Below are 47,204 nucleotides of genomic sequence, written 5' to 3'. Positions count from 1 at the left end.
CCGACGACGTCGATGACTCCGTGGACTCCGACGACGTCGATGACTCCGTGGACTCCGACGACGTCGATGACTCCGTGGACTCCGACGACGTCGATGACTCCGTGAAGTCCGACGATTCCGACGATTCCGATGACTCCGATGACTCCGGCAACTCGGATGACGTCGAGGACGACCTGCTCGACCCCGTGGACACCGAGCTCGCCGAGCAGGACGCGCCGGAAGCGGACGCGCTGGAGACGGACGCGCTGGAGACGGACGCGCTGGAGACGGACGCGCTGGCGACCGACGCGGTGGAGACGGCCGCGGAGACGACGGCCGCTGACGCCGTCGAGCACCAGGCCGCGCTCGGCGACGGCGACGCGTCCGACGCCGACTTCGAGGAGGCTCTCGCGGGCGCCACCCCCGAGGCGCTCCCGGTGGAGGCGGCCGGCGACGAGCCGACGTCCTCCGACTCCGACAGCAGCACCACCGACCCCGAGGAGGACGGCGCCGATGTTCCGAAGCCCGAAGCCTGAGCCCACCCCGCTCGACGGGCGCGACTGCGTCCTCGCCGATCTCGACGGCGTCGTCTACAAGGGCGCCGACGCGATCCCGTTCGCCGTCGACAGCCTCAACCGCGCCGGTGAGACGCTGCGCGTCGGCTACATCACCAACAACGCGTCGCGCACCGACGTTTCGGTAGCCGGCCACCTCTCCGACCTCGGCCTCGCCGTGCGCCCGGAGGACGTCGTCACCTCACCGCAGGCGGCCGTCGTGCTGCTCGCCGACCTGATCCCGGCCGCCTCGACGGTGCTCGTCGTCGGCGGGGAGGGCCTCACCACCGAGGTCGAGCGCGCCGGCTTCACCGTCACTCGCAGCGCCGACGACTCGCCGGCCGCCGTCATCCAGGGCTTCGCCCCGACGGTCGGCTGGGCCGAGCTGGCCGAGGCGTCGTTCGCGCTGCACACGGGGATCCCGTGGGTCGCGACGAACACCGACTGGACGATCCCGGTCGCCCGCGGCATCGCTCCGGGCAACGGCACGCTCGTCTCCGCCGTGCACACCGCGGTCGGCCGCCTGCCCGTCGTCGCCGGCAAGCCGGAGCGGGCGATCTTCGACGCGGCCACCGCGCGCTTCGGCTCGACGAATCCGCTGTTCATCGGCGACCGGCTCGACACCGACATCGCCGGCGCGAACACCGCCTCGATGGAGAGCGCGCTCGTGCTCACCGGCATCGACCGGGCGAAGCAGCTGCTGGCCGCGGATCCGAAGCTGCGTCCGACCTACATCCTCGGCGACCTGCGCGAGCTGCACCTGCCCTACCCCGCGACGGTCGTCGCGCGGAACGGCACGCACTCGGTGCGCTCGGCGAAGGTGCGGCTCGACGGCGACTCCGTCGTGATCGTCGACGCGGGCAGCGACGAGACCGATCTCCTGCGCGCCGCCTGCTCGGTGATCTGGAGCTCGGGCCGCGCGATCTACGGTCTCGACGTGCCGGAGTCGCTCTACAGCTGACCGGGACCCGCCGGAGACCGGCGTCGCCCGACCCGGCGCCGCGGTCTTCGCGCTACGGCCGATCGCGTGACGCGGGCTCCTCCACACCCTCGAGTCGGAGGAGTCCGCCGAGGCGGCCGGCCAGTGCCACCGCGGCGATCGCGATCAGCGCGCCGTAGGCGAAGGTGGCGCTGAAGACGGCGCCGCCGCTCCCGACCAGCCCGGTCACCGCCGCGGCCAGCAGGCCGGTCAGTGCGAGCGAGACCGAGCCGCCGGTCGAGTCGGCGATCTGCAGCGCCGAGCTGTTGAAGCCCTCGCGGCCCGGCGCCGACAGCGCCAGCGTCAGCGTGCCCATCCGCGGGAACATGACGCCCATGCCGCCGCCGGCGAGGAACCAGCCGACGCCCGCGACGATCGGCGACAGCAGGAGGACGGTGGTCAGCAGCACCACGGCGATGCCGGCGAGCAGCAGCCCCGTGCCGAGCCGCATGGCGCCGCCGTGCGAGAGCCGGGTGCCCGGGCGGCCCTGCAGCTGCGAGCCGAGCGCCCACGAGACCGCTCCAGCCGTGAGCGTGACCCCGGCCAGCCACGGCGGGAGTCCGTACTGCTCGCTGAGCAGCAGCGGCAGGTAGACCTCGGTGCCGAAGAAGGCCGCCGCGACCAGTGCCCGCAGCAGCATCGTCGACGGCAGGACGCCGCGCGCCCGCAGCGTGCCGACGGGCAGCAGCGCGCGGACCGCGAGGATCACCACGACGATCGCGACTGCGGCGACCACGCCCGCCGCGTTCGGTGCGACCTCGGCGCTCGTGCTCAGCAGGACCACGGCCGCCGCCACCACGACGGCGCGCAGCACGCGGCCGATCGCGCCGCGGTCGAAGGGCCGCAGCTCGTGCGGCTCGAGCGCGCGGAGGGTCGGCGCGATGGCCGCACTGGCGAGGGCGACCAGCGCGACGACGCCGAGGAAGACCCAGTGCCAGCTCGCCAGCTCGGCGACGATCCCGGCCGCCAGCGGGCCGACGAGGGAGGGCACCACCCAGGCGGCGGCGAAGGCCCCGAAGATCCGCGGATGCAGGGCGGAGGGGAAGACCCGCGCGACGAGCACGTAGAGCGTGACCGTGATCCCGCCGCTGCCCAGGCCCTGCAGCAGGCGCGCGGCCACGAAGACCTCCATCGAGTTCGCCGTTCCGGCCGCGATCAGGCCGAGCGTGAACAGCAGGATCGCCGTGATCAGCGCGGGCGTCGGCCCGCGGCGATCGGCCGAGGAGCCGGCCGCGACCATGCCGACGACCGCAGCCGCGAGGGTGGCGGCGAAGGCGAGCGGGTAGAGCGCACGGCCGTCGAGGTCGGCGCTGATGATCGGCATGATCGTCGTGACCGCGAGCGATTCGAACGCGCAGAGGAACACGAGCGCCGTCGTGCCGACGGTGGTGAGGAGGAAGGGAGCCGAGGTGATGCCGCGGCGATCGACGGAACGCACTCCCGCCACACTACGCGGCGGTCGGGCCGCTCAGGCGCCGGCCGCTCAGGCGCCGGTCGCCGAGGCGCCAGGAGGCGATCAGCGGTAGACGGCCCAGTCGTCCTTCGTCAGCAGGGTGGGCGTCCCGTCGATGTCGACGAGCCAGCCCGCGTCGTCGCGCTCGAGGTAGCGCCCCTGCACGATCTCGGGCGCCCAGCCGCCGTCGCGGGAGGACACCCAGCGGACGAAGCGGACGGTGCCGCCGCGCCGGAAGAGGGTGCCGTTGTGGTCGCTCATGCCGTGATCCTCTTCGCACGCGGATCGGGAGCGCTCTCAGGCTCAGGCAGGACGTGCAGTCCGAGCCGTCCGTGCGAGCCCGCGGACAGCGCGCGCAGCCAGTGCGGATTGATCTCGTGCTGACCGGGGGCGTCGTACTCGTAGCGCGTGGCGATGGTGGGGTGCAGCCACAGCTCGGAGGGTCGCCCCTCGTCGTCCTCGGTGGTGAGCAGGAAGCCCTCGCCGCGGCGGAACCGCGCCGTGATGACGTTCTGCAGGTGCGCGAGGGTCCGGTCCTCGAACCGGTGCGCGCTCGGAGGTGCCCCGTACAGCAGGCGTCCCATCGTCGAATCTCCTCGGCGTCTCAGTCGCGCCCCGGCGGGCGCAGCCTTCCGAGCCTACGGGATTGGCTAAGTCGTTTAGCTAACCATGACGGCCGCGGTGCGTTTACCGGACAGCAACCACGGTCGGTCGAGAAGTGGTTGCATGGTCGGAGCGAGTTCCCGGCCGGGGCGCCTGCCACTCAGGAAGGCGCGACCCATGGACGATCGACCGGATCTGTTCGCTCTGCTGGCGAGACTGCGGACCGAGGAGCGCGGCTACGACGCGCGCGTGGAGCGCCGGCTCGGCATCGGCGCCACCGACCTCGCCGCGCTCCGGCTGATCGGGATCGGGGCAGGCCTGGGCGAGACCGTCCGGGCCGTCGATCTGGCCGGCGCCATCGGATTGACGACGGCGGCCGTCTCGATCCTGGTCGACCGGCTCTCCCGCGCGGGCTACGTCGACCGGGTGCTCGACCCGTCCGACGGGCGCGGCCGGATCCTCTGCCTGACCGAGCGCGCCGAGACGGCCCTCCGGGAGACGGACGAGCGGGTCTACGGCGAGGTCCGCACGCTCACCGACGGCATTCCGGACCGGGAGTCCGCGCGGCTCGCCGAGGTGCTCGAGGGGCTTTCGCGCATCTTCGAGGAGGGACCGCAGGAGCGGGAGCGGACGGCCTGACGCGCTCGCCGGCTCAGCGGGTCAGGCGCTCGATCAACTCGCGGTAGCGACCCGCGGTGCGGACGACGATCTCGTGCGGGAGCCGGGGCGCCTCGCCCTGGCCGTCCCAGTTGTCCGCGAGCCAGTCCCGGACGATCTGCTTGTCGAAGGACTGCCCGCGCACGCCCGCGTCGTACTCCACCGCGTCCCAGTAGCGCGAGGAGTCGCTCGTGAGCACCTCGTCGCCGAGCGTCACGATGCCTGTCGAGCGGTCGACGCCGAACTCGAACTTGGTGTCGGCGAGGATGACGCCGCTGCGCAGCGCGATCGCGGCCGCCTCGCGGTAGACGTGCAGGGAGAGGGTGCGCAGCGCCTCCGCCGCCTCCTCGCCGACGAGCTCGACGGTGCGCTCGAAGGAGATGTTCTCGTCGTGCTCGCCCTGCGGAGCCTTCCAGGCGGGAGTGTAGATCGGCTCGGGGAGGACGTCGCCGTCGGCCAGGCCCTCGGGGAGGGGGATGCCGCAGACGGCGCCGGTCGAGAGGTACTCCTTGTACCCGCTGCCCGAGAGGTAGCCGCGGACGACGCACTCGATCGGGAACATGTCGAGCGTCCGCACGAGCATGGCGCGGCCCCGCACCGGCTCCGGGATCTCGCCCACGACCAGGTGGTTGGGCACGTCGGCCAGCTGGCCGAACCACCACAGCGACAGCTCCGTCAGCAGCTCGCCCTTGCCGGGGATGCCGGGCTCGAGGACGGTGTCGAAGGCGCTGACCCGGTCGCTCGCGACGACGAGCATGCGGTCGGCGCCGAGCACCGGGTCCGAGTCGTCGGGCGTGTAGAGATCGCGCACCTTGCCCGAGTAGGCGTGCTGCCAGCCGGGCAGGGGTGCGGTGGTGTCGAAGGCCGGGGAGTCGTCGCGGGTCACCCGGCCATTCTCCCGGACACGGGCGCGGCGGTAATCCCTCTCTCGGATGCTCCTGGTCAGAGGGTCCACGACCGGGAGCCCGGCGATCGAACCTGAATGCAGCCTGGGCATCCGCTCTGTCGCGCGCATCCGGCGCTGTCAAGCACGCGCGCGGGCGAGATGCACGCGCCTAGCGTCGAAGGCATGACTTCCGACACGACGAACGACCAGTACACGTTCCAGGACCCCACGACGATGTTCGCCGACATCGACACCGAGGAGCAGTACCAGGAGGGCTCCGGCCTGGACTCGAAGATGGACGACCTCGCCGACCGCGGCGAGTCGACCTACCGCGGCTCCGGTCGCCTCGAGGGCCGCAAGGCGCTCATCACCGGCGGCGACTCGGGCATCGGCGCGGCCGTCGCCATCGCCTACGCCCGCGAGGGCGCCGACGTCGCGATCGTCTACCTGCCCGAGGAGGAGTCCGACGCGAAGAAGGTCGTCGCCCTCATCGAGGAGGCGGGCCGCACCGCCGTCGCCATCCCCGGCGACATCACCGACCACGACTTCGCCGTCGGCGCCGTCGCGACGGCGGTCGAGGGCCTCGGCGGACTCGACATCCTCGTCAACAACGCGGGCAAGCAGCAGTCGGTCGAGGACTTCCTCGACATCTCCGACGAGCAGTTCGACGAGACCTTCAAGACCAACGTCTACGCGATGTTCTGGATGACGAAGGCGGCCGTGCCGCACCTCGCCCCCGGCTCCGCGATCATCAGCACCTCGTCGATCCAGGCCTACCAGCCGTCGCCGACGCTGGTCGACTACGCCTCCACCAAGGCCACGATCAACACGTTCTCGAAGGCGCTCTCGCAGCAGCTCGCGCCCAAGGGGATCCGCGTGAACGTCGTCGCGCCGGGTCCGATCTGGACCCCGCTGCAGACCGCCGGCGGACAGCCGCCGGAGAAGCTGCCCGAGGTCGGCTCGCAGACGCCGCTCGGCCGCTGGGGTCAGCCCGCGGAGCTCGCTCCGGCCTACGTGTTCCTCGCCTCGCCCGAGTCGAGCTACGTCGTCGGCGAGACCCTGCACGTGAACGGCGGCATGCCCACGCCGTAACACTCGGCGGCACGAACGGGCCCAGGCGGCGCTCGGAGACCTCGGTCCCGGGCGCCACCTGGGTCTTCGCATTTAGTTGTCGTAACAATGGGTCCGGAGAAGGCGAACTGCGCAAGGCTTTCTCCATGACCGATTCCCTGCCGATCCTCGACCTGTCCCGCCTCGACCAGGGGGAGGAGGAGGCCGCCGCGTTCCGCCGCGACCTCCGCGAGACCACGCACGACGTGGGCTTCTTCTACCTCGTCGGCCACGGCGTCCCGCAGGACCTCCTCGACGACGTCGTCGCCGTCTCCCGCCGCTTCTTCGACCTGTCCGAGGAGGAGAAGCTGGCGATCGAGAACACCGCCAGCCCGCAGTTCCGCGGCTACACCCGGTTCGGCGCCGAGCTGACCAACGGCGACGTCGACTACCGCGAGCAGGTCGACATCGGGATCGACCGCGACGTCGTCCCGGCCGGCCCCGACGTGCCCGACTACCAGCGCCTCGAAGGGCCGAACCTCTGGCCCGAGTCGCTGCCCGAGTTCCGCGCCGTCTTCGAGCGCTGGCACGAGGAGCTCGCCGCGGTGGCGATCCGCCTGCTGCGCACCTGGGCGGTCGCGCTCGACGCTCCCGCCGACGTGTTCGACGAGGCCTTCGCCGAGAAGCCGTTCTCGCTCGTCAAGGTCGTCCGCTACCCCGGCACCTCCGACCCCGAGCCCAAGCAGGGCGTCGGCGCGCACCGCGACGGCGGCGTGCTGACGCTGCTGCTGGTCGAGCCCGGCAAGGGCGGGCTTCAGGTCGAGCACGACGGCTCGTGGATCGAGGCGCCGGCGCTGCCCGGGGCGTTCGTCGTGAACATCGGCGAGATGCTGGAGCTGGCCACGGGCGGCTACCTCAAGGCGACGCTGCACCGCGTGATCTCGCCGCTGATCGGCACCGACCGGATCTCGATCCCGTTCTTCTTCAACCCCTCGCTCGACTCGACGATGCCCTCGCTGCCGCTGCCCGAGGAGCTCAAGTCCGGACTCTCGGTCGACCCGACCAACAGCCCGATCCTCGAGACCTACGGCGAGAACGCCCTGCGCTACCGCCTGCGCGCCCACCCCAACGTGGCGGCCGTGCACCACGCGGACCTGCTCGCCCCGACGAGCTGACGCGCGCGCCCGCCCCTCCATCCCCCGCCGCGAGATGCCACTTGTGCACGCGACACGCCGACAGAAGCGTGCACAAGTGGCATCTCGCGGTGAGGGGAGAGGGGCGGGCGTGGGGTTACTCGATGAGGTTGGCGGTGGGGAGGGAGTGCGTTCCCAGGTGGAGGGAGCGCGTCGCCAGGGTCCAGCTGATGCGGGGGCGGAAGACGGCGAGTCCGGTGAAGGACACGGACTTCATCTTCTTCAGCGCGGTGCTCGCTTTCGCCTTCAGGGCGGAGACCTGCTGGGCGGAGTGCGCGGAGGCCGCCGGCGGCGGACCGACCTCCCACATCTCGACGGCGCCGGGCTGCGGAGGGGGAGTGTCGGCCGGGAGCTCGGTGACACGTCCCGCCGGTCGGGTGGCCTTGTACTCCACGGAGAGGGGCACGGCGACGGAGGCGTTGGAGGTCAGGAAGCTGGTGAGCCGGCGGTCCTCCGCCTCGATCGCGCTCTCGACCCCCTCGATGAGATCGGACCCGACGTGGCAGCCCGTGATCGGGTCCTGCTCCGCGACGACCGCGAAGACGACGCCGCCGGCGCAGCCGAGCAGCGCGGACGAGACGTCGAGGGCGAGCCAGCGGTCCAGCGCCGACTTCTCGCGGGTGGCGATCTCGACGATGTAGCTGCCCTCGACGGTCGCCTTCCCGGCGACGTCGATCCGGTGCGGGGCCGGCATCCGCTTGCCGGCGAACGTGTCGAGCATCTTCGTGCCGTCGATCTTGCCGTCGGCGGCCAGTGAGAACTCCTTGAAGTAGATCGAGTGGCCGGGCAGGAAGCGCCACGCGTCGGGCTCTCCGGGCTTCGGCTGGAAGTAGAGCCGGACGCCGTGCTTGCGCACGATCGCCGGGGAGAGGTTGACCCCTGCGCTCGCGAGCCGGCTGTCCCGCACCCTCGGCGCCCCCAGGAGCGAGTAGTTGATCGAGTCGCGGAAGGAGAAGGCGATCGACATCGTGGGGACGTTGCAGTCCTCCTTGGCGGCGAGCTGCCGGACCTCGCACGTCCCGTTCGGCGAGGTGATCCACGGATTGCCGTTCCTGGTCATCGACGGAGCACCGACCGACATCTCCAGGTCGAACTCGTCGCTGACCCCCGGGTACTCGGAGGAGAGCTCGATCCCCGCTCGCAGGAGGAAGCTGAACCGGCCCTTCCCGGAGATGTGCGAGTTGAGGGAGCTGTAGGAGTTCCAGCCCTCCAGATGCGCCGTCGAGCCGCCGGAGAACCGGACCAGCGCCGTGCTCTCCTGGTCGTGAGCCGGAAGCTCCGCGACCGCGGCCCCGAAGCCGGGATCGGTCGCCGGAGTGCTCAGCATCACGGCGTCGCGGAAGCGCGCACCGGCGTCGCCCGGCACCTCGCAGTACTTCACCTCGACGTCGAAGATCTGGCAGCGCCACCAGTTCAGCGAGTGGCCGAGCTCCTCGAGGTAGTACTTGGCGAACTCCGGGTTCGCGGACCCGTCGGTGAGGCTGGTGCGATCCTTGTTCAGCAGGATCACGCTCTGATCGTCGTCGTAGACGAAGGCGGCGGGCCGATCGCCCAGGGTGTCGGAGGCGACCCACATCGGGCTGATCTGCTCGAGATAGGCGGAATCCGTCACGACCTTCAGCAGCTCCGCCGTGATGAGCCGCGCCTCCGCGCCCGTCCAGGCGGGGTTCTTCCGCGCGACCTGCTCGTAGTCCGTGCCGAACGCGTGCGTGAACACCGCCTCCACCCCGCGCTCGAAGGCGACCTGCCCTGCCGCGAGGCGCAGATCGGCGCTGGTGGCGCTGAGCACGGGCAACCGCTTCGTCCCGTCGATCCCGAGCTTGTCGTTGAGCGGCCCGCTCGCGAGGAGCCACTTCGACGTCGCGTCAGGAGTCATCCGGGGAGACCGAGCGAGGAGCTGCCCGAAGTCCTGGTACTGCGACTCCGGCGGCGCGTCGGACCCGGGTGCCTCACTCCAGAGGCCGCTCTCGCGGACGCCCTCCACCGCCTCGTCGCCGAGGTCCTTCGTGAAGTCGGCGGCGAGGTTCTCGAGCGTGGTGCCGAAGTCGTCCTGCCCGCCGATCTCGTGCAGCGCGTCCGAGAGGAATCTCAGCTCGCCGGACTTCAGCGCGGTCTCGGCGGAGAGCTCCAGCCCGCCCTCGATGGTCTCACCCACCGGGCCGAGCGCTCCGAGGAAGATGCGGCGGAGGTTGATGCCACTCGGGTTCTCCTCGTAGTCCTCGATGTGCCGGATCATCGGCCCGATCAGCGGGATCTTCTCCGCCTCCCCGACCACGCTGCGCTCGTGGAGCCACTGCCGCTGCAGCGCGAGGAACTCCTGCTCGTCGCTCTCGGCGGCGCGCCGGTACTCCTCCTCCGTCGCCTTCAACTCGGACAGCTCCTTGCTCTCGACCCGGAGCAGAGCCGCGAAGCCGGTGGGGTCCTCGCCCGCCCAGGTGCGGTGCAGCTCGTGCCAGTCCTCCGCCATCCGTGCCCGGAGTCCCGCCTGCGCCTCGCCGACCCGGGCGTCGCGCTCGTTCGTGACGGCGTCCCGCTCCGCCTCGAGCGTCTTCACGTCCTGTGCGGCGGCCGTGCAGAGACCGATGCTCACGAAGATGTTGAGGATCATCCACGCCGGATGGCACGCGGTCCTCCGCTCGGCGATCGCCCGATTCAGCCGCGGCGCGAACTCGGCGACCCGTGCGCTGAGCGCCGCCTCCGCTCCGACTCTCGCGTCGTTCGGCCCGAGGGAGAAGAGACGATCCATCCGCGCGTACTGGCGCTCGTGCGCTCGCTGCGCGATCCGGTGCCCGGAGTCGTTGAGAGCGGTGCGGAGCTGACCGCAGGCCAGCAGCAGGGGGGAGCCCGCCGGAGCGGAACTGCACCGGGCGGAGGACACGCGCCAGCGATCGGCGCCCGCCGCCGGATCGATGCCGGGCTCGCTCGTGAGGCATTCCGCTCCCGTCCCCGAGATGCAGACCAGCTCTCCGTCGAGGTCGCGGGCGTACCAGATCGGCACCCCGAGTGATCGGCCGTCCCTCCAGGTCATCTCGGCGGCGCCCGCCGCCCTGCACAGGGTCGCGAACACGGCCGGCACGGACGGCGGAGCGTCGTCCACCCGCGAGCAGGGGAGGAGAGCGGTCCGGCCCCTGGCGACGTCGGTGACGGCGGAGAGCGGCGCGGCCGTCAGCAGGTCGTACGCGGTCCCCGGCCCGCCCGGCTGCGTCGCCGACACCGGGAACGCGATGTACCGCTCGTCGACGATCGTGTAGACGGCGGCGGGGCGTCCGGCCTCCGGATCCGCGGGCAGGACTCGCAGCGCCTCCGTCGTGACGCCGGCGAGCGGATCGTCGAGCGGCGACGGGCCGGTCGTCGCGGCGTGCGCGGGCAGGGCGGTGCTGACGGCGAGAAGAGCCGCCAGGGCGATGGTCGGGAGGGTGCGGCGTCGAGGCATGCTGCTCCTGGGGGTGGGAGGTGCGGGATGCTCCGGGCGGCCGAGCCCGGTGCGGGCCGGCGGAGCGTCTCGCGCGGTCGAGTGCCACACCGTAGTGGGGGCGTGTTCCGCTCCTGTGTCCTTGCGCGTCATGCGGCACGGTGGCGCCGGATCGCTTATCGGCTGCCGGATCGACGCCCGCGAGCGAGGGATCGTGACGGTCGGCTGACGCGGGATGACCGGGCGCTGACCGGGCGCTGACGCGGCGCTGACGGGCGGGAGCGGAGGGTGGCGGGGCCGGCGACCGCCGCGCCGTCGCTCCTCTCCTCGTCAGGGATACCCATGTCGTCTCACCGCACCCGCTCGTTCCGCCGCCTCGGCGCCCTCCTCGCGCCGTCGGCCGCGCTGCTCCTGGCGCTCGCCGGATGCTCCGCCGCTGCCGCGCCGGTCGCGTCCCCGTCGGCCGGGTCCTCCACCGCCGCGGCCGGGGCTGCCTCGGAACAGGCTGCGGCGGACGGGCCGGGCGACGCCGAGATCCGGGCGCTGTTCGACCAGTGGAACGCGGCGCTCGCGACCGGGGACCCGGCGCAGGTGGACGCGCTCTACGCCGAGGACGCGGTGCTGCTGCCGACCGTGGCACCCGGGGTGCTCGACACGGCGGCCGAGCGGGTCGGCTACTTCGACGCGTTCTTGAAGAAGCGGCCCACGGGGAGGATCGACGAGGGCGTCGTTCGCGATCTCGGCGACGGCTACGCGTCGAGCACGGGCCTCTACACCTTCGATCTGGCGGCGACCGGGGAGGTCGTGCACGCCCGGTTCACCTTCGTCTACGAGGAGATCGACGGCGGGTGGCGGATCATCGAGCACCACTCGTCGAAGGAGCCCGTCGCGCCGTGACAGCCGAGCGCCCGGCCGCCGGACCGTGGCACAGTGAGTCGTGCTCATCTTGCTGGTGGAGGACGATCCCGCGATCGCCGACTGCGTGTCCGCGACGCTCGAGCGGTACGGCTACACCGTCGTCCGGGCGCGCAGCGGCAGGGAGGCTCTGGGCTCCGTCCGGGCGGACCTCGTCCTGCTCGATCTCGGGCTGCCCGACATGGACGGTCTCGACGTCTGCCGGACGCTCCGTCGCAGATCGGACGTGCCGATCATCGTCGTCACCGCGCGGAGCGACGAGGCCGACACCGTCGCCGCGCTGGAGGTGGGCGCCGACGACTGCGTGATCAAGCCGTTCGGCCTGCACGGCCTGATCGCGCGGATCCGCGCGGTGAGCAGGAGGACCGGTGCTGTCGCGGCGGAGTCGGCGACCGCCCTCCCTCCGCCGCCCCTGTCGCTCGGCCGGGTCGTCGTCGATCCCGCGTCGCATCGCGTGCATCTCGACGGCGCGGAGCTGCCTCTGACGCCGAAGGAGTTCGATCTGCTGGTCGCGCTGGCCCGGCGCCCGGGCACGGTCCTCACCCGCGAGGCCCTCATCGACGAGGTCTGGGACTGCAACTGGTTCGGCTCCACCCGCACCCTCGACGTGCACGTCTTCGCCCTCCGCCGCAAGCTCGGCGACGCGGCGACGATCACGACCCTCCGCGGCATCGGCTTCCGCCTGGAGCGCCCCTGACCACCCGCCCTGTCTCCCCCGACGCGAGATGCCACTTGTGCACGCCTTTCACGGCGTGTCGTGTGCACAAGTGGCATCTCGCGGAGGGGGAGCAGGGTCAGCAGGTGGCCGCCGGGTGGGGGAGGGTGGCGGAGAAGGCGGGCTGGCCCGGGGAGGTGCCGGTGACCGTGACGGTGCCGGCGGGGGTCGACTTCAGGCGCGTGGTGAACGCGGCCGAGGCCGAGGACCCGGGGGCGACCGCGGCGAACGACTTCGTGCCGTAGGCCGAGGCGACGGTGATGTCGGCGGCCGCGGTGTCGGTGTTCTTGACGGTCACCGTCAGCACGACCTTGCCGGCGATGCAGCGGGTCGAGACGGTGGGAGCGAGCTCGAGCGTGTCGAGCGGCAGCGCGGCCGAGGCCGAGGTGCGCACGAGCGCGTCGGCGTAGCCGTTGTAGGAGGCGGTGACGCCGCTCACTCCGGCCGGGACGACGGCGCTCGCCGAGCCGCCGGAGAGCGCGACGGTCGAGCTCCAGGTGCCGCCGGTGAAGGTGACGGTTCCGGCGACGTCGCCCTTGTCGGCCGCCGCGACCGTCGCCGTGACCGTGCGGCCGTCGGCGGTGAGGGTCGTGGTGGAGTCGACGGCGCTGATGCCGGTCCAGTTCTTCATCGCGGTGAGGACGGTCTGCGGGACGCTCACGAACGCGCCGTGCCGCGGGCTGGCCGGGAGGCCGCCCTTGGTCGAGACGTTCCAGTCGGCCGACTTCGAGAGGCGGGCGGACTGCGAGCTGCCGGCGATGGCGGCTCCCGAGGTCACGAAGGCCTTGTAGCCGCCCTGGCCGTAGTTGTCGACGAGGAAGGCGTAGCCGTCGCCGTTCGCGGTGGTGTCGTTGGGGTCGCCCGCGTTCAGCTTGATGATCTCGGGACCCTCGCCGTCCTGGCCGGTCTCGAGCTTCGTCATGTTCGTGTCGGTCAGCTGCCAGGTCTTCGTCGGGTCGGCGTTCCAGTTCGAGGAGGTCGTCGGCGCGGTCAGCACCGTCGACTTCTCCAGGAAGATGTCCTTGCCGGCCTCGAGGACGCCGGCGGCGCCGCCCTCCTCGTTCTTGGTGAAGCGGTAGTAGGAGTCGCCGATCTTGGTGATCGTCGAGTCGATCCGCGCGTAGCCGGTGTCCTGCCAGGTGGCGGGCGGCTGGGTGAAGGTGCGGAAGTCGCGGGTGATCACCGAGAAGACCCGGGAGTAGAGCTTGTCGGTGTTGGTCTTCGTCGCGTCGGAGTAGAGGCGCGAGGAGAAGAACACGACGTAGGACTGCAGCGCGTCGTCCCAGTACGCCTCCGGCGCCCAGGTCATGCCCGCGGCCGGCTGGTTGACGGTGATGCCGGTGTCGGCGCCGTTGGTGCGGGTCCACTTCACCAGGTCGGTCGACTCCCAGACCTCGATCTTCAGGCTGCCCTTGGACTGGGCGTCGCCCCATCCGGTGCCGCAGGAGATGCAGAGGTCGGTGGCGACCATGTAGTACTTGTCGCCGTTGTGCGAGCGCAGGATGAACGGGTCGCGCAGACCCTTGGTGTCGGTCGTCGAGGTGATGACGGCCTGGCCGCCGTTGACCGGCGAGAAGGTGAAGAAGTCGTTGCCGGACGTCGCCGCCTGGTAGATCTTCTCGTCGCCGTCGGACTTGAAGTACGCCGAGGCGTAGCCGGCGTCGGGCGCGGTGCGGCCGAGCTCGGCGACCGTCAGGGTGAAGGAGCGCGTCTCGGTGACGCCGTTGAGCGTCGCCGTCGCGGTCAGGGTGACGGGCTTGTCGCCCGAGCCGTAGGCCGGCCGGGTGACGACGCCGCCGCCGCGGTAGGGGTCCGCAGCGCCGACCGCGGGGGCCGTGTAGGAGCCGCTGGTGGGCGTGACGAGCGCGGGGTCGGACGACGTCCAGGTGATGGCGCTGCCGTTCTTCGCGCCCGAGACCGCGAGCGGCAGGTTCTCGGTGGTGCGGGTCGCCAGCGTCAGCGCGTCGAGGTCGTCGTTGATGCTCGGGGCGAGCACGACGACGTCGAAGACGAGCACGGCGCCCTGGCTGGTCGTGGCGGTGAGGGTGACCGGGGTGTCCTGCGCGATCGCGCGGGAGACGACGCCGGTCGTGGAGACGACCGCGGTGTTCGAGGACGTCCAGGTGAGCGGGACGCCGCTGCTGGTGGCGGGGAGGGTGAGGTTCGACGAGACGGCGCTCAGCGAGGGGTTGCCGGCCAGGAGCACGGCCTGGACGTCGGGGCGCAGCAGGGCTGAGGTCGCGGAGGACTTCGCCGCGGCGGTGGGCATGCTGGCCGCGACCTGGTCCGCGGTGAGCGCGGTGTCCCAGAACTTGACGTCGGTGACGTCGGCGGTGAGCAGCGGGTCGCCGGTGTAGAGCGAGCGGCCGAGGTAGCCGAGCGTCCCGGTCGAGGGGACGATGCTCGCCATCGACTTGGCCGTGGTGACCGTCGAGATCTGCGCGCCGTCGCGGTAGAGGGTGAGCGTGGTGCTCGAGCCGGTGCCGGTGCCGACGAGGGTGAGCGTCGTGAATCCCGGGTTCAGTGTGCCGCCGAAGGGCATCCGGGTCTCGCCGTTGCCGCTGTCCTTCACGCGGATGCCGGCGAGGACCTGGCCGCTGGGGGCGCCGTCGGGGTTCCGCGGGTTGACGAAGACGTGGTTGCCGAGCTGGGTCGTGTTCCACGGGCCGATGCCGTTGCCGACGACCCAGCCGAACTGGTTCGCCGTGGTCTGCGTCTTCACCGTGTACTCGACGGCGAACGCGTTGTCGGCGCCGGAGACGAGGCCCTGGGGGAGGCTCGCGTAGCCGTCGGCCTTGAAGCGGGCCACCTGGTCGCCGCCGGCGTCCACGAAGGAGGCGTCGGTGAGGCCGGTCAGCGCAGCGTTGCGGCCGTTGCCGGAGATGTCGAGCAGGGCGGAGCCGGCGTGCGACATGTCGTAGTGCGCGGTGGGCGCGGGGACGTCGGCGGCCTGGGCCGTGACGGGGACGAGGGCGCCTCCGAGGGCGACGCTCGTGCACGCGAGTGCGGAGAGGAAGAAGGACCGGGCACGGCGCCGGGGCGCGGTGGCAGGGGGCTCCGGGGAGCGTCGTCTCATCGTCGAGACCTTTCCGAGTAGGGGAGGATCGGACGGCCGAAGGGCGGCCGCCGGGGTGGTGTTCACGCTAACATGCGCGCACTGCCGCGGCTAGGGCCGGACGGTGCGGACTCCGCGGCGCGGGCGGGCCGGCGCGCAACCCCCCCTGTGCGGCGGCGGCGGTGGGGCGTACCGTGAGCGGACCGCATCCTGGTCCCCGGTGTCGGAACCTCGCCCATCCGTCGAGATCACCTGGGGACCCTGCGATGAAGACTCTGACCTATGCCGGCGGCGCGCTCGTCCTCGAGGACGAGGCCGCCGACGCCGTCGTCCGCTACTCGCTCGCGCTGGCCGACCGCGGCCGCATGGCCACGGTGACCCTCACGGACGAGGCGTCGGCGGAGGTGCCCGCGGAGGTGGTGCTGACGGTCGGCCTCGGCGTCGCGCTGATGGTCCGCGGTGCTCGCTCCGCCGCCGGTGCCGACTCGGCGCCCGCTCTGCTGGAGAGGCTCGACGCGCTCGAGCGGCCCCTCGCGGTCGGCGCCACGGACGTCGACCCCCGGCCGCTGTGGGACGACCTCGGCGACTACGGCCTCTGAGCCGACGCCGCGTCAGCCCTGGTAGCCGGCGATGATCTGGCGGGCGAGGGTCGTGATCGGCGTGGAGGTCGAGCGCGAGCGGGCGCGCAGGATCTCGAAGGCGCGGTCGACGGTGGTGCGCTGCGAGTAGGCGATGATGCCCTTCGCCTGCTCGATCAGGACGCGGCTGTCGAGGGCGCGCTGCAGCTGCTCCTGCGTGATCGTGCTCTCGCGGAGCGCCCGCTGGTGCAGGATGCCGATCGTCGCGACGTCGGCGAAGGCCTGCACGACGGCGACGTCGTCGGGGTCGAGGGTCCCGGCCGCCGCCTGGAACAGGTTGAGCGAGCCGATCGTGGTGCCGCGCGAGCGCATCGGCACGCAGTGCGCGGCCCGGACGCCGAGATCGCTCGAGCGGGTCCGGAAATCGGCCCAGCGGTCGGCGACGGCGAGGGCGTCGGGGACGATGACGGAGCGACCCGTCTCGTAGCACTCGACGCACGGGCCGTCGGTCTCGAGCTGCAGCAGCTCGATCAGGCGGGTGTCCTCGTCGGTGGAGGCGAGCACCTCGAGGGTCCCCTCGGGGCTGGCGAGGACGAGCCCGGCGGAGACCGAGTCGAAGAGGGTCGCGCTGCTGTCCACGAGCGTCTGGGCGAAGTCGACGATGTCGTAGTCGTCGACCAGGGAGTCGGAGAGGGCCACGAACGTCGAGATGACGCTGCGCTCCCGGGAGTTGTTCACCATGAGCCGTCCTGAGCGGTGAGCGGTCGGTCGGGGAATCCGTCGCGGCGGGTGACGATGTCCCGCGCCACCTCGACGAGCGGGCGGTGCTGGGTGAAGGCGTGCGCGCGCAGGAGCACGAGCGCGTCGTCCGAGTCGAGGCCGTAGCGGGCGATGATCATGCCGGTCGCCTGGTGGACGACCCGCCGCGAGCCGGGGTTGCTGCTCTCGTCGTCCGCGTCGTCGTGCAGCACCGCGGCGAGCACCCGGAGCGAGGTGGCGGGCGACTGCGCGCTGATCTCGGAGAGGACGGCGTCGTCGAGGGTGACGGGCACGCGGGTGTAGAGGTCGACGGCGCCGATGGAGATTCCGGCGAAGGTGAGCGGGAACGCGAACACGGAGCGCACGTCGAGGGCGTCGACCGCCTCGGCGAAGAGCGGCCAGCGCGATTCGCTGTCGAGGTCGACCAGGGAGACCGGGACGCCCGCGGCGATCGCGTCCCAGCACGGGCCCTGCCCGAGGTCGAGCTGGATCTCGTCGAGGCGGGCGGCCGTCGGGTCGCTCGCGGCGATCGTCTCGCCGCCGAACGTGCGGCCGAGCGTGGAGATCGCGACGCCGTCGATCGGGTACCCGCGCAGATACGGGTCGCAGAGGACGGCGGAATCGGGCATCGATGTCACCCTAGCCGTCGGTGCGCCGGGACGCGCGGCTCCCGAGCGGCACGGCGGCGGGCGGGTCGGGTCGGTCGGGCGGTCCGGGCGCTCCGGGTGCGGGCAGGTCGGGCGCTCCGGGTGCGGGTGAGGCGGCGGACCGGGAACGGGCGGATCCGCCGGGTCGGGCGGGTGGGACGCGGGGCCGCGTCCAGGCTCGCCAGCTGGGCGATGACCCGGCGGGCGAGACCGGGGTGGATGCCGCCCGGCTGCTCGAGGGCGGTGATCAGGTCCGCGACGGCGGGGGAGGGGCTCATCCGGGGGGCCTTCGTCGGCGGGTCGGCGCGAGCGGGTCAGACGGCGGATGCGCCGACGACGTAGGCCCGGCGGACGTCGTCGAGCGTGGCGCGGCGGAGGTCCTCGCCGGGGTGGCCGATGCGGTGCACGTCGTAGCCGTCGCCGACCGGGGTCACGAAGCCGAGGAAGGCGAGCGGGTTGTCGGCGGGCTCGGCGCCGTTGCGGACGCGCCAGCCCTCCGCGCCGATCGGGTCGAGGACGACGTCCTCCGGGCGGGTCGGGGACAGGGTGCTCGGGCGGGACGGGGACAGGGTGTGCGACATGGCGGCTCCTCTCGTCGTGTCCCCCGAGTCAACGACGGGAGCAGGCGGGTGTCAGGAGCGTTGACACATCGCCGCCGGACCCGTAGGGCGCTCAGGCGGCGTCGGAGGCCGCGTCCTCCTCGGCGTCGTTGGTGAGGATGGTGAGCGAGCTGAACGGCGTGATCAGGATGAGCGCGGAGTTCGCGCGGCCCTCGCCGTGATTGACGGTGAGCCACTGCGGGGTGCTCGAGGTGAGGGCGGCCTCCACATCGGCCTGGAACTGCTCGGCCGTGCGGTTGCTGACGGTGTAGGGCGCTCCGTTGTAGAGGATGTCGAGCCTTCGCATCAGTGGTTCTCCCGGTCGATCGTGCGGACGTGCTCGGTGTCGGGCTCGGTGACGACGTAGAGGCCGCCGGCCGAGTTGGCGAGGTCGGTGAGCGCCGCGATCCAGGCCGGGTTGATGCGCGGCATCCGCCCGCCGAAGTACTTGTAGCGCAGGCCGACCGCCGGGTGCAGCCAGATCGCGCTGCGGCCGTCGCCCATGCTGTGGTCGTCGCGCCAGCTGAGCAGGAACGACTCGTTGCGGCGGAGCTTGGCGGTGACGACGATCTGCAGGTGCGCGAGCACTCGGTCCTCGAAGTCGATCTCGACGGATCCGTCGTAGAAGAGCTTTCCCATCGGCTTCTCCAGCCTTCATCACGGCCGGCACGCGCCCACCTGACTGACACCTTTCTCCACATCCGGGGCGGTGACAAGTGCGACGGATCCTCGGCTGCCGGGCAGGACGGCCCCGATCTGTCAACCTCCTCGCCAGTCGGGAGGAGCCCGATCGAGCATGAGGACATGAAGCACATCCTCTTCGCCGACAAGACGATCCTGCTCGGGGACGACGCCGCGGACGCCCTGGTCGCGTACGCGGTCGCGCTCGCCTCGAACAGCACCGCCGACCGCGTGGAGTACACGGGGATCGGCTCCGACGGCGCGACGATCCACGTGTCGTTCCTGCTCAACGCGGGGGCGTCGCTCGTCGCGGAGACCACGCCGTCCGAGCTCCCCGAGCCGGACAACCGCGAGGAGGTGGAGCGGATCCGCGCGCGCACCGAGGCGCTCGTGGGGTCGCATCCCGTGCAGCCCGGCGACGGGGATCTGACCTCGGACTTCGACGTCGAGAACCGCCTGGAGTACTGAGCGGTTCCGAGTACTGAGCAGTTCCTGTCGGCGTCCTGCGCCGTCGCCCGCGAGAAGGAAGGAAGCGAGATGGTCTGCGAGTTCCCCGTGTGGGTGCACATGGCCCGGAAGACCCCGGTGCGAGCGGCCGTGCGCGGGCGGGTCTACGAGATCGGCACTCCCGAGCACCCGGACGGCGAGGTGCTGCTGACGGTGTGGACCGGCGGGCAGCCGGTGGGGCACGTGCTGGCGACGCAGCCGCCGGTGTTCCGCCGGATCGGCCTGCGGGTGGAGCCGGAGCCGGAGCCCGTGAGCGGGATCCCGGAGCTGCTCGAGTGCGCGGCTCAGCTGCGCCGGGCGGCAGCGCCTGCTTCGGCGGCCGCGGCAGAGGCCCGGCGATGACGCAGCGGGAGCGGATCCGCGTCGGCGTGAGGTTCCGCGCCGCGGCGGGTCCGGATCAGGACGAGTGGACGGTCACCGCGGTGCGGGGCGAGCGGATCACGGCGCAGTCGGGCGACGGCCGCGAGCACGACGTCGCGCGCCGGTTCGCCGAGGAGCGCCTGGCCGAGACGGTCCGCGCATCGGGAGCCTTCGACAACGACCCCTGAGCCGCATCCCTGGTGGCCGCGCGCCGCGAGATGCCACTTGTGAGCGCGACACGCCGCTGAATGCGCGCACAAGTGGCATCTCGCGGGGTGTCAGGGGCGTGCGATTCAGCATGCAGTGGGCGACCCGGTCGGTCAGCTCTGCGAGATGCCACTTGTGCGCGCGACACGCCGGGGGATGCGTGCACAAGTGGCATCTCGCGGGGGAGAGCGGCGTCAGTGCCAGAGGACGACGCGGCGGCCGGCGATGTCGGCGACGACGGCCGGGGTGTCGTAGAGGGCCTCGAGGTGCTCGGCCGTGAGGACCTCGGCGGTCGGGCCGTGGTGGGCGATCCGCCCGTCGCGGACGGCGACGATCCGATCGGCGAACTGCGCGGCGACGTTGATGTCGTGCAGGACCACGACGATCGTCGTCCCGCGCTCGTCCGCGAGCCGGCGCAGCAGGCGCATCAGCACGACGCCGTGGCGCGGGTCGAGGTTGTTGAGCGGTTCGTCGAGGAGGAGGTGGTCGGTGTCCTGCGCGAGCGCCATCGCGACGAAGGCGCGCTGGCGCTGACCGCCGGACAGCTCGTCGAGGAACCGGCCGCGGACGGCCGACAGATCGAGGGCGGCGAGGGCGGCGTCGACGTGGGCACGGTCCTCGGGCGAGGTGCCCCGCCCGCCGTGCGGGAAGCGGCCGTAGGCGACGAGGTCCTCGACGCTCAGGCGGAGGGCGACGTGGTTGTCCTGGCGGAGGATCGCCAGGCGGCGGGCGATGTCGCGCGAGCGGGTGGTCGCGACGTCGAGTCCGTCGACGGTGACGCCGCCGGACGCCGGGGCGATCAGGCGGCCGATGGTCGCGAGGAGGGTCGACTTGCCCGAGCCGTTCGGGCCGATGATCGCGGTCAGGCCGGCGTCGAGGGCGAGCGTGACGTCGTCGACGGCCACGAGCCTCCCGTGCCGGGTGGTGACGGCGGTGGTGCGGATCATGTCAGCGAGCCCTTCCGGTGAGCACGAGGAGGAGGAAGAGGACGCCGCCGGCGAACTCGATGACGACCGGCAGCTCCGTGCCGAAGCCGAGCACGCGGTCCAGCACCAGCTGGCCGCCGACGAGGGCGACGACTCCGGCCGCCACCGCCGCGGGGATGCTGCGCAGGTGCCGGTGCCCGACCACGGTGTAGGCGACGTTGGCGACGATCAGGCCGAAGAAGGCGACCGGGCCGACGAGCGCGGTGGAGGCGGCGACCATCACCGCGACGGCGACGATCACGTGCATCACGGTGCGCCGGTGCTCGACGCCGAGCGAGACGGCGGTCGCCTCGCCGAGCGCGAGCACGTCGAGCGAGCGGCGGATCGGCCAGAGGGACGCGATCGCGGCGGCGACCAGCACCCCGGTCGGCAGGAGGAGCTCGCGGTCGACGGAGGTGAAGCTCGCGAAGGTCAGGTTCTGCACGACGGCGAAGGTGTCCGGGTCGAGCAGACGCTGCAGGAACCCGGTCACCGAGCGCAGCAGGACGCCCAGCACGAGCCCGGCGAGCACGATCACGTGCAGATCGAGCCGGCGGCGGACGAAGAGCCAGGAGTAGAGGGCGACGACGACCCCGACCATCAGCACCAGCTCGGCCAGCCAGGAGGCGAGCGGCGGCGCCGTCACCAGCAGCGTCGGCCCGATCGTGAACGCCGTCACCACCTGCATCAGCAGGAAGACCGCGTCGAAGCCCATGATGCCCGGGGTGAGGATGCGGTTCGCGGTGACGGTCTGGAAGAGGACGGTCGCGACTCCGATCGCCGCGGCCGCGATCACCATGCCGAGCACGGTGCGGGTGCGCAGGCCGAGCGCGTACTCCCAGCGGCCGGGCAGATCGGTGAGGAGGTAGAGGACGACGACCGCGAGCGCGGCGGCGGCCAGGAGCGCGAGGCGCGGGCCGGGGCGGCCGAGGGCCGAGCGCGCGCCGAGGGCGGAGCGGGGGCCGAGGGCGGAGCGGGGGCCGAGGGCGCGCCGGCGGGCGAGGACGCCCGCGCTCATGCTGCGGTCCTCCTGCGGGCGGGGCCGATCAGCAGCCGGAGGAAGACGAGGCCGCCGACGATCCCCATCACCAGCGAGATCGGCAGCTCGAACGGGAACCGGACCGTCCGGGCGAGGAGGTCGCAGAGCAGCACCAGCGCGGCTCCGAGCAGGGCGACGAGCGGCACCGAGCGCCGCATCGCGTCGCCGACGAGGCGGCTGACGAGGTTCGGCACGATCAGGCCGAGGAAGGGCAGCGCGCCGGTGACCACGGTCATGACCCCGGTGACCGCGGCGATGATGACGACTCCGGTGACGAGGACGGCGCGGGTGTCGAGGCCGAGGCCGCGGGCCGCGTCCTCGCCGAGCGCGGCGACGGTGAAGCGATCGGCCGCGATCCACGCGACGGCGGCGGCGGCCGCGGCGACGTAGAGCATCTCGTAGCGCCCGCGGAGGATGCCGGAGAAGTCGCCGATGCCCCAGTCGAGGAGCTCCTGCTGCGTGTCGGTGCGGTAGGCGAGGAACGTGGTGGCGGCTCCGATCACGCCGGAGTAGAGGAGGCCGACGACGGGCACGAGCACGCTGGAGCGCGACGGGATGCGGCGGGCGAGCGCCAGGAAGCCGAGCACGCCGACGAGGGCGCCGGCGGAGGCGAGCGCGGCCGTCGCGCCCAGCGGCAGCGCGGGGGCGAGCAGGAGCACCGCGAGCAGGGCGAGGGTGGCGGCGTCGGTCGCGCCGGTGGTGCCGGGCTCGACGAGGCGGTTGCGGGTGAGCAGCTGGAGGATCAGGCCGGTGACGGCGAACGCGGAGCCGGCCAGGATCAGGGCGAGGGTGCGGGGGAGGCGGCTCTCGACGAGGACGAACGCGTCGAGATCGGCGACCCCGAGGAGCAGCGAGAGCGCGGCGAGGACGGCGACGAGCGCCGTCCCCGCGACGATCAGCGCGCGGACGGGAGGGCGGACCACGCGGGGAGCACTCAGCTCTGCATCGCGTCGTGCACGCTCTCGAGCACGTTCTGCACGGCGGTGAGGCCGTTGATCACGATGTAGAGCTCGCTCGCGGGCAGCTGGACGATGCGGTCGTTCTGCGCGGCCGGGGTCTGCGCGACGAGCGCGTTGTCGAGCGTCGCCTCGGCGGTGCTGCCGGCGCCGGTGGCCGCGCCGCGGTCGAAGGCGAAGATCCACTCGGGGGCGGCGGTGAGCAGGAACTCGTTCGTGACGGTGTCGCCGTGCGGGGAGCCCTCGGCGCCGGGGAGCTCGGCGGCGGCGACCGCGGGGGTGAAGCCGAGGTCGTCGAAGAAGTAGCCGAAGCGGGAGCCCTCGCCGAAGGCGCCGTACTCGCCACCGGAGACGGAGAGGACGAGGGCGGTGCCGTCGGCCCGGTCCTGGATGGTCGCGGCGAGCTGCTCGGTCGCTGCGGCGGCCTCGGCGACCTCGTCCTCCCGGTCGAAGAGCTCGCCGAGCTGGGTCGCGCGCTCGAGGGCGGCGGCGGGGTCGAAGGTGCCGGCGTAGCTGCCGGTGAGGTCGATCGTGGTGGCGATCTCGGACAGCTCGTCGTACTGGCCGGTGCTGCGCGCGGCGGTGACGATGAGATCGGGGTCGAGCTCGGCGACGGCCTCGAAGTCGGGCTCGAAGAGGGTGCCGACCTTGGGCAGGTCGGCGTAGTCGGCGAGGTACTCGGGCAGGGCGACGTCGGGGATCGCGACGACCGCGTCGCCGGCGCCGATGGTGTGCAGGGTGTCGAGCGTGGCGATGTCGAAGGTGACGACGGCGGAGGGGGAGGCGGGCACCTCGACGGACGTGCGGGCGACGGCGGTGTCCTCCTGGTAGGACTGCTCGCCGTCCTCGTCGACCAGCGTCAGCGTGGGCTTCGCGTTCTCGACGACGATCGTGGCGGCGGCGACGTCGCTCGGGGCGGCTCCGGAGGCGCCGGCGGAGCAGCCGGCGAGGGCGAGGGAGGCGGTCGCGAGACCGGCGGCGAGCAGGGGCAGGCGAGGGCGTCGTGTGTGCTGCATGAGGGTAGGCTAGCCTAACTCTCAGTAAGGGTGGCCTCACTCAGTCCGGGTGGATCTCGATACGCCCTCTGCGAGGGCTACTCGATCAGCATGCACGGGGTGACCCGCCCGGTCGGCTCCGCGAGATGCCACTTGTGTACGCGACACGCCGGGAGATCAGTGCACAAGTGGCATCTCGCGGGGTGGCAAGGGGGATCTCGATACGCCCTCTGCGAGGGCTACTCGATCAGCATGCAGCGGGTGAGGGCCAGGTGGGCGAGGGTCTCGGCGTGGAGGCCGAGGAGGGCGTCGTCGAAGACGGCGGACTCGGAGTGCATCGAGGGGGCGCCCTCGGCCGGCGTGCCGGGCGGGCGGGTGCCGAGGAAGAGGAGGGTGCCGGGGATCTCGTCGAGGACGTAGGCGAAGTCCTCCGAGGCCATCGACGGTGCGGGGAGGCGGAGCACGCGGTCGGCGCCGTGCCGCTCGGTGAGCGCGGCGATGACGCGCTCCGTCTCGGCCGGGTCGTTGTGGGTGACCGGGTAGGAGTCGATGAACTCCGTCTCGACGCCGCAGCCGTGCGCGGCGGCGACGCCGGTCGCGAGCTCGCCGAGCGAGGAGCGGACGAGGGCGAAGGTCTCGCGCGAGAGCGTGCGGATGTTGAGCCTCAGGTCGACCCGCGCGGCCAGGACGTTGGGCGCGGTCGCGTCGCTGGAGATGCCGACCACCGAGACGACGGCCGGGTCGGTGGCGGGCACGCGGCGGGCGACGAAGGTCTGCAGGGCCTGCACCAGGGCAGCGGCCGCCGGGATCGGGTCGACGGCGAGGTGCGGGAACGCCGCGTGCCCGCCGGTGCCGGTCACGGTGATCCGCATGCCGCTGGCGCTCGCCATCATCGGGCCGGAGCGGGTGACGAAGAGGCCGGAGTCGGTCGAGCAGTCGACGTGCATCGCGTAGGCGGCGACGGGGCGCTCGCCCGCGGCGTCGAGCACGCCCTCCTCGATCATCAGGCGGCCGCCGGCGAAGCCCTCCTCGCCGGGCTGGAGCATCAGCACGACCGTGCCGGCCAGCTCGTCGCGCTGGGCGGCGAGCAGGCGGGCCGCGCCGACGAGCCCGGCCATGTGCAGGTCGTGGCCGCAGGCGTGCATGGCGCCGTTGGTCGCGGCGAAGGGCAGGCCGGTCGCCTCGACGACGGGCAGCGCGTCCATGTCGGCGCGCAGCAGCACGACCGGTCCGGGCCGTCCGCCGCGCAGGACCGCGGTGATCGAGCCGAGGCCGTCGCCGGTGCTGATCTCGAGGCCGAGCGGCGCCAGCTCCTCGAGCAGCAGCGCCTGGGTGCGCGGCAGCGCGAGCCCGATCTCGGGGTCGGCGTGCAGGCGGCGGCGCAGGCGGACCAGGTCGTCGTGCAGCCCGGGGATCACGGCGCCTCTCCGGCGTGGACGCGGCGCATCCGCTCGGCGAGGGCGGGGTTGCGGTACGGGCCGGGGGCGTCGAGGGCGGCGGTCACGCGGTCGACGACCTCGGCCGGCTTGTCCTGGCTCATCTTCTCCTTCGCCTCGAGGCGGGTCACCCGGAGCCGGAAGCCGACCGTGCCGTGCACGATCCGCTCGGCGTAGGCCGCGTTCTCGGCGCTGATCCGCAGCCGGAACGGCTCGGGCAGCTCGTCCTCGAAGTGGTCGACGAGCCGCTCGAGGACGGCGAGGTTCTCCTCGTCGCTGAGCAGCTCGGGCACGCCCCAGACGTGCACGGCCGCGAAGTTCCAGGTCGGCACCGCCCGCGCCACCCCGTACCAGCTGGGCGAGACGTAGCCGTGCGGGCCCTGGAAGACGACGGCCAGCTCGGACTCGCCGAGCCGGTGCGCGCGCTCGTCCGGCCGGCCGACGTGGCTGACCAGGACGATCCCGCCGTCGTCCGCGCCGGGCTGCGGCTCCTCGAGCAGGAAGGGGTAGTGCGAGACGACGACGCCGTCCGCGGTGGCGCTGACCATCGTCGCCCAGGGCGTCGCGCGGATCAGCGCGCGGATCTCGGCGGGGTCGGTCATCGCGTAGTCGGCGTTCTCACGCATGGACGGTCCTCTCGGCGCGGGCGGCGGTGCGTGCCAGTATCGCGGCGAACTCGGGCCAGAGCTCGACGGGGACGTCGTGGCCCATCTCCTCGTAGAGGTGCAGCTCGGCCTGGGGCAGGATCCGCGCGGTCTCGAGCGCGGCGCTCCAGTGCAGGCTCTGATCGCCGCGGCCGTGGATGATCGCGACGGGGACGGTGACCCGCGCCATCGCCTCGCGCCGCTCGAGCGGGCCGCGCAGCAGCGCGTTCCACTGCCGGACGAGCCCGGTGGGCGTGTAGGCGCGGTCGTAGTAGCGGGCGCCGAGGGCGGCGCTCGCCGTCTCGTCGAAGGGGAAGCCGGGCGACCGGTAGTGCCGCTGGCCGCCGACGAACATCGCGATGTAGGCGTCGCGGTCGAGCGCCTCGGGGACCTCGGTGATCGGCTCGCCGCTGTGCTCGCCGACCAGGAACTCGGGCGCCGAGCTGAGCGAGGTCGACATCAGGCCGAGCGAGGCGACCCTCTCGGGGTGCAGGATCGCGACGAGCTGGGCGAGGTAGCCGCCCATCGACATGCCGGTGAGGTGCGCGCGCTGGATGCCGAGGGCGTCGAGCACCGCGACGACGTCGAGCGCCATGTCGGCGAGGTCGTAGCCGGCCGCGGTGTCCTCCGGGCCGCCGGTCGCCTGGCTCAGGCCGACGTCGCGGTTGTCGGTGCGGACGACGAAGAAGCCGTGCTCGGCGAGCAGCTCGCAGAAGCGGTCGTCCCAGCCGATCAGCTGGGCGCCGCCGCCGTGCAGCAGGACGAGCGGGCGGCCGGCGGGGTCGCCCGTCGTCTCGTAGTGCACGGCGACGCCGGCCGGGGTGGTGATCAGGGGCATGGCGGGGTCCTGTCGGGGGAGGTGCGGGGGAGGGGCGGCGGAGGAGCGGGGTGGAGGGAGCCTGTGGAGGAGTGCGTCAGAGCGCGGACCAGGTCGGCCGGCCGCCGAGCAGGGTCGCCGCGACGGGCGTCGCGCGCAGCTCCTCGACGTCGGTGGTCGCCGGGTCGCGGTCGAGCAGCACCAGATCGGCCACGGCTCCGACCGCCACCGTCGCCCCGCGGGTGCTCGCGGCGAGGGCGACGTCGAACGGCAGCCGCTCGGCCGGGTGCCAGGCCTCGCGGCCGTCGCGGCGGCGGCTGACGGCGGCGGCGAGCGAGATCCACGGGTCGAGCGGAGCGACCGGCGCGTCGGAGCCGAGCGCGAGGGTCGCGCCCGCGGCGTGCAGCGAGGCGAAGGCGAAGGAGCGCTCCGTGCGGCCCGCCCAGTGCCGGTCGGCGACGTCGCGGTCGTCCATCGCGTGCTCCGGCTGCACGCTCGCGACCAGTCCGAGCCGGCCGAAGCGCGCGAAGTCCTCCGCGGCGACGAGCTGCGCGTGCTCGATCGTTCCGGCGAGGCCGAGCCGCTCGAAGACGTCGAGCACCTCGGCGTTCGCGCGGTCGCCGATCGCGTGCACGGCGGGGAGGATCCCGGCGTCGCGGGCGCGGATCAGCAGCCCCTCCACCTCCTCCGGGGCGACGCTCAGCACGCCGCAGGGGTGCGGGTGGTCGGCGGTGATCCCGGGGTACGGGTCGAAGCAGTAGGCGGTGCGGGTGTTGAGCGAGCCGTCGACGACGATCTTGAGGCGGCCCATCCGTGCCAGGCCGGTCGGATCGAGCGGGTCGCCGGTGCGCAGCCCGCGCGCGATCGCGTCGTCGAGCCGGTCGGGCCAGACGGCGGCCTCGACGCGCAGCGCCGTGACCCCCTCCGCGATGCGGGCCGGCCAGGCGCGGGAGTTGTCGGCGTTCTCGAACTCGACGATGCCGACGACCCCGCGCGCGGCGGCGGCCTCGGCGGTCTCGCGGTACGCGGCGGCCGTCGGCAGGCCGACCGCGTCGATCAGGTCGAGCGTGCCGATCCACTCCGTCTCGCGCAGCATCCCGTCCTCCGGGACCGCCCTGCCGAAGCGGCGGCCGGCCGCGCTGTTCAGCCAGCCGCAGTGCAGGTCGCCGCTGATCAGGACGACCGGGCGGTCGGGCGCGATCGCGTCGAGGGCCGCGCGGGTCGGGGCGTCGCTCCACAGGCCGTCGCGGAAGCCGTAGCCGATGAGCACGGCGTCCTCGCGCACGGCCAGCGCCGCGCGCATGATCGCGACGGCCCCGGCGGCGCTCGCCGCGGGCGCGAGGTCGACCCGCTGCCTCCGCACCACCCACTGGGTGAAGTGCACGTGCGCGTCCCAGAAGCCGGGCGCGAGGAAGCGGCCGCCGGCGTCGAGGGCCTCGGCGGTGCTCGGCAGGGTGCCGGCGGGGGCGATCGTGGCGATCACGCCGTCGCGCAGCAGCAGATCCGCGGGGGCGTCCTGCCCCGCGAGCAGGGCGGAGCGGATCAGGAGCTCGGTCATGCGTCCTCCAGGTCGAGAGGCCGGCCCATCACGGGCACGGCCCGGAGCAGCTGCCTCGTGTACGGGTCGGCGGGGTCCGACAGCACGGCGTCGGTCGTGCCGTGCTCGACGAGGCGCCCGCCGCGCATCACCGAGACCTCGTCGCTGACGTAGCGGACGACGGCGAGGTTGTGCGAGATGAAGAGCATCGTCAGATCCAACTGCCGCTGGAGCTCGCGGAGCAGGTTGAGCACCACGCCCTGCACCGAGACGTCGAGCGCCGAGGTGATCTCGTCGGCGATCAGCACCTCCGGCTCGGCGGCCAGCGCCCGGGCGATCGTGATCCGCTGGCGCTGGCCGCCGGAGAAGGCGGTCGGGCGGTCGTCGGCGCGGGCCGGGTCGATGTGCACCAGGTCGAGCAGCTCGCGGACGCGGTCGTCGCGGGCGGACGCGGAGTGGCGCCGGCCGGTCGCGAGCAGCCCCTCCGCGATCGAGGCGCCGACGCTCATCCGCGGGTCGAGCGCGGACAGCGGGTCCTGGAACACCATCTGCACGCGGCGGCGCGCGGCCCGGGCCTCGGGCGCGCGGCTGGTGATGTCGACGCCGTCGAGCAGGATCCGCCCGGAGTGCAGGGGAGTGAGGCCGACGGCGACCCGGGCCACCGTGGACTTGCCGGAGCCGGACTCGCCGACCAGCCCGTGTGTCGTGCCGGGGCGGACCGTGAGGTGCACGGCGTCGACGGCCGTGGTCGCCGAGCGGCCGTGGCCGAAGCGCACGGTCACCGCCTCGTAGCGCAGCTCGCTCATGCGGTCAGTGCCTCCTCGTCCTTCGTCGCCGGATCCTCGTCCGCGGCCGCGATCACGGGGAGCAGCGCGCTCCGGTCGGTCGCCATGTCCGGCACGCAGGCGATCAGCCCGCGCGTGTACGGGTGCCGCGCCTCGTCGAGGCGGGCGGCCGCGATCTCCTCGACCACGCGGCCGTCGCGCATCACGACGATCCGGTCGCAGAAGCCGCTGACCAGCGCGATGTCGTGCGAGATGAAGAGGATCGCCGCTCCGGTCGCGGTCTGCGCCTCGCGCAGCGCCTGCATCACCTGCCGCTGCACGGTGACGTCGAGCGCCGTGGTGGGCTCGTCCGCGATCAGCAGCCGCGGCGCGCCCATCAGGCCCATCGCGATCATCGCCCGCTGCCGCATCCCGCCGGAGAACTCGTGCGGCAGCTGCCCCACCCGCTTCTCGGCGTCCGGGATGCGCACCAGGTTCAGCTTCGCGATCGCGCGGCGCAGCGACTCGGCGCGCGGAGTGCGGGCGTGCACCTCGCTCGCCTCGCGCAGCTGTCGGCCGATGGTGAGCGCCGGATTGAGCGAGGTCAGCGGGTCCTGGAAGATCATCGCCTGCTCGAGCCCGAGGCGGCGGCGCTCGGCGGCGTTGGGCACCGCGGTCATGTCGATGCCGCGGAAGACGAGCTGCTCGCTGGTGACCAGCGCGTCCGGGCCGAGCAGCCCGGCGACGGCGCTCGCCGTGACCGACTTGCCCGAGCCGCTCTCGCCGACGATGCCGACGGTCTCGCCCGGCAGGATCGTCAGGTCGACGCCGTGCACCCGCTCGGTCATCGCGCCGTCGCGGCCGGGGAACGCCACGCGCAGCCCCGACATCTCGACGACGGGCATCGCGTCCGTCACGGGGGCGACGACCTCGTCCGAGCGCCGGCGCCGCACGGCCTTCACCGGGCGGCGGCGCGAGGACGACTCGCTGAGGACCTCGCCGAGCAGGGCGAAGACGACGCCCACCAGCACCACGGCGATGCCGGGGCCGATCGCGGCCATCGGATCCACGTAGATCCGCTTGGCCCCCTCGTTGAGCAGCCGGCCCCAGTCGTACTCGGGCGCCTGGACGCCGAGCCCGAGGAAGGACAGCGCCGCGAAGGAGAGCAGCGTGACGGAGGCGTGCGCGGCCGAGTTGACCAGCAGCGGCGGCAGGATGTTCGGCACCACGTGCCGGGCGGTCGTCCGCAGCGGACGGCTGCCGAGCATCCCCGCCGCGCGCACGTAGTCGCTGGAGGAGACCGAGGCGGCCAGCGTGCTGGTGAGCCGCGCGAAGACCGGGATGCCGGCGAAGCCGACGGCGAGCATCGCGCCGACCGCGGTCGTGCCCCAGATCACCGAGAAGAAGAGGGCGAGCAGCAGCCAGGGGAAGGACAGCAGGATGTCGATGAGGCCGGCGATCAGCCGCTGCAGCAGGCGCGGCAGCAGCACCGCGGTGACGCCGAGCAGCACGCCGCCGACGACCGAGATGCCGGTCGCGCCGAGCGTCAGCAGCACCGAGACGCGGGTCGCGACGACGACGCGGGCGAAGAGGTCCCGGCCGAGGTCGTCGGTGCCGAACGGATGCGCGGGGCTCGCGCCCTGCTGGCGGTCGGCGATCGAGCGCTCGGTGGCGAGGTCGCCGAAGAGGATCGGGCCGAGGATCGTCGCGAGGACGACCAGGACGAGGCCGACGGCGGCCGCGACGCCCTGCGGCGTCCGCAGCGACTCGGGCAGCCGCCGCGCGAGGGAGGCCCGGCGGGCGGGGGATGCAGTGCTCATGGCTCAGGCCTCCGCGATGGCCGACCGCGGGTCGAGCGCGGCGAGCAGCAGGTCGATGACGAGGTTGGCGGCGAGGACCAGGACGGCGTACATCAGCACGATGCCCTGGATCAGCGGGTAGTCCTTGGTGGTGATCGACGAGACGATCGTCGATCCGATGCCCGGGATGACGAAGACCGTCTCGATGAGCACCGTGCCGGCGACGAGGCCGGTCAGCACCACTCCGCCCGCGGTCAGCGTCGCCGTGACGATGTTGGGCAGCGCGTGCCGCAGGTAGAGCAGGTGCCCCGGCAGCCGCTTGCTGCGCGCGGTGGTGAGATAGGGCGCCTCGAGCACCCGCACCATCTCGACGTGCACGATCCGCGCGAGATAGGCGAGCGGGCCGATCGCGAGCGCGAGCACCGGCAGCACCGCGTACTCCGGGCCGCCCCAGCCCGCGGACGGGGCGAGCGGCACGACGATGCTGAACAGCCAGATCAGCACGACCGCCAGCAGGAAGTTGGGGATCGCGATCACGACGCCGAGCAGGCCCGAGACGCCGAGATCGAGCGCGCGGTGCTTGCCGGCCCGGGCCGAGACGGCGGTGGCGACGCCGATCGGGAAGGCGCCGAGCGCGGCGACCGCGAACGAGACGACCGAGAGCATCAGCGTCGCGGGCAGCCGCTCGGCCAGCGTCGCGCCGACCGGGCGCTGCGTGCTGATCGAGGTGCCGAGATCCCCGCGGAGCAGGCCGCCGAGGTAGTTCAGGAACTGCTGGCCGATCGGCAGGTCGAGGCCGAGGGTGCTGCGCAGCACCGCCACGGTCTCGGCCGGCGCGGTCGGACCGAGCGCCGCCCGCACCGGGTCGCCCGGCACGAAGTGGACCATGAAGAAGGAGGCGATCAGCACGATCACCAGCGAGAGGGCCGCGCGGGCGAACCGCTTGAGCAGGAAGGCGAGGCGCGGGGATCCGGCGACGCCGAGCAGACGATCCCCTCGGCGCGGACCGGCGGCGGGCGCGGTCGGCGGGCCGGCCGGGGGCACGGCGGCCGAGGACGCGGCGGCCGGGGGTCGCACCGAGGGGATCGTCATGGTCAGCCCTGCATCCGGATCGTGGTCGGCGCGACGGTGCCGGGACGCTCGAAGGTGGCGCCCTTCACGTACATCGGCGACTCCGTCTCGGCGAGCGGGAAGACGTCGACCCGCTCGATCAGCTCGGACTCGGCCTGCTTCCAGATGCCGCAGGCCTCGTCGGCGCTGCCGGCGCTGAGGGCCTGCGTGGCGAGGGCGTTGTACTCGGGGTTCTCGACGCCCATGAAGTTGTAGCCGCCGTTCTCGCTCGTCTCACCGAGGAAGAACAGGCTCAGCACCACGGGGCTCGAGGGGGCGAGCTGGATGAATCCGGTGTCCCAGTCGTAGCTCTGGTAGAGGTCGGTCGACCAGCCGGCGGAGTCCTCGGCGACCAGGTCGGTCGTGATGCCGAGCTCGTTCCACTCCTGCTGGACCTCCTCGGCGGCGGCGCCGTGCGAGGGGGTGCCGGCGTCGTAGAGGAAGCGGATGGTGAGCGGCTCGCCGTCCTTCGTGCGCAGGCCGTCCGAGCCGAGGGCGTAGCCGGCCTCGTCGAGCAGCTCGCCCGCGGCCTCCACGTCGGTGTCGGGCAGGGTCCAGTCGGGGCCGCCGGCGACGCAGGTGAGCGGGATCTGGTTGACCAGCGAGACCGAGTCGACCGCGTTGCCGTCGGTGACCAGCTCGCCGACGGCGTCGCGGTCGAGCGAGAGGGTCAGCGCCTGGCGGACGCGGACGTCGGCGGTGGGGCGGTCGGCGCGCTCGTTGAAGAGCATCTCGCCGATCGGGTTGAGCACGCCCTCGGTGTCGAGGCCGGCGGCGTCGAGGCGCTGGCGGTCGGCGCCGATGACGGAGGCGGCGTTGAGCTCGCCCGAGATCAGCAGGTTCGCAGCGGTCGCCTCGTCGGTGATCACCCGCGCCTCGATCTCGTCGGGCAGCCCCTCGGTGTCGCTCGTGACGTCGTCGGGGCCCCAGGTGTAGCCGTCGCGCTTCGTGTACGTGTAGTCCGAGCCGGGGCTCGAGGCGGTCAGCGCGTAGAGGGCGGTGCCGTTCGTCGTGTCGGTCAGCGTCGACGGGTCGTCGAGGCCGGCCTGGCAGACCATCTCGATGCTGCCGGTGCCCTGGAGCAGGAACGGGTTGTTGGCCGCCGACGTGACGGTGACGACGTTCCCCTCCGCGGTCGCGGTCATGTCGGCGGTCACGTTGGAGCCGAACCAGAACGTGCCGTTGTCGGCGTTCGCCTGGTAGGCGAAGTTGGCCGCGGCCGTCTCGGCGGTGAAGGGGGTGCCGTCGGCGCAGGTGATGCCGTCCTTCAGCGTGTAGGCGATCGAGGTGGGCGTGGTCTCCCAGCTCTCGGCGAGGAAGGGCACGACCTCGCCCTCGGGGGTCGTGTAGGCGAGCGAGTCGTAGCCGAAGGTCACCATCGCGCGCTGCACGAGGGAGACGCCGGTGAACGGGTTGAGGCTGCCCGGGTCGTCGTTGATCGCCAGCGAGAAGGTGCCGCCCGAGACGGGGTCGGCGTTCGAGGCCGTGCCGCCGGCCGGGGCCGAGCAGGCGCTCAGGGCGAGCAGTGCCACCAGCGAGCCCGCGGCGACGGCCGGGACACGGAGCGCTGTGGTGCGGGGAGAACGGGTCATGATGCGTCCTTCGGGGAATGCAGGGCGAGTGGTGCAGGACTCCCGATCAGGGCCAGCGGGCCCGCGGCCTTCACGGAGACTTTGAGCGAGGCGCTGGTCGAGTACGACAGCGGCGTCTCGAGCACGTCGACGATCTCGACGAGGCGCGGATCGGCGCCGGCCTGGATCGCGCGGTCGATCGCGATCCGGCCGGCCGCCTCGATCGCGGCGGCGCGGTCGACGTGGTCGCAGACCTGGTCGGCGCGACCGCCGGCCAGGGCGATCGCGGCGCCGACGGCGTTGGCGACGTTGCCGCGGTCCGGGCGGAGCACCTCGCTCGCTCCGTGCACGCGGTCCGGGACGAGGAAGCCGCCGCCGCCGACCACCACGAGCGGCAGTCCGACGCGGCCGAGCGACATCCGCTCGACGGCCGACTCGATCCGGTCCTGCGCGACGGCGAGGGCGTTGCCGAGGCCGGAGCGGGTGGCGCGGTCGAGCGCGGGGAGGCTGTGGCCGGCGATCATCCCGGGCAGCTGCATCGCGGCGGCGTCGGTGAGGGTGGCGGTCGTGCCGCCGAAGAGCAGCCCCTCGCGGGCGATGCGGTAGCCGACCGAGTCGGTGGTCGGCACGCCGGTCGCGAGGTCGACGACGGTGCCGCCGCCGATCCCGACGCTGAGGATGTCCGGCATCCGGAAGTTGGTCCGCACGCCGCCGATCTCGCGCGGCAGGGTCGACTCGCGGGGGAAGCGGTCGACGAGCACGCCGAGGTCGCTGGTGGTGCCGCCGATGTCGATGATGATCGCGTCGTCGGCGCCGGAGAGGAACGCGGCGCCGCGGATGGAGTTGGCGGGACCGGAGCCGATGGTGAGCACGGGGTAGCGGGCCGCGTACTCGACGGCCATCAGCGTGCCGTCGTTCTGGGCGAAGAAGGTGGCGGCGTCGAGGCGCTCCTCGTCGACCACGGTGAGCAGGCCCTGCGTCACGTCGCGGGCGATGCCGTGCAGCGCGGCGTTCAGCACGGTCGCGTTCTCGCGCTCGAGCAGTCCGAGCGCGCCGATCTCGTGGCTGAGCGAGACCGGCAGGTCGACACCCGCGTGGTCGGCGACCAGCGCGGCGACCTCGAGCTCCTGCTCCGGGAAGGAGGGGCTGAAGATCCCGCAGACGGCGACCGCGTCGAAGCGGCCCTCGAGCGAGTCGAGGAAGCGGCGGATGCCGTCGCGATCGAGCGGCGAGATCGGGTAGCCGTCGATCAGGTGGCCGCCGCCGGCGAGCAGGCTGCCGGCGAGCACGGTGTCGCGGAGGTCGGCGGGCCAGCCCGAGAGCGAGGGGAACTCGGTCGAGGCGGGGGCGCCGAGGCGGACGACGGCGACGCGGCCGAGGTCGCGGCGGCGCACGATCGCGTTGGTGGCGTGGGTGGTGCCGAGCATGACGCGCGAGACGCGGTCGCGGTCGGCGCCCAGCTCGCCGAGCACCGCGGAGAGGGCCGCGCGGATGCCTCCGGTGACGTCCTCGGTGGTCGCCTGCTTCGTCCAGGCGATCACGCCGCCGTCGGCGTCGAGCACGACGGCGTCGGTGTTGGTGCCGCCGACGTCGATGCCGACGGACAAGTCGCGGAGTGCGGCGCTCATCGGGCGGCCTCCGCGACGGCGCCGTCGAACGGCACGTAGTCGAAGTCGAAGTCGAACGCGGCGGGGCCGGCCAGCTCGATCCCGCGCGGGGTCCGCCAGAGCGGATCGCAGGCCCAGGCGAGCACGCTGACCCGCTGGCCGAAGCGGAGCATCTCGGTCGAGATGGCCTCGCCGGTCTCGGAGTCGAGGATCGAGACGAGGTCGGGGACGCTGACGACGACCCCGCCGTCCTCGATCACGACGAGGTTCTCGTTCTGGATCTCGACCCGCACCATCCGGCTGCGGTCGGCCCCGACGCCGTCGATCGTCACGGAGCCGCGGGTGAAGCCGCCCTCGGTGCTGCGGTCGATGTCGATCACCTTGCCGCCGATCAGGATCGCCGCGCCGAGCTCCTCGGCGATGTCGGCGACCGGGTCGGCGGAGGCGAGCAGGCGCCGGCCGACCTGGATCGCGCGGCTCACCGTGCCCTCGATCACGGCGCCCGGCGCGGTCTCGTGGGTGAGCAGGTAGTGCGCGCCGAGGGCGATGCCGCCGGCCGCGACGGTGAAGGCGCGGGCGTGCCGCTCCAGCCAGGCGATGTCGATCGTGCGGAGGACGGTGACGTTGCCGACCACGTCGCTCATCACCGCGAACTCGCTCGGGAGGCCCGCGACGTTCATCGAGATCATGGTCGCCTTCGGGAACGCGCGGCCCATGCCGTCGGCGTCGAGCACCGCGAGCCCCAGCTCCGCGGCCCAGCCGACCGGCGCGACGCCGTTGCTGCCGCCGATCTCGGCCGCCATCACGGTGGTGATCGGGCGGCCGACCAGGCGCTCGACCTCGCGGAGCAGCGTGTGCGCCTGGCTGCTCGAGCCGAGCATCTCGATGCCGACCGAGGGCGCGCCCATCCCGGACATGATGATGACCGCGTCGTCCGGGCCGAGGTCCTCGACGCCGACGACGCGCACCGGGCCGTTGGCCTCGATCGCGTTCTCGACCGAGAGCTGCGCGCCGTGCACCGAGCCGCCTCCGCCGGTGCCGAAGACCGCGCAGCCGGCGGCCAGGGGAGCGACGTCGTCGCGGGTGATCAGGCGGACGGGGCTCGGTCCGGCCGGGGGCGTGAAGCTCATGCTCCGAGGCTAGCCAGCGGGTCCAGAGGGCGGAATGTGCCGTCACCATGAGGAAACGGCCATGATTGTGCTCATGGCACAGACCTCGCTCGTCCACGTCCTCGAGCACAGCGAGCAGTTCGGGATGGTCTGCCGCGCGGGCGATCCGGCCGGCGTCGCGCTGAGCGGAGTGGAGATGCTGGCGCTCGAGGACGTCGGTCAGGCCTCGCCCGGCCACCTCGTCATCGTGCTGCACGGCGCGGAGCAGCCGCGGGCGTACCAGATCGACATCGTCATCCGGCGGGCGATCGCGGCCGAGGTCGCCGCCCTGCTCTTCGTGGGCGAGCTTCCGCTGGCCGAGACCTCGCGCTCGCTGGCCGACCGCGGGGCGCTGCCGGTGCTGACCGCGAGCGCGCCGCCGTCGGAGCTGGCCGTCTCGATCGACCGGCTGCTGCGCGGTGGGGCGGCGGAGGCCCTCGGCCGGGCCGAGCTGGCGATCGCCGCGGCCCGGGCGGCCTGCGACGGCGACCCCGCCGACGCCCGCTCGGCCGTGCTCGACGCGGCGACCGCGGCGCTCGGGATCGAGCTGCGGATGATCGAGGACCCGGCCGTCACCTGGAGCGACCCCGACGCGGTCTGCATCGGCGAGGTCGCGGTGGGGCGGCTCGTCGCCGAGCAGCCGGAGACCGCGGCGGTGATCGCGCTGCCGGTGATCGCCGCGCTGCTGTCGCGGGCGCTGCAGCGCGAGTCGCAGGTGCGCTTCGGGCCGGCGCGGTCGCGGGCCGACCTCGTGGTGGAGCTGCTGCTCGCCGAGTCCTCGCGGATGGACGCCCTCGCGGTCGATGCCGCGCGTGCCGGGCTGCCGGTCGCCTCCGCGCACGCCGCCGCCTGGATCACCCCGCGCCACCGCGACGACGCCGAGCGGCGCCTGCCCGCGGCGCTGGTCGCGGCCATCGAGCTGAACGCCTTCCAGCTGACCGACGGCCGCGACGAGGTCTGGCACCTCGCGGTCTTCCACGACGACCTGGTGGTGGTGGCGTCGGAGGAGTCGGGCGCGCCCGATCACCAGCGGCGGGTGCGCGACGTGGCGGAGCGGCTGATCGCCTACGGCTCGGCTCTCGCGGGGGAGGGCTGGACGTTCACCGTCGGCCTCGGCACTCCGCAGTCCGGCGCCTCGGGGCTCCGGCAGTCGGCGACGGAGGCGCGGATCACGGCGGGCTCGGCGGTCGCCGCCGGCCGTCTCGGGGCCGTGGAGGTCACCGACGTGACGGGTCTGCGCCGCGTGCTGCTCGATTTCTACGCGTCCCCGCTCAGCCGCGCGCTGCTCGACGACGTGCTCGCGCCGCTCGACGCGCTCGGCGCCGAGCGCTCCGCCATCTCGGTCCGCACCCTGCTGGCCTACCTCAGCAACCGCAACTCGCTCGCCCGGGCCGGCGAGGTGCTGCTGCTGCACCCGAACGCCGTGAACTACCGCGTGCGCCGCATCGAGCAGGCGCTGGCGCTGGACCTCGAGGACCCGGACACGCGCTTCGCCCTCGAGCTGGCGTGCCGCCTGCGCGTGATGGCGACGACGCGCTGACGCGGCGCCTCGCGACCGGACGCTCACCGGGCCCTGCCTGGGCTCCAGGCCCCGCCCCGCGTCGACTCGCGCGGGCACTCGGACGCGAGTGGACGCGGACGGGGGTCTGCGCGCGGGTCAGGGGCCGGTGCGCGTCCACTCGCGCGGGCCGCGCGCGTCCTGGGCGGCGGCGGGGGGAGCGGTCGCGATGGACGCGACGACGGGCGCCAGCCACAGGGAGGCCGTGTGGGCGAAGACCAGCTCCTCGCCCTTCGGCGTCAGGTGCGCCGTCCAGGTCCCCGACTCGCGGTGCTCCTGGCGCAGGAGGCCGGCGTCGACGAGGGAGCGGACGTCCGCGTCCAGCTGCGCGAGAGCCTCGGCGTCGGACTTCTCGTCGAGAAGGGTGAAGGCGCTCGCCCGCGCCGCTCCGCCCTCCTCGAAGGCGCGGACGGCCAGGAGCAGTCGGAGGCGTCGTCTCTCCTGTTCCACGTGGTGCCTTTCTTCGGTGGTGGGGCTCCCCGGGGATCACCTGGCGGAGTCTCCTCGGCGCGGAGGGTGTCCGCGCCCGGTCGGCGAGTGGCGTGCGCTCAGGTGGAGAGCGCTCTCAGGGTACGGTCGGGTGCTCTCAGGGACATGCTCGGAGGACCGCTCTCCTCCGGGTCGGCGCCTGCATCCTGAGGTCCGGCCCCGGTCTCGTCCTCGCTGGAGTCGCGACTCCGCTCGCCCGCTCGCACCCGCCGTTCCGCGCCCTGGCGCGGGAAGACCGCTCCTCTCCGCGCCCGGCCTCCCCGTGTCATCGCCCGATGTCTCCGGCGCGGCAACTCTCCCGCTCGTTCGCCGCGGCTAGGCGGAAGTACCCGTGCTCATGGCCGGCCGCTCCGCCGATCCGCGCTGCCGCCCGGCGGAGGGGAGCGAGCGGGCGCCGTCAGCGCAGGACCGCCGACACCGCCTCCGCGAGCCGGATCGCGGCCCGCTCCAGTTCACGGGAGCGCGCCGTGACGTCGTCGGCCATGCCCACCAGGCACGCGGCCGCGACGACGGCGCCGCTCGCGTCGCGGATCGGCGCCGAGATCGAGACCATGCCCGCGTCGTCGTAGGCCTGCATCGAGAGGACGCCGTCGCGGCGGACGGTCTGCACCCGGCGGACGAACCGCGCCAGCTCGCGCGGGGTGTGCCGCGCCGGGAAGAGCTGCGCGAGCTCGTCCGGCTCGAGATCCATCAGCATGGTCGGGCCGCCGTCCGAGCCGACGATCGGGTGGGCGCGGCCGAGCCACGGGAGCATCGCGAGGCCGTCGCCGGCGAGGCTCCCGTCCAGCACGCTCAGCTCCTCGACCAGGGTGAGGCTGCGCATCCCCGCGAGTACGGTCACGAAGGCACAGGCGCGCAGGCTCCGCGCCGCCTCCGCGACCAGTGGCCCGCCGCGCGACACGATCAGCGGAGCGGCGGCCGCCCGGAACCAGCCGTGCACGACCCAGGCGACGCGGAACTCCCCGTCGGCGCCCCGCTCCACCACGCCCGCCGCGACGCACGCGTCGAGCAGCCGTCCGGTGCGGTCGCGGCGGAGGCCGGTCGCGCGCGCGGCGCCGGCGACGGTGTCCGGCCCGTCGGCGAGGTGCTGCAGGAGCGGCAGGACCGCGTGCAGGGCGGAGGCGCCGGAGCCGCCGGATCCGCCGGTCGGAGGGGTGGCCGCGGGCGCGCCGTCCGTGCGCGCGCCGTCCGCGGCTGCCGCCGCCGCATCGGCCAGGACCTGCGGTTCGTCCGCACCCCGCATCCGCTCCGCGCCGAGCGCCGCCTCGATGCTCCGGCGCGCGACCGCGAGCGCCCGCCGGATCCGCGGGCCGTTCTCGCGCAGCCGGACCGCCGGCAGCCGCACGGCCAGCACCGCCGCGCACTCGCCCGCGGGCGTCAGCAGCGGTGTCGCGATCTCGACGCGCAGCCCCTCGGCGGTCTCCACCACGGTGTCGTCGCCGAGATCCTGCGGATCGGCGGCCCGCGCGATCGCGCTGTCGGCGTCGTCGATCCGCTCGCCCACCGCCGCGGGGGAGTGCAGCGTCCACGAGGAGAGGACGCTGCCGATCACCCGCATCGCCCCGGGCGCCCCGGCGGCGAGCACGACGGTCTCGCCGGTCTGCTGCGCGGCGAGCGTCAGGGCGAAGCGGAGCGACCGCGCCACCGGCGCCGCGGCCCGCCCCGAGAGCCGCACGGCGACCGCGCCCAGACGGTAGCTGCCGTAGTCCGCGCCGCGCTCGATCAGCCCCGTCCGCTCCAGCTCCGCGCACATCCGCGACACCGAGCTGAGCGGCGCCCCGAGCGCGGCGGCGATCACCCCGACCCCGAGCGGCGCCGTCGGATCCGGCCGCTCGCCGAGCAGCCGCACCACCCGGAGGCCCGTCGTCACGCGTGCGCTCATCAGCCGCCCTCCACAGAACCGCAATTCTCCGCGCAGACTATTGCGTCCTGCGGTCCTGGGCGAGGGGCGCGACCTACGCCGTTCCTAGGGTGGTCCCGCGTCCGCGCCACCCGCATCCCCTCCGAGGAGCCGCCATGAACCAGTCCGTTCCCGAGGACTCCGCCCCCGAGGACTCCGCCGCCGAGGACTCCGCCGCCGAGAACTCAGCTGCCGAGGAGTCCGCCTCCGAGAACTCAGCCACCGCGGAGTCCACTCCCGAGGAGTTCGACGTCGCCGTCGTCGGGATGGGCGCTCTCGGCAGCGCTGCCGCCTACCACCTCGCCCGTCGCGGCGCCCGGGTCGTCGCGTTCGAGCAGTTCGAGCTCGGCCACGTGCGCGGCGCCTCGCACGACACCTCGCGCATCCTGCGCACCTCCTACGGCGCCCCCGAGTACGTGCGGCTCGCGCAGTCGGCCTACCTCGACTGGGCCGACCTCGAGGCCGAGTCGGGCGAGACGCTGGTCACGATCACCGGCGGGCTGGTCTTCTTCCCGGCCGGCAGCCCCTACTCCGCCGAGGCGTTCCGCTCGAGCCTCACCGAGAGCGGAGTCCCGTTCGAGCTGCTCACGCCGGCCGAGGTCGCCGAGCGCTGGCCGCAGTTCTCGCTGCCCGAGGGCACGCAGACCGTCTTCACCGCCGACTCCGGCATCGTGCACGCCGCCCGCTCGGTCGCGGTGCTGCAGCTGCGGGCCCGGCAGCACGGCGCCGTGATCCGCGATCGCACGCCGGTGGAGGCGCTGATCCCGGGCGAGGGCGGCGTCGTCGTGCGCACCGCGAGCGGCGACGTGCGCGCGGGCAAGGTGGTCCTCGCCGCCGACGCCTGGACGAACGAGCTGCTCGCACCGCTGGGCGCCGAGATCCCGCTCGTCACGATGCAGGAGCAGGTCAGCTACTTCGCGCCGGCCGACCCGAGCGTCTTCGACCGCGAGCGCTTCCCTGTCTGGATCTGGGAGGACGAGCACTGCTTCTACGGCTTCCCCACCTACGGCGAGCCGACGATCAAGGCCGCGCGCGACGTCTCCGACAACCTGATGGCCCCGCGCGAGCGCACCTTCGTGCCCTCGGCCGAGCTGCTGGACGAGCTGACCGGCTTCGTCGGCGCCGTGCTCCCGGCGGCCGGCGAGGTGCTGCGCACCGTCACCTGCCAGTACGCGCTCACGCCTGACCGCCGGTTCATCCTCGGGCCGCTGGACGAGCACCCCGACATCCTGGTCGGCCTCGGCGCCGGGCACGCCTTCAAGTTCACGCCGACCATCGGCCGCGTCCTCGCCGAGCTCGCCCTCGACGGCACGACCAGCGAGGACGTCTCGGCGTTCGGGGTGACACCGCCGGTCGCGGCGCCCATCCTGGGCTGAGAGCCGTGCGCCCGATCGGCTGTGGAGGAGGACCCGCCCGCCGTCTCCGCGCGTCGACCAGCCCCGCCGACACCCTCCGCGTGGGTCTCGATGCGCCCGCTTCGCGGGCTCCTCGATCAGCACGACTCGCGACCGGACCCGCAACGGGCCCCGCGCCCCGAGCAGCCCCCCTCCCGCGTCCACTCGCCCCGGCGCCACCCGCGACTGGACGCTCGGCGGGCTCTGAATCCCCGCCGCACCCCACCCCGAGTCCTCTCGCACCCCCGCCGTCCGAGTGCCCCCGCCGCAACGGCGCCCCCATGCGGGTCGAGTAGCCGCGCAGCGGCGTATCGAGACCCGCCCGCTTGCAGGCCGGTCGACCAGCCGCGCAGCGGCGGCGCCCATGCTGGTCGAGTGGCCGCGCAGCGGCGTATCGAGACCCACCCCGTCCGTGCCTCCGCACCCCTCGCGCCGCCGAGGCCTGCCATCCTGACCTCGCACGCGCCCGACCCCGTGCGAGGAGGCGCCCATGTCCGCCGATGCGAGGTCCGCCGACCCGCCCGCCGACACTCCGCCGGCCGTCCCCGACGACGGCATGGCCGAGTCCGGCTACCGCCAGACCCTCACCCGCGGGATCGGCCGCTTCGGCAGCTTCGCCGCGGGAGTCAGCTACATCTCGATCCTGACCGGCACCTTCCAGCTCTTCTCCTTCGGCTACGCGAACGGCGGCCCCGCCTACTGGTGGTCCTGGCCGCTCGTGTTCGCCGGGCAGCTCGCCGTGGCGCTCTGCTTCGCCGAGCTCGCCGCGCGCTACCCGGTCGCCGGCTCCGTCTACAACTGGAGCAAGCGCCTGGCCGGCCCGACGGTCAGCTGGCTCGCCGGCTGGATCATGGCCCTCGCCTCCGTCGTCTCGCTCGCCGCCGTCGTGCTGGCCTACCAGACCACGCTGCCGCAGCTCTGGAGCGGCTTCCAGCTCCTCGGCGACGGCTCCGGCACGAGCGCCGGCGTCAGCGCCGTCCTCTGGGGCGCGATCCTGGTGGCGTTCACGACCGCCGTCAACGCGGTCGGCGTGCGGCTGATGGCGCGGATCAACAGCGCCGGAGTCCTGATCGAGCTGGTCGCCGCGGTCCTGCTCGTCGTCGTCCTCGCCGCCAACGCGGTCAACCCGCCGAGCGTCGTCCTGGAGACGACGGGACGCGGCGACGGCGCGCCGGGCGGCTACCTCGGCGCGTTCCTCATCGCCGCGATCGCCTCCGCCTACGTGATGTACGGCTTCGACACCGCCGGCTCGCTCGGCGAGGAGACCGTCGATCCGCGCCGCACCGCCCCGACCGCCATCCTCCGCGCGATCACCGCCTCGTTCGTGCTCGGCGGCCTGATCATCCTCTTCGGCCTCCTCGCCGCACCCGACCTCGCCGACCCCGCGCTCGGCTCCCCGTCCGGCGGCCTGCAGCTCGTGGTCCTCCAGGTGCTCGGCGGACCGCTCGGCTCGGTCTTCCTCGGCTGCATCGTCGTCGCGATCACCGTCTGCGCACTCGCCGTGCACACCGCGGGCATCCGCCTGGTCTTCGCGATGGCGCGCGACAACGCCCTGCCCGGCAGCGCCCTGCTCGCCCGCGTCGACCCGCGCCGCCGCACCCCGGTCGCGCCGGCCGTGCTGATCGGCGTGCTCGCCGTGCTGATCCTCGTCGTCAACATCGGCACCCCCGAGATCTTCACCGCCGTCACGAGCGTCGCCGTCATCCTGATCTACCTCGCCTACCTGCTGGTCACCGTGCCCCTGCTGGTCCGCCGCCTCCGCGGCCGCTGGCCCACCGCCGACGCGCCCGCCGGCTACTTCTCCCTCGGCCGCCTCGGCCTGCCCGTCAACGTCGTCGCCGTGCTCTGGGGCGCCGCGATGACCGTGAACCTCGCCTGGCCCCGCACCGAGGTCTACGGCGACGGCCCCCTCCGCTGGATCGCCCTGATCGTCGTCGCCGCGGTCGTCACCACCGGCCTGCTGTGGTTCCGCCTCCACGGCCGCCACCGCCTCGGCGTCCTCCCCGAGCACGCCTCCGCGCTCCCGCCCCCGGACCCGGACCCGCGGGACCGCTGACCCGCCCCGCCCCCGATCGATCCGTCACGAACGGCTCCCTCCCCGCCTCCGAAGGAGCCATTCGCGACGGATCGCCGCCCTGATCCGCCCGCAGAAGCCCCCGCACCCGCCGAGTCGCCCGAGAAGGCTCGTTCTACCGCCCGAGAACGAACCTTCTCGGGCGACTCGCCGCTCGGGCTCGCCAAGCGTCGAGTGGGCCACTGGAGCCTCGCCGCCCAGCCCGCATCCCGCATCCCGCCCGCTGAGTCGCCCGAGAAGGCTCGTTCCACCGCCCGGGAACGAACCTTCTCGGGCGACTCAGGCGCGTGGTCTGTAGAGGTAAGACCCGTCGCCGGGCCCGGGCTCAGCCGATCGCAGTCGTCGCTGCGCTGCTTCGCCTCAGCGTCAAGTAGCCGGTCTTCGTTCCGGTGACCGTGACGGTCAGAGTCTTGCCTTTGTCCGCGGCCACCGGCTTGTACGTCGCGCTCTTGGCGCCGCTGATCGCCGAGCCGTTCCGGTACCACTGGTAGCTCAGGGTCACCGGTGCCGGTGCCCAGCTTCCCGGTACGGCCGTCAAGGTCGAGCCGATCTTCTTGGTTCCGCTGATCGTCGGAGCCGGTCCACTCAGCGTGCCTTGCGCGACCGTCTTAGCAGCGGTCGTCTTCGTCACGGTCGTGTATCCAGCTTTAGTCCCCGTCACGACGGCGACGATCGAGGCGCCGACATCCGAGGCGGTCGGAGTGTACGTCGACGCTGTCGCGCTTGAGACGACGGTTCCGTTCCGCTTCCACTGGTAGCTGAAGACGACAGGCGACGGACCCCATGTGCCGGGCACGGCCGTCAGCGTCTGACCCACGGCGGGGGTTCCGCTCAGGGCGGGAGTCGCGGTCGTCAGAGTTCCGGCGGCGATGGTCGACGTCGTCGCGCTCGTCTTCGTCGCGGGCGAGTACCCGGGCTTCGTCGCCGTCACCGAGACCGTGATCGTCCCCTTCAGGTCAGCAGGGGACGCGGTGTAGGTCTTCGACGTCGCGCCGACGATGTAGTTCCCGCCGTTCCGCTTCCACTGGTAGCTGAGGGTGGTGCCGGCGTCCCAGATCCCGGCGTTCGCCGTCAGGATCGATCCGACTGTGGTGGTTCCGCTGATCGTCGGAGTCGGCATGAGGGTCATCAGAGCGAGCACGACCGTGACTGAGGCGCTCGTCTGGGTGGCCGACGCGTACCCGGACTTCGTGCCGGTTACGGAGACTGTGATCGCTGCTCCGCCGTCCGACGACGCGAGGACGTAGCTGCTCGACGTCGCGCCTGCGATCGCTGTCCCGTTCCGATTCCACTGGTACGACAGGGAGACCGGGGCCGGCCCCCATGTGCCCGCGTTCGCTGTGATGGTCCGCCCTACGGAGGCGGTGCCGCTGATCGTGGGAATGCCGGCCGAGACGGTCTGGGTGCCTGCGGCCACCACCGTCGTCGATGCGCTCCTCTTCGTCGTCTCGGCATATCCGGTCTTCGCGCCGGTGACGGCCACCGAGAGACGAGAGCCCTGGTCCGCTGCGGTCAGCTGGTAAGTCGAGCCGGTCGCGCCCGTGACGGCGATGCCGCTGCGGAACCACTGGTAGCGGAAGCCCACTGGGGAAGGGCCCCACGTGCCGGCACTGGCGGTGAGCGTCCGACCGACGACGACGCTGCCGGTGATCGTCGGCGTGCCGACGGTGAGGTCAGTGACCTTGGTGACGTCCATGAGGAGGTTGCCGGTGTCGGTCCGATAGAACGCGCCGGCCTGAATGAAGTAGGTCGATCCCGCGACAACGCGGAACGACGCGACCGCATTGTCCTTGAGGTAGATCTTGTTCGGATATCCCTCTCCGACGTTGGTTTTCGGGCAGACGATGAGATTCCCTGGACGGTCGGCGATGGCGTCATAGACCGCGAAGTCAGCGCCGTAATCGCTCCTGCGCACGTCGATCTGCACGGTGCCCGTCGATGAGGCGACGAATCGATACCAGAGGTTGTTCGTGATCGGTCGCTCGTAGTCGGTGTCACAGCCGGCGTACCCGTACTGGATCCGCGGGTTCGTCGTGACGTTGGAAGCAGAGATCGTCGTGGGCAGAGTACCGATGGGAAGCGCTCCAACCGGCTCCGTGTTCGGGGTGAACGACGAGGCGCTCAGGTCGAAGACGAAGGGGATGTCGCGGTCAGGATCGAGGGTGCTTCCCCAATCCGCGAGTCCGACCTCGAAGAAGTACGTCTCGCCGGCCCGCGCCTGCACGAAGTTCTCCTCTGGACCCTCTTCGAGGCTCACGCAGCTCACCTGCTCGAGGTTTTCTAGCGATGTTCCGCGGTAGGCGGCGGCCCCCCAGCTGAAGTCGCTCCGGTTCATCGTGTAGGTGAGCCCCTGATCGGTCGGGGCCGTGTAGCGGTACCAGACCGTATAGGGGAAGTAGACGTTGTGCGTCCCGAAGTCCTCGTGGTCATCCATCGTGCACTCCGACTGCTCGAAGGGCTCTTGGGTCGCACTCGTCAGCGACCCGGTCCCGACGAACGGCAGGCTCGAGACGACGGCGGCCGAGGCGAAGTCGTCGTTCGAGGGCCGGGGGATCGCTGCCTGAGCAGGCGGGGCGGCGAGCCCGGTCGTGAGCGCGACTGCGACGAAGGCAGCGATCAGGATCGAGCGGACACGGGCCAAGCGGTGGGTGCGCACGCGCGACTCCTCAGCGTCGGTACTACGGAACGGACGCCGTGGAGGAGAAGTCGGTGCTCGGGGATGTTCCCGTCAGGCCGTGATCTCTTCGTGGTGCGAGTCCTCGAAGGTGTGCTCCGCCAGGCGTCCTCGGTGGGGTCCGGCCAGCTGAAGCAAGCGGTTCAGTATGTCGACGGATCGAGTATCCGGAGACCCCCCTTTGAGGGCCTGATCGCGGGGACGTGATCGAGCTGGTCGGCTCAGAAGGACCTCCTGCGAGTGATACCGGTGGGAGCAGTGAACTCCTCTTGACCTGCGTAGCTCATCCGCCAGCTCCTACTCGTGGCGAAAGTAGAGCGGAATTGCTCGTCCATCCTCGCTCGTGCCTCTGAATCAGAGGCCCTGATGAAACGGTCGGCCGCACTCTTCGCTATGTCCGCTTGAGCTCGACTGTCGTGGTCACGCCGAGGGCCGACACCTTGTAGCTGATCGTCTCGCCGTCGAAGGTGAAGGTCTTCGCCGGGTCGCTGGACGCGGCGATCGCCGAGGTCGTCTGCGTCGTGTCGTTCGCGGAGTCCCATGAGTACGGCGTCGCGGCGTCGACCGGCGGGACGTAGGAGCCTGCCCAGTAGAGGGCCGTCGTCTCCCCGCCGTCTGCCACCCAGTTGATGGTGATCGTGGACGCGGTGATCGTGGCCGCCTGGTAGTTGTCGGGCGACTTCGCATTCGCCTGCTTCCAGTCGCCGGTCAGATCCACCGGTTCGACGACAGCAGGAGCCGGCTCAGAGGACGAGGTCGCTGCTGGCTGTCCCGGGTCCGCGGGAGCGGCGCTGTCCGGCGCCGCGGAACTGCAGGCGCTCAAGAGGAGGGCGGCGAGGACGAGTGGGGCTGCACGACGGAACACGCACGAAGCCTAGGGGTCCGGCGTACTCCTCCAATACCGGCCCCGCTGCTCGGGCCATCCGTCATCGACGGCT

At 72.8% G+C, this 47,204-nt stretch carries 43 protein-coding genes and 1 pseudogene; 14 read left to right on the top strand and 30 right to left on the bottom strand.

Annotation, left to right across the window (positions count from 1 at the left end; all coding sequences use genetic code 11):
* Positions 1–515 (top strand): annotated as a pseudogene (locus HQQ82_RS10490) (hypothetical protein); the annotation flags it as partial.
* Positions 493–1,494 (top strand): HAD-IIA family hydrolase, encoded by a 1,002-nt coding sequence (locus tag HQQ82_RS10485; protein WP_173232941.1) that lies wholly within the window; start codon positions 493–495, stop codon positions 1,492–1,494. The pseudogene HQQ82_RS10490 and the gene HQQ82_RS10485, both read left to right, overlap by 23 nt.
* A gap of 52 nt (positions 1,495–1,546) precedes the next feature.
* Here the strand turns inward: HQQ82_RS10485 and HQQ82_RS10480 are convergent, their stop codons facing one another.
* The 3 genes from HQQ82_RS10480 to HQQ82_RS10470 form a co-directional block, all read right to left on the bottom strand.
* Positions 1,547–2,950 carry an MFS transporter gene (locus HQQ82_RS10480; RefSeq protein ID WP_367947909.1) on the bottom strand — a complete coding sequence of 468 codons (1,404 nt, stop codon included), beginning with the start codon at positions 2,948–2,950 and terminating at the stop codon, positions 1,547–1,549.
* Between the two features lie 78 nt (positions 2,951–3,028).
* Positions 3,029–3,226 (bottom strand): hypothetical protein, encoded by a 198-nt coding sequence (locus HQQ82_RS10475; RefSeq protein ID WP_173232940.1) that lies wholly within the window; start codon positions 3,224–3,226, stop codon positions 3,029–3,031.
* Entirely contained in the window at positions 3,223–3,549 is a 327-nt protein-coding gene (locus tag HQQ82_RS10470) for a hypothetical protein (RefSeq protein WP_173232939.1), read from the bottom strand. The genes HQQ82_RS10475 and HQQ82_RS10470 overlap by 4 nt, the downstream gene beginning before the upstream one ends.
* Positions 3,550–3,745: 196 nt before the next feature.
* On the opposite strand from HQQ82_RS10470, the gene HQQ82_RS10465 reads away from it, so the two are divergent.
* Complete coding sequence (locus HQQ82_RS10465; protein ID WP_173232938.1) at positions 3,746–4,207, top strand: MarR family winged helix-turn-helix transcriptional regulator; 462 nt, start codon at positions 3,746–3,748, stop codon at positions 4,205–4,207.
* Between the two features lie 13 nt (positions 4,208–4,220).
* On the opposite strand, the gene HQQ82_RS10460 is transcribed toward HQQ82_RS10465, so the two are convergent.
* The gene (locus HQQ82_RS10460; RefSeq protein ID WP_367947908.1) at positions 4,221–5,111 is read right to left on the bottom strand and encodes a phosphoribosylaminoimidazolesuccinocarboxamide synthase; all 891 of its coding nucleotides are present in this window, start codon (positions 5,109–5,111) and stop codon (positions 4,221–4,223) included.
* Positions 5,112–5,294: 183 nt separating this feature from the next.
* Between HQQ82_RS10460 and HQQ82_RS10455 the strand changes: the two genes are divergently transcribed.
* Both HQQ82_RS10455 and HQQ82_RS10450 read left to right on the top strand, forming a co-directional pair.
* Positions 5,295–6,203 carry a glucose 1-dehydrogenase gene (locus HQQ82_RS10455; protein WP_173232936.1) on the top strand — a complete coding sequence of 303 codons (909 nt, stop codon included), beginning with the start codon at positions 5,295–5,297 and terminating at the stop codon, positions 6,201–6,203.
* A 125-nt stretch (positions 6,204–6,328) separates the two neighbouring features.
* Positions 6,329–7,336, top strand: a complete 1,008-nt coding sequence (locus tag HQQ82_RS10450; protein WP_173232935.1) for an isopenicillin N synthase family oxygenase — start codon at positions 6,329–6,331, stop codon at positions 7,334–7,336.
* A 115-nt stretch (positions 7,337–7,451) separates the two neighbouring features.
* On the opposite strand, the gene HQQ82_RS10445 is transcribed toward HQQ82_RS10450, so the two are convergent.
* Entirely contained in the window at positions 7,452–10,787 is a 3,336-nt protein-coding gene (locus HQQ82_RS10445) for a hypothetical protein (RefSeq protein ID WP_173232934.1), read from the bottom strand.
* A 321-nt stretch (positions 10,788–11,108) separates the two neighbouring features.
* Here HQQ82_RS10445 and HQQ82_RS10440 point away from each other — a divergent pair, with 321 nt between their 5' ends.
* The gene (locus HQQ82_RS10440; protein WP_173232933.1) at positions 11,109–11,663 is read left to right on the top strand and encodes an SgcJ/EcaC family oxidoreductase; all 555 of its coding nucleotides are present in this window, start codon (positions 11,109–11,111) and stop codon (positions 11,661–11,663) included.
* A gap of 40 nt (positions 11,664–11,703) precedes the next feature.
* On the top strand, positions 11,704–12,378 hold the full coding sequence (locus tag HQQ82_RS10435) for a response regulator transcription factor (RefSeq protein WP_173232932.1): 675 nt from the start codon (positions 11,704–11,706) through the stop codon (positions 12,376–12,378).
* 97 nt (positions 12,379–12,475) lie between these two features.
* On the opposite strand, the gene HQQ82_RS10430 is transcribed toward HQQ82_RS10435, so the two are convergent.
* Positions 12,476–15,472, bottom strand: coding sequence for a glycoside hydrolase family 43 protein (locus HQQ82_RS10430; RefSeq protein WP_173232931.1), 2,997 nt, complete (start codon positions 15,470–15,472; stop codon positions 12,476–12,478).
* A 245-nt stretch (positions 15,473–15,717) separates the two neighbouring features.
* Here HQQ82_RS10430 and HQQ82_RS10425 point away from each other — a divergent pair, with 245 nt between their 5' ends.
* The gene (locus HQQ82_RS10425; protein WP_173232930.1) at positions 15,718–16,050 is read left to right on the top strand and encodes a hypothetical protein; all 333 of its coding nucleotides are present in this window, start codon (positions 15,718–15,720) and stop codon (positions 16,048–16,050) included.
* A 12-nt stretch (positions 16,051–16,062) separates the two neighbouring features.
* Here the strand turns inward: HQQ82_RS10425 and HQQ82_RS10420 are convergent, their stop codons facing one another.
* The 6 genes from HQQ82_RS10420 to HQQ82_RS10395 form a co-directional block, all read right to left on the bottom strand.
* On the bottom strand, positions 16,063–16,770 hold the full coding sequence (locus HQQ82_RS10420; protein WP_216848444.1) for a GAF and ANTAR domain-containing protein: 708 nt from the start codon (positions 16,768–16,770) through the stop codon (positions 16,063–16,065).
* Positions 16,764–17,417, bottom strand: a complete 654-nt coding sequence (locus HQQ82_RS10415; protein WP_173232929.1) for a GAF and ANTAR domain-containing protein — start codon at positions 17,415–17,417, stop codon at positions 16,764–16,766. The genes HQQ82_RS10420 and HQQ82_RS10415 overlap by 7 nt, the downstream gene beginning before the upstream one ends.
* Positions 17,418–17,422: 5 nt before the next feature.
* On the bottom strand, positions 17,423–17,713 hold the full coding sequence (locus HQQ82_RS10410) for a hypothetical protein (protein WP_173232928.1): 291 nt from the start codon (positions 17,711–17,713) through the stop codon (positions 17,423–17,425).
* 36 nt (positions 17,714–17,749) lie between these two features.
* Positions 17,750–18,016, bottom strand: coding sequence for a hypothetical protein (locus HQQ82_RS10405; RefSeq protein ID WP_173232927.1), 267 nt, complete (start codon positions 18,014–18,016; stop codon positions 17,750–17,752).
* A 91-nt stretch (positions 18,017–18,107) separates the two neighbouring features.
* On the bottom strand, positions 18,108–18,341 hold the full coding sequence (locus HQQ82_RS10400) for a hypothetical protein (RefSeq protein ID WP_173232926.1): 234 nt from the start codon (positions 18,339–18,341) through the stop codon (positions 18,108–18,110).
* Positions 18,341–18,673, bottom strand: a complete 333-nt coding sequence (locus tag HQQ82_RS10395; protein ID WP_173232925.1) for an ATP-dependent DNA ligase — start codon at positions 18,671–18,673, stop codon at positions 18,341–18,343. Before HQQ82_RS10395 ends, HQQ82_RS10400 begins: the two co-directional genes overlap by 1 nt.
* 165 nt (positions 18,674–18,838) lie before the next feature.
* Between HQQ82_RS10395 and HQQ82_RS10390 the strand changes: the two genes are divergently transcribed.
* From HQQ82_RS10390 to HQQ82_RS10380, 3 genes are all read left to right on the top strand, one after another.
* Positions 18,839–19,183 carry a hypothetical protein gene (locus tag HQQ82_RS10390; RefSeq protein WP_173232924.1) on the top strand — a complete coding sequence of 115 codons (345 nt, stop codon included), beginning with the start codon at positions 18,839–18,841 and terminating at the stop codon, positions 19,181–19,183.
* A gap of 69 nt (positions 19,184–19,252) precedes the next feature.
* Positions 19,253–19,564 (top strand): hypothetical protein, encoded by a 312-nt coding sequence (locus HQQ82_RS10385; RefSeq protein ID WP_173232923.1) that lies wholly within the window; start codon positions 19,253–19,255, stop codon positions 19,562–19,564.
* Positions 19,561–19,770: a hypothetical protein gene (locus HQQ82_RS10380; protein WP_173232922.1), complete on the top strand. Its 210-nt coding sequence runs from the start codon at positions 19,561–19,563 to the stop codon at positions 19,768–19,770. The genes HQQ82_RS10385 and HQQ82_RS10380 overlap by 4 nt, the downstream gene beginning before the upstream one ends.
* Before the next feature lie 213 nt (positions 19,771–19,983).
* Here HQQ82_RS10380 and HQQ82_RS10375 read toward each other — a convergent pair whose 3' ends face one another.
* The 14 genes from HQQ82_RS10375 to HQQ82_RS10310 all read right to left on the bottom strand — a co-directional run bounded on the left by HQQ82_RS10375 (position 19,984) and on the right by HQQ82_RS10310 (position 36,159).
* Positions 19,984–20,736, bottom strand: a complete 753-nt coding sequence (locus HQQ82_RS10375) for an ABC transporter ATP-binding protein (protein ID WP_173232921.1) — start codon at positions 20,734–20,736, stop codon at positions 19,984–19,986.
* A 1-nt stretch (position 20,737) separates the two neighbouring features.
* Positions 20,738–21,772, bottom strand: a complete 1,035-nt coding sequence (locus HQQ82_RS10370; RefSeq protein ID WP_173232920.1) for an iron chelate uptake ABC transporter family permease subunit — start codon at positions 21,770–21,772, stop codon at positions 20,738–20,740.
* The gene (locus HQQ82_RS10365) at positions 21,769–22,716 is read right to left on the bottom strand and encodes an iron chelate uptake ABC transporter family permease subunit (RefSeq protein ID WP_367947907.1); all 948 of its coding nucleotides are present in this window, start codon (positions 22,714–22,716) and stop codon (positions 21,769–21,771) included. Before HQQ82_RS10365 ends, HQQ82_RS10370 begins: the two co-directional genes overlap by 4 nt.
* Positions 22,717–22,727: 11 nt before the next feature.
* The gene (locus HQQ82_RS10360) at positions 22,728–23,765 is read right to left on the bottom strand and encodes a siderophore ABC transporter substrate-binding protein (RefSeq protein WP_173232919.1); all 1,038 of its coding nucleotides are present in this window, start codon (positions 23,763–23,765) and stop codon (positions 22,728–22,730) included.
* 218 nt (positions 23,766–23,983) lie between these two features.
* Positions 23,984–25,162: a M20 family metallopeptidase gene (locus HQQ82_RS10355; protein ID WP_367947906.1), complete on the bottom strand. Its 1,179-nt coding sequence runs from the start codon at positions 25,160–25,162 to the stop codon at positions 23,984–23,986.
* A complete protein-coding gene (locus HQQ82_RS10350; RefSeq protein ID WP_173232918.1) occupies positions 25,159–25,806 on the bottom strand; it encodes an FMN-binding negative transcriptional regulator in 648 nt (215 codons plus the stop codon). Before HQQ82_RS10350 ends, HQQ82_RS10355 begins: the two co-directional genes overlap by 4 nt.
* Positions 25,799–26,662 carry an alpha/beta fold hydrolase gene (locus HQQ82_RS10345; RefSeq protein ID WP_173232917.1) on the bottom strand — a complete coding sequence of 288 codons (864 nt, stop codon included), beginning with the start codon at positions 26,660–26,662 and terminating at the stop codon, positions 25,799–25,801. The genes HQQ82_RS10350 and HQQ82_RS10345 overlap by 8 nt, the downstream gene beginning before the upstream one ends.
* A gap of 76 nt (positions 26,663–26,738) precedes the next feature.
* Complete coding sequence (locus tag HQQ82_RS10340) at positions 26,739–28,199, bottom strand: amidohydrolase (RefSeq protein WP_173232916.1); 1,461 nt, start codon at positions 28,197–28,199, stop codon at positions 26,739–26,741.
* A complete protein-coding gene (locus tag HQQ82_RS10335) occupies positions 28,196–28,984 on the bottom strand; it encodes an ABC transporter ATP-binding protein (protein WP_173232915.1) in 789 nt (262 codons plus the stop codon). The genes HQQ82_RS10340 and HQQ82_RS10335 overlap by 4 nt, the downstream gene beginning before the upstream one ends.
* Positions 28,981–30,762, bottom strand: coding sequence for a dipeptide/oligopeptide/nickel ABC transporter permease/ATP-binding protein (locus HQQ82_RS10330; protein ID WP_173232914.1), 1,782 nt, complete (start codon positions 30,760–30,762; stop codon positions 28,981–28,983). Before HQQ82_RS10330 ends, HQQ82_RS10335 begins: the two co-directional genes overlap by 4 nt.
* Before the next feature lie 3 nt (positions 30,763–30,765).
* Positions 30,766–31,833, bottom strand: a complete 1,068-nt coding sequence (locus HQQ82_RS10325) for an ABC transporter permease (RefSeq protein ID WP_173232913.1) — start codon at positions 31,831–31,833, stop codon at positions 30,766–30,768.
* Positions 31,834–31,835: 2 nt separating this feature from the next.
* The gene (locus HQQ82_RS10320) at positions 31,836–33,443 is read right to left on the bottom strand and encodes an ABC transporter substrate-binding protein (protein WP_173232912.1); all 1,608 of its coding nucleotides are present in this window, start codon (positions 33,441–33,443) and stop codon (positions 31,836–31,838) included.
* Positions 33,440–35,050, bottom strand: a complete 1,611-nt coding sequence (locus HQQ82_RS10315; protein ID WP_173232911.1) for a hydantoinase/oxoprolinase N-terminal domain-containing protein — start codon at positions 35,048–35,050, stop codon at positions 33,440–33,442. Before HQQ82_RS10315 ends, HQQ82_RS10320 begins: the two co-directional genes overlap by 4 nt.
* The gene (locus HQQ82_RS10310) at positions 35,047–36,159 is read right to left on the bottom strand and encodes a DUF917 domain-containing protein (protein WP_216848443.1); all 1,113 of its coding nucleotides are present in this window, start codon (positions 36,157–36,159) and stop codon (positions 35,047–35,049) included. The genes HQQ82_RS10315 and HQQ82_RS10310 overlap by 4 nt, the downstream gene beginning before the upstream one ends.
* Positions 36,160–36,220: 61 nt before the next feature.
* Between HQQ82_RS10310 and HQQ82_RS10305 the strand changes: the two genes are divergently transcribed.
* Positions 36,221–37,717, top strand: a complete 1,497-nt coding sequence (locus HQQ82_RS10305; RefSeq protein ID WP_216848442.1) for a CdaR family transcriptional regulator — start codon at positions 36,221–36,223, stop codon at positions 37,715–37,717.
* Between the two features lie 117 nt (positions 37,718–37,834).
* On the opposite strand, the gene HQQ82_RS10300 is transcribed toward HQQ82_RS10305, so the two are convergent.
* Both HQQ82_RS10300 and HQQ82_RS10295 read right to left on the bottom strand, forming a co-directional pair.
* Positions 37,835–38,185, bottom strand: a complete 351-nt coding sequence (locus HQQ82_RS10300; RefSeq protein WP_173232910.1) for a hypothetical protein — start codon at positions 38,183–38,185, stop codon at positions 37,835–37,837.
* Between the two features lie 436 nt (positions 38,186–38,621).
* Positions 38,622–40,106, bottom strand: a complete 1,485-nt coding sequence (locus HQQ82_RS10295; RefSeq protein ID WP_173232909.1) for a helix-turn-helix domain-containing protein — start codon at positions 40,104–40,106, stop codon at positions 38,622–38,624.
* Positions 40,107–40,240: 134 nt separating this feature from the next.
* Between HQQ82_RS10295 and solA the strand changes: the two genes are divergently transcribed.
* Both solA and HQQ82_RS10285 read left to right on the top strand, forming a co-directional pair.
* On the top strand, positions 40,241–41,500 hold the full coding sequence (solA, locus tag HQQ82_RS10290) for an N-methyl-L-tryptophan oxidase (RefSeq protein ID WP_173232908.1): 1,260 nt from the start codon (positions 40,241–40,243) through the stop codon (positions 41,498–41,500).
* 574 nt (positions 41,501–42,074) lie between these two features.
* Positions 42,075–43,574, top strand: coding sequence for an APC family permease (locus HQQ82_RS10285; RefSeq protein ID WP_216848523.1), 1,500 nt, complete (start codon positions 42,075–42,077; stop codon positions 43,572–43,574).
* 343 nt (positions 43,575–43,917) lie between these two features.
* On the opposite strand, the gene HQQ82_RS10280 is transcribed toward HQQ82_RS10285, so the two are convergent.
* Both HQQ82_RS10280 and HQQ82_RS10275 read right to left on the bottom strand, forming a co-directional pair.
* Complete coding sequence (locus HQQ82_RS10280) at positions 43,918–46,248, bottom strand: hypothetical protein (RefSeq protein WP_173232906.1); 2,331 nt, start codon at positions 46,246–46,248, stop codon at positions 43,918–43,920.
* A 409-nt stretch (positions 46,249–46,657) separates the two neighbouring features.
* Positions 46,658–46,984 (bottom strand): hypothetical protein, encoded by a 327-nt coding sequence (locus HQQ82_RS10275; RefSeq protein ID WP_216848441.1) that lies wholly within the window; start codon positions 46,982–46,984, stop codon positions 46,658–46,660.
* Positions 46,985–47,204: the final 220 nt, after the last annotated feature.

Source organism: Rathayibacter sp. VKM Ac-2856, assembly GCF_013205055.1.
Classification (GTDB): Bacteria; Actinomycetota; Actinomycetes; order Actinomycetales; family Microbacteriaceae; genus Rathayibacter.
This window is presented reverse-complemented; position numbering and strand designations above follow the sequence as displayed.

Coding starts and splice junctions, on each gene's coding strand:
- HQQ82_RS10395 (WP_173232925.1), bottom strand. CDS start 18,673: ATGGGAAAGCTCTTCTACGACGGATCCGTCGAGATCGACTTCGAGGAC.
- HQQ82_RS10405 (WP_173232927.1), bottom strand. CDS start 18,016: ATGTCGCACACCCTGTCCCCGTCCCGCCCGAGCACCCTGTCCCCGACC.
- HQQ82_RS10315 (WP_173232911.1), bottom strand. CDS start 35,050: ATGAGCGCCGCACTCCGCGACTTGTCCGTCGGCATCGACGTCGGCGGC.
- HQQ82_RS10475 (WP_173232940.1), bottom strand. CDS start 3,226: ATGAGCGACCACAACGGCACCCTCTTCCGGCGCGGCGGCACCGTCCGC.
- HQQ82_RS10400 (WP_173232926.1), bottom strand. CDS start 18,341: ATGCGAAGGCTCGACATCCTCTACAACGGAGCGCCCTACACCGTCAGC.
- HQQ82_RS10320 (WP_173232912.1), bottom strand. CDS start 33,443: ATGACCCGTTCTCCCCGCACCACAGCGCTCCGTGTCCCGGCCGTCGCC.
- HQQ82_RS10310 (WP_216848443.1), bottom strand. CDS start 36,159: ATGAGCTTCACGCCCCCGGCCGGACCGAGCCCCGTCCGCCTGATCACC.
- HQQ82_RS10360 (WP_173232919.1), bottom strand. CDS start 23,765: ATGCAGCACACACGACGCCCTCGCCTGCCCCTGCTCGCCGCCGGTCTC.
- HQQ82_RS10390 (WP_173232924.1), top strand. CDS start 18,839: ATGAAGCACATCCTCTTCGCCGACAAGACGATCCTGCTCGGGGACGAC.
- HQQ82_RS10325 (WP_173232913.1), bottom strand. CDS start 31,833: ATGACGATCCCCTCGGTGCGACCCCCGGCCGCCGCGTCCTCGGCCGCC.
- HQQ82_RS10295 (WP_173232909.1), bottom strand. CDS start 40,106: ATGAGCGCACGCGTGACGACGGGCCTCCGGGTGGTGCGGCTGCTCGGC.
- HQQ82_RS10440 (WP_173232933.1), top strand. CDS start 11,109: ATGTCGTCTCACCGCACCCGCTCGTTCCGCCGCCTCGGCGCCCTCCTC.
- HQQ82_RS10410 (WP_173232928.1), bottom strand. CDS start 17,713: ATGAGCCCCTCCCCCGCCGTCGCGGACCTGATCACCGCCCTCGAGCAG.
- HQQ82_RS10425 (WP_173232930.1), top strand. CDS start 15,718: ATGAAGACTCTGACCTATGCCGGCGGCGCGCTCGTCCTCGAGGACGAG.
- HQQ82_RS10415 (WP_173232929.1), bottom strand. CDS start 17,417: ATGCCCGATTCCGCCGTCCTCTGCGACCCGTATCTGCGCGGGTACCCG.
- solA (WP_173232908.1), top strand. CDS start 40,241: ATGAACCAGTCCGTTCCCGAGGACTCCGCCCCCGAGGACTCCGCCGCC.
- HQQ82_RS10450 (WP_173232935.1), top strand. CDS start 6,329: ATGACCGATTCCCTGCCGATCCTCGACCTGTCCCGCCTCGACCAGGGG.
- HQQ82_RS10465 (WP_173232938.1), top strand. CDS start 3,746: ATGGACGATCGACCGGATCTGTTCGCTCTGCTGGCGAGACTGCGGACC.
- HQQ82_RS10380 (WP_173232922.1), top strand. CDS start 19,561: ATGACGCAGCGGGAGCGGATCCGCGTCGGCGTGAGGTTCCGCGCCGCG.
- HQQ82_RS10285 (WP_216848523.1), top strand. CDS start 42,075: ATGGCCGAGTCCGGCTACCGCCAGACCCTCACCCGCGGGATCGGCCGC.
- HQQ82_RS10345 (WP_173232917.1), bottom strand. CDS start 26,662: ATGCCCCTGATCACCACCCCGGCCGGCGTCGCCGTGCACTACGAGACG.
- HQQ82_RS10385 (WP_173232923.1), top strand. CDS start 19,253: ATGGTCTGCGAGTTCCCCGTGTGGGTGCACATGGCCCGGAAGACCCCG.
- HQQ82_RS10470 (WP_173232939.1), bottom strand. CDS start 3,549: ATGGGACGCCTGCTGTACGGGGCACCTCCGAGCGCGCACCGGTTCGAG.
- HQQ82_RS10420 (WP_216848444.1), bottom strand. CDS start 16,770: ATGGTGAACAACTCCCGGGAGCGCAGCGTCATCTCGACGTTCGTGGCC.
- HQQ82_RS10375 (WP_173232921.1), bottom strand. CDS start 20,736: ATGATCCGCACCACCGCCGTCACCACCCGGCACGGGAGGCTCGTGGCC.
- HQQ82_RS10455 (WP_173232936.1), top strand. CDS start 5,295: ATGACTTCCGACACGACGAACGACCAGTACACGTTCCAGGACCCCACG.
- HQQ82_RS10340 (WP_173232916.1), bottom strand. CDS start 28,199: ATGACCGAGCTCCTGATCCGCTCCGCCCTGCTCGCGGGGCAGGACGCC.
- HQQ82_RS10350 (WP_173232918.1), bottom strand. CDS start 25,806: ATGCGTGAGAACGCCGACTACGCGATGACCGACCCCGCCGAGATCCGC.
- HQQ82_RS10445 (WP_173232934.1), bottom strand. CDS start 10,787: ATGCCTCGACGCCGCACCCTCCCGACCATCGCCCTGGCGGCTCTTCTC.
- HQQ82_RS10370 (WP_173232920.1), bottom strand. CDS start 21,772: ATGAGCGCGGGCGTCCTCGCCCGCCGGCGCGCCCTCGGCCCCCGCTCC.
- HQQ82_RS10330 (WP_173232914.1), bottom strand. CDS start 30,762: ATGAGCACTGCATCCCCCGCCCGCCGGGCCTCCCTCGCGCGGCGGCTG.
- HQQ82_RS10305 (WP_216848442.1), top strand. CDS start 36,221: ATGATTGTGCTCATGGCACAGACCTCGCTCGTCCACGTCCTCGAGCAC.
- HQQ82_RS10485 (WP_173232941.1), top strand. CDS start 493: ATGTTCCGAAGCCCGAAGCCTGAGCCCACCCCGCTCGACGGGCGCGAC.
- HQQ82_RS10335 (WP_173232915.1), bottom strand. CDS start 28,984: ATGAGCGAGCTGCGCTACGAGGCGGTGACCGTGCGCTTCGGCCACGGC.
- HQQ82_RS10430 (WP_173232931.1), bottom strand. CDS start 15,472: ATGAGACGACGCTCCCCGGAGCCCCCTGCCACCGCGCCCCGGCGCCGT.